Annotated in this window: 54 protein-coding genes, 1 pseudogene and 1 riboswitch (1 of these 56 running past the window's edge); of the genes and pseudogenes, 21 read left to right on the top strand and 34 right to left on the bottom strand. The window is 32.6% G+C overall.

The genetic code is table 11. From position 1 onward, the window contains the following. Both HMPREF2586_RS08365 and HMPREF2586_RS13050 read left to right on the top strand, forming a co-directional pair. Positions 1-779, top strand: the 3' portion of a protein-coding gene (locus tag HMPREF2586_RS08365; RefSeq protein WP_064209130.1) for an Nramp family divalent metal transporter. It extends 547 nt beyond the left edge of the window; the window shows 779 of its 1,326 coding nt (coding positions 548-1,326); its start codon lies off the left edge, out of view; its stop codon occupies positions 777-779. A 241-nt stretch (positions 780-1,020) separates the two neighbouring features. Continuing rightward, positions 1,021-2,564, top strand: a protein-coding gene (locus HMPREF2586_RS13050) for an IS3 family transposase (RefSeq protein ID WP_371090930.1) whose coding sequence is annotated in 2 segments (ribosomal slippage) — positions 1,021-1,695 and positions 1,698-2,564 — 1,542 coding nt in all. Because the reading frame shifts where the segments join, the coding sequence is not laid out codon by codon here. A 106-nt stretch (positions 2,565-2,670) separates the two neighbouring features. On the opposite strand, the gene auxB is transcribed toward HMPREF2586_RS13050, so the two are convergent. The 12 genes from auxB to HMPREF2586_RS08295 form a co-directional block, all read right to left on the bottom strand. Beyond that, the gene (gene auxB, locus HMPREF2586_RS08350) at positions 2,671-3,840 is read right to left on the bottom strand and encodes a lipoteichoic acid stability factor AuxB (protein WP_070658348.1); all 1,170 of its coding nucleotides are present in this window, start codon (positions 3,838-3,840) and stop codon (positions 2,671-2,673) included. Between the two features lie 74 nt (positions 3,841-3,914). Further along, positions 3,915-4,988 (bottom strand): ABC transporter substrate-binding protein, encoded by a 1,074-nt coding sequence (locus HMPREF2586_RS08345; RefSeq protein WP_064209099.1) that lies wholly within the window; start codon positions 4,986-4,988, stop codon positions 3,915-3,917. Further along, a complete protein-coding gene (locus HMPREF2586_RS08340; RefSeq protein ID WP_046207866.1) occupies positions 4,985-5,797 on the bottom strand; it encodes an ABC transporter permease in 813 nt (270 codons plus the stop codon). The genes HMPREF2586_RS08345 and HMPREF2586_RS08340 overlap by 4 nt, the downstream gene beginning before the upstream one ends. Positions 5,798-5,802: 5 nt before the next feature. Then, positions 5,803-6,606, bottom strand: a complete 804-nt coding sequence (locus HMPREF2586_RS08335; protein ID WP_070658346.1) for an ABC transporter permease — start codon at positions 6,604-6,606, stop codon at positions 5,803-5,805. Beyond that, a complete protein-coding gene (locus tag HMPREF2586_RS08330) occupies positions 6,599-7,693 on the bottom strand; it encodes an ABC transporter ATP-binding protein (protein WP_064209101.1) in 1,095 nt (364 codons plus the stop codon). Before HMPREF2586_RS08330 ends, HMPREF2586_RS08335 begins: the two co-directional genes overlap by 8 nt. 11 nt (positions 7,694-7,704) lie before the next feature. Next, positions 7,705-8,244, bottom strand: coding sequence for a helix-turn-helix domain-containing protein (locus HMPREF2586_RS08325; RefSeq protein ID WP_064209102.1), 540 nt, complete (start codon positions 8,242-8,244; stop codon positions 7,705-7,707). A 170-nt stretch (positions 8,245-8,414) separates the two neighbouring features. Next, positions 8,415-8,687, bottom strand: a complete 273-nt coding sequence (locus HMPREF2586_RS08320; RefSeq protein ID WP_070658344.1) for a UPF0223 family protein — start codon at positions 8,685-8,687, stop codon at positions 8,415-8,417. A 233-nt stretch (positions 8,688-8,920) separates the two neighbouring features. After that, complete coding sequence (gene lpdA, locus HMPREF2586_RS08315; RefSeq protein ID WP_046207871.1) at positions 8,921-10,327, bottom strand: dihydrolipoyl dehydrogenase; 1,407 nt, start codon at positions 10,325-10,327, stop codon at positions 8,921-8,923. 3 nt (positions 10,328-10,330) lie between these two features. Further along, entirely contained in the window at positions 10,331-11,629 is a 1,299-nt protein-coding gene (locus tag HMPREF2586_RS08310; protein WP_070658342.1) for a dihydrolipoamide acetyltransferase family protein, read from the bottom strand. A 145-nt stretch (positions 11,630-11,774) separates the two neighbouring features. After that, positions 11,775-12,752: an alpha-ketoacid dehydrogenase subunit beta gene (locus tag HMPREF2586_RS08305; RefSeq protein ID WP_046207873.1), complete on the bottom strand. Its 978-nt coding sequence runs from the start codon at positions 12,750-12,752 to the stop codon at positions 11,775-11,777. A 3-nt stretch (positions 12,753-12,755) separates the two neighbouring features. Further along, complete coding sequence (gene pdhA, locus HMPREF2586_RS08300) at positions 12,756-13,868, bottom strand: pyruvate dehydrogenase (acetyl-transferring) E1 component subunit alpha (RefSeq protein ID WP_046207874.1); 1,113 nt, start codon at positions 13,866-13,868, stop codon at positions 12,756-12,758. Between the two features lie 265 nt (positions 13,869-14,133). Beyond that, entirely contained in the window at positions 14,134-14,760 is a 627-nt protein-coding gene (locus tag HMPREF2586_RS08295; RefSeq protein WP_046207875.1) for a YkyA family protein, read from the bottom strand. A gap of 122 nt (positions 14,761-14,882) precedes the next feature. On the opposite strand from HMPREF2586_RS08295, the gene def reads away from it, so the two are divergent. After that, positions 14,883-15,434: a peptide deformylase gene (gene def, locus HMPREF2586_RS08290; RefSeq protein ID WP_046207876.1), complete on the top strand. Its 552-nt coding sequence runs from the start codon at positions 14,883-14,885 to the stop codon at positions 15,432-15,434. A 53-nt stretch (positions 15,435-15,487) separates the two neighbouring features. Here the strand turns inward: def and HMPREF2586_RS08285 are convergent, their stop codons facing one another. Further along, entirely contained in the window at positions 15,488-15,760 is a 273-nt protein-coding gene (locus HMPREF2586_RS08285; protein WP_064209104.1) for a hypothetical protein, read from the bottom strand. Positions 15,761-16,254: 494 nt separating this feature from the next. Here HMPREF2586_RS08285 and HMPREF2586_RS08280 point away from each other — a divergent pair, with 494 nt between their 5' ends. Continuing rightward, positions 16,255-16,470 carry a DNA-dependent RNA polymerase subunit epsilon gene (locus tag HMPREF2586_RS08280; RefSeq protein ID WP_046207878.1) on the top strand — a complete coding sequence of 72 codons (216 nt, stop codon included), beginning with the start codon at positions 16,255-16,257 and terminating at the stop codon, positions 16,468-16,470. Continuing rightward, a complete protein-coding gene (gene rnjA / locus HMPREF2586_RS08275) occupies positions 16,470-18,341 on the top strand; it encodes a ribonuclease J1 (RefSeq protein ID WP_064209105.1) in 1,872 nt (623 codons plus the stop codon). The genes HMPREF2586_RS08280 and rnjA overlap by 1 nt, the downstream gene beginning before the upstream one ends. A gap of 228 nt (positions 18,342-18,569) precedes the next feature. On the opposite strand, the gene HMPREF2586_RS08270 is transcribed toward rnjA, so the two are convergent. The 3 genes from HMPREF2586_RS08270 to HMPREF2586_RS08260 all read right to left on the bottom strand — a co-directional run bounded on the left by HMPREF2586_RS08270 (position 18,570) and on the right by HMPREF2586_RS08260 (position 21,687). After that, a complete protein-coding gene (locus HMPREF2586_RS08270; RefSeq protein WP_019467854.1) occupies positions 18,570-19,229 on the bottom strand; it encodes a potassium channel family protein in 660 nt (219 codons plus the stop codon). An 89-nt stretch (positions 19,230-19,318) separates the two neighbouring features. Continuing rightward, positions 19,319-20,335, bottom strand: coding sequence for a cytochrome d ubiquinol oxidase subunit II (locus HMPREF2586_RS08265; RefSeq protein ID WP_046207932.1), 1,017 nt, complete (start codon positions 20,333-20,335; stop codon positions 19,319-19,321). Beyond that, complete coding sequence (locus HMPREF2586_RS08260; RefSeq protein WP_064209106.1) at positions 20,335-21,687, bottom strand: cytochrome ubiquinol oxidase subunit I; 1,353 nt, start codon at positions 21,685-21,687, stop codon at positions 20,335-20,337. Before HMPREF2586_RS08260 ends, HMPREF2586_RS08265 begins: the two co-directional genes overlap by 1 nt. Positions 21,688-21,887: 200 nt before the next feature. On the opposite strand from HMPREF2586_RS08260, the gene HMPREF2586_RS08255 reads away from it, so the two are divergent. Further along, entirely contained in the window at positions 21,888-22,127 is a 240-nt protein-coding gene (locus tag HMPREF2586_RS08255) for a glutaredoxin family protein (RefSeq protein ID WP_046207881.1), read from the top strand. A gap of 226 nt (positions 22,128-22,353) precedes the next feature. On the opposite strand, the gene ptsP is transcribed toward HMPREF2586_RS08255, so the two are convergent. The 5 genes from ptsP to auxA all read right to left on the bottom strand — a co-directional run bounded on the left by ptsP (position 22,354) and on the right by auxA (position 27,785). Further along, positions 22,354-24,069 carry a phosphoenolpyruvate--protein phosphotransferase gene (gene ptsP, locus HMPREF2586_RS08250; RefSeq protein WP_070658340.1) on the bottom strand — a complete coding sequence of 572 codons (1,716 nt, stop codon included), beginning with the start codon at positions 24,067-24,069 and terminating at the stop codon, positions 22,354-22,356. A 1-nt stretch (position 24,070) separates the two neighbouring features. After that, positions 24,071-24,337 (bottom strand): phosphocarrier protein HPr, encoded by a 267-nt coding sequence (locus tag HMPREF2586_RS08245; protein ID WP_019467646.1) that lies wholly within the window; start codon positions 24,335-24,337, stop codon positions 24,071-24,073. 165 nt (positions 24,338-24,502) lie between these two features. Further along, positions 24,503-25,045, bottom strand: coding sequence for a DUF697 domain-containing protein (locus tag HMPREF2586_RS08240; protein ID WP_070658338.1), 543 nt, complete (start codon positions 25,043-25,045; stop codon positions 24,503-24,505). Positions 25,046-25,103: 58 nt separating this feature from the next. Further along, the gene (locus tag HMPREF2586_RS08235) at positions 25,104-26,273 is read right to left on the bottom strand and encodes a class I SAM-dependent rRNA methyltransferase (protein WP_064209109.1); all 1,170 of its coding nucleotides are present in this window, start codon (positions 26,271-26,273) and stop codon (positions 25,104-25,106) included. 210 nt (positions 26,274-26,483) lie between these two features. Continuing rightward, a complete protein-coding gene (gene auxA / locus HMPREF2586_RS08230; protein WP_064209110.1) occupies positions 26,484-27,785 on the bottom strand; it encodes a lipoteichoic acid stability factor AuxA in 1,302 nt (433 codons plus the stop codon). 237 nt (positions 27,786-28,022) lie between these two features. Here auxA and graF point away from each other — a divergent pair, with 237 nt between their 5' ends. From graF to HMPREF2586_RS08215, 4 genes are all read left to right on the top strand, one after another. Further along, a complete protein-coding gene (graF, locus tag HMPREF2586_RS12935) occupies positions 28,023-28,157 on the top strand; it encodes a glycopeptide resistance-associated protein GraF (protein ID WP_196296357.1) in 135 nt (44 codons plus the stop codon). Positions 28,158-28,726: 569 nt separating this feature from the next. Next, a riboswitch (TPP riboswitch) is annotated at positions 28,727-28,828 on the top strand. Between the two features lie 75 nt (positions 28,829-28,903). Then, positions 28,904-29,479, top strand: coding sequence for an ECF transporter S component (locus HMPREF2586_RS08225; protein ID WP_046207886.1), 576 nt, complete (start codon positions 28,904-28,906; stop codon positions 29,477-29,479). Positions 29,480-29,491: 12 nt separating this feature from the next. Beyond that, positions 29,492-30,913, top strand: a complete 1,422-nt coding sequence (locus HMPREF2586_RS08220) for an ABC transporter ATP-binding protein (RefSeq protein ID WP_070658336.1) — start codon at positions 29,492-29,494, stop codon at positions 30,911-30,913. Next, positions 30,906-31,712: an energy-coupling factor transporter transmembrane component T family protein gene (locus HMPREF2586_RS08215; protein WP_046207888.1), complete on the top strand. Its 807-nt coding sequence runs from the start codon at positions 30,906-30,908 to the stop codon at positions 31,710-31,712. Before HMPREF2586_RS08220 ends, HMPREF2586_RS08215 begins: the two co-directional genes overlap by 8 nt. Before the next feature lie 206 nt (positions 31,713-31,918). On the opposite strand, the gene purD is transcribed toward HMPREF2586_RS08215, so the two are convergent. The 11 genes from purD to purE are packed head-to-tail and all read right to left on the bottom strand — an operon-like array spanning position 31,919 to position 43,154. Then, positions 31,919-33,163: a phosphoribosylamine--glycine ligase gene (gene purD, locus HMPREF2586_RS08210; RefSeq protein WP_046207889.1), complete on the bottom strand. Its 1,245-nt coding sequence runs from the start codon at positions 33,161-33,163 to the stop codon at positions 31,919-31,921. Positions 33,164-33,185: 22 nt separating this feature from the next. Further along, the gene (purH, locus tag HMPREF2586_RS08205; protein ID WP_070658334.1) at positions 33,186-34,664 is read right to left on the bottom strand and encodes a bifunctional phosphoribosylaminoimidazolecarboxamide formyltransferase/IMP cyclohydrolase; all 1,479 of its coding nucleotides are present in this window, start codon (positions 34,662-34,664) and stop codon (positions 33,186-33,188) included. Positions 34,665-34,679: 15 nt separating this feature from the next. Then, complete coding sequence (gene purN / locus HMPREF2586_RS08200) at positions 34,680-35,246, bottom strand: phosphoribosylglycinamide formyltransferase (RefSeq protein ID WP_046207891.1); 567 nt, start codon at positions 35,244-35,246, stop codon at positions 34,680-34,682. 2 nt (positions 35,247-35,248) lie between these two features. Next, the gene (gene purM, locus HMPREF2586_RS08195) at positions 35,249-36,277 is read right to left on the bottom strand and encodes a phosphoribosylformylglycinamidine cyclo-ligase (RefSeq protein ID WP_070658332.1); all 1,029 of its coding nucleotides are present in this window, start codon (positions 36,275-36,277) and stop codon (positions 35,249-35,251) included. Next, positions 36,270-37,757, bottom strand: coding sequence for an amidophosphoribosyltransferase (gene purF, locus HMPREF2586_RS08190; protein WP_070038035.1), 1,488 nt, complete (start codon positions 37,755-37,757; stop codon positions 36,270-36,272). The genes purM and purF overlap by 8 nt, the downstream gene beginning before the upstream one ends. Beyond that, the gene (gene purL / locus HMPREF2586_RS08185; RefSeq protein WP_070812712.1) at positions 37,736-39,925 is read right to left on the bottom strand and encodes a phosphoribosylformylglycinamidine synthase subunit PurL; all 2,190 of its coding nucleotides are present in this window, start codon (positions 39,923-39,925) and stop codon (positions 37,736-37,738) included. The genes purF and purL overlap by 22 nt, the downstream gene beginning before the upstream one ends. Further along, positions 39,918-40,589, bottom strand: a complete 672-nt coding sequence (gene purQ / locus HMPREF2586_RS08180; protein ID WP_070658327.1) for a phosphoribosylformylglycinamidine synthase subunit PurQ — start codon at positions 40,587-40,589, stop codon at positions 39,918-39,920. The genes purL and purQ overlap by 8 nt, the downstream gene beginning before the upstream one ends. Next, entirely contained in the window at positions 40,589-40,849 is a 261-nt protein-coding gene (gene purS / locus HMPREF2586_RS08175; RefSeq protein ID WP_019468141.1) for a phosphoribosylformylglycinamidine synthase subunit PurS, read from the bottom strand. Before purS ends, purQ begins: the two co-directional genes overlap by 1 nt. A gap of 1 nt (position 40,850) precedes the next feature. After that, positions 40,851-41,552, bottom strand: coding sequence for a phosphoribosylaminoimidazolesuccinocarboxamide synthase (gene purC, locus HMPREF2586_RS08170; protein WP_070658325.1), 702 nt, complete (start codon positions 41,550-41,552; stop codon positions 40,851-40,853). After that, positions 41,552-42,685: a 5-(carboxyamino)imidazole ribonucleotide synthase gene (gene purK / locus HMPREF2586_RS08165; RefSeq protein WP_064209114.1), complete on the bottom strand. Its 1,134-nt coding sequence runs from the start codon at positions 42,683-42,685 to the stop codon at positions 41,552-41,554. Before purK ends, purC begins: the two co-directional genes overlap by 1 nt. After that, positions 42,672-43,154, bottom strand: a complete 483-nt coding sequence (gene purE, locus HMPREF2586_RS08160) for a 5-(carboxyamino)imidazole ribonucleotide mutase (RefSeq protein WP_064209115.1) — start codon at positions 43,152-43,154, stop codon at positions 42,672-42,674. The genes purK and purE overlap by 14 nt, the downstream gene beginning before the upstream one ends. 194 nt (positions 43,155-43,348) lie before the next feature. On the opposite strand from purE, the gene folD reads away from it, so the two are divergent. From folD to rihC, 7 genes are all read left to right on the top strand, one after another. Beyond that, the gene (folD, locus tag HMPREF2586_RS08155; RefSeq protein ID WP_046207899.1) at positions 43,349-44,206 is read left to right on the top strand and encodes a bifunctional methylenetetrahydrofolate dehydrogenase/methenyltetrahydrofolate cyclohydrolase FolD; all 858 of its coding nucleotides are present in this window, start codon (positions 43,349-43,351) and stop codon (positions 44,204-44,206) included. A gap of 596 nt (positions 44,207-44,802) precedes the next feature. Next, positions 44,803-45,120 carry an immunoglobulin-like domain-containing protein gene (locus tag HMPREF2586_RS08150; RefSeq protein ID WP_046207900.1) on the top strand — a complete coding sequence of 106 codons (318 nt, stop codon included), beginning with the start codon at positions 44,803-44,805 and terminating at the stop codon, positions 45,118-45,120. A gap of 263 nt (positions 45,121-45,383) precedes the next feature. Next, positions 45,384-46,505, top strand: a complete 1,122-nt coding sequence (qoxA, locus tag HMPREF2586_RS08145; protein WP_070658323.1) for a cytochrome aa3 quinol oxidase subunit II — start codon at positions 45,384-45,386, stop codon at positions 46,503-46,505. Then, a complete protein-coding gene (gene qoxB / locus HMPREF2586_RS08140) occupies positions 46,505-48,493 on the top strand; it encodes a cytochrome aa3 quinol oxidase subunit I (protein WP_046207902.1) in 1,989 nt (662 codons plus the stop codon). The genes qoxA and qoxB overlap by 1 nt, the downstream gene beginning before the upstream one ends. Continuing rightward, complete coding sequence (gene qoxC, locus HMPREF2586_RS08135; protein WP_046207903.1) at positions 48,483-49,088, top strand: cytochrome aa3 quinol oxidase subunit III; 606 nt, start codon at positions 48,483-48,485, stop codon at positions 49,086-49,088. Before qoxB ends, qoxC begins: the two co-directional genes overlap by 11 nt. Continuing rightward, on the top strand, positions 49,085-49,375 hold the full coding sequence (gene qoxD, locus HMPREF2586_RS08130; RefSeq protein ID WP_046207904.1) for a cytochrome aa3 quinol oxidase subunit IV: 291 nt from the start codon (positions 49,085-49,087) through the stop codon (positions 49,373-49,375). The genes qoxC and qoxD overlap by 4 nt, the downstream gene beginning before the upstream one ends. 158 nt (positions 49,376-49,533) lie before the next feature. Continuing rightward, positions 49,534-50,442: a ribonucleoside hydrolase RihC gene (gene rihC, locus HMPREF2586_RS08125; RefSeq protein WP_064209116.1), complete on the top strand. Its 909-nt coding sequence runs from the start codon at positions 49,534-49,536 to the stop codon at positions 50,440-50,442. 391 nt (positions 50,443-50,833) lie between these two features. On the opposite strand, the gene HMPREF2586_RS08120 is transcribed toward rihC, so the two are convergent. Both HMPREF2586_RS08120 and HMPREF2586_RS08115 read right to left on the bottom strand, forming a co-directional pair. After that, entirely contained in the window at positions 50,834-52,012 is a 1,179-nt protein-coding gene (locus HMPREF2586_RS08120) for a serine hydrolase domain-containing protein (protein WP_046207906.1), read from the bottom strand. Between the two features lie 18 nt (positions 52,013-52,030). Next, entirely contained in the window at positions 52,031-53,689 is a 1,659-nt protein-coding gene (locus HMPREF2586_RS08115) for a phospho-sugar mutase (protein WP_064209117.1), read from the bottom strand. Between the two features lie 456 nt (positions 53,690-54,145). On the opposite strand from HMPREF2586_RS08115, the gene HMPREF2586_RS08110 reads away from it, so the two are divergent. From HMPREF2586_RS08110 to HMPREF2586_RS08095, 4 genes and pseudogenes are all read left to right on the top strand, one after another. Next, complete coding sequence (locus tag HMPREF2586_RS08110) at positions 54,146-55,447, top strand: LCP family protein (protein ID WP_046207908.1); 1,302 nt, start codon at positions 54,146-54,148, stop codon at positions 55,445-55,447. A gap of 22 nt (positions 55,448-55,469) precedes the next feature. Further along, positions 55,470-55,940: a DUF2538 family protein gene (locus HMPREF2586_RS08105; protein ID WP_019468155.1), complete on the top strand. Its 471-nt coding sequence runs from the start codon at positions 55,470-55,472 to the stop codon at positions 55,938-55,940. 78 nt (positions 55,941-56,018) lie between these two features. Continuing rightward, positions 56,019-56,441 (top strand): GNAT family N-acetyltransferase, encoded by a 423-nt coding sequence (locus HMPREF2586_RS08100; protein ID WP_046207909.1) that lies wholly within the window; start codon positions 56,019-56,021, stop codon positions 56,439-56,441. Positions 56,442-56,677: 236 nt separating this feature from the next. Then, positions 56,678-57,671 (top strand): annotated as a pseudogene (locus HMPREF2586_RS08095) (autolysin); the annotation flags it as partial.

Below are 57,671 nucleotides of genomic sequence, written 5' to 3'. Positions count from 1 at the left end.
CACCACATGTCAATGAGGTTTTAAGTGGTTTTGTACCAAGCAAAGAAATTATAACGAATAATAGCGCGTTGTTTATTGCACTTGGGATTATTGGTGCTACAATTATGCCACACAACTTATACCTACACTCTTCTATTGTGCAGTCAAGAATGTATGATAGAAATAGTCTAAAATCAAAAGCACATGCAATCAAATATGCTACAATGGATTCTAATATTCAACTTTCGATTGCATTTATTATTAATTGCTTATTACTTGTTTTAGGTGCAGCCTTATTTTATGGTGTTAATACTGATCAATTAGGTGGTTTCTACGATCTATATCATGCTTTACAAAACCAGCCTATATTAGGAGCTTCTATGGGGGCAATTATGAGTACCTTATTTGCAATTGCTTTATTAGCATCAGGCCAAAATTCTACAATTACTGGTACGATGGCTGGACAAATTGTAATGGAAGGTTTTTTACACCTCAAAATTCCAAATTGGTTACGTAGACTTGTTACACGTCTCCTTGCAATTTTACCAATTATATTCTGTATCATTATTTTTAAAAGTGATGAAGCTAAAATTGAACAATTACTAGTATTTTCACAAGTATTTTTAAGTTTAGCTTTACCATTCTCATTAATACCTTTACAATTGGCGACAAACAATCGTTATTTAATGGGACAATTTAAAAACAGAACTTGGGTTAATACGATATCGTGGTTATTAATCATTATTTTAAGCTTATTAAATGTATATTTAATATTAGAAACATTTAAAGAACTTATGTAAACATATTACTTAAATATATACAGACTAATAAAACAGCAATTTCTTTATTGAAGTTGCTGTTTTGTTTATTTTTAAATCTAATACCTTTGTTTAATGACGATTTCTGTATGTTTTCATTATTATAGTGATTTTGTGAACGGTCAAAATTGTCAAATATTCATATAAAAAAAAGCAAATCCATTTTGATATGCTCCCTTCAAAGTAGACACTTAAAAATGTAAACTTTGAAGGGAGCTTTTTTATGACTCATAGAAAATTATCACCTGAAACTTATCAAAAAGCTTTCAGCTTATATGAAGAAGGATATAGTATGAAAAATGTAATTCAAAAATTAAATTTAAATTGTTCTCCTAGAACATTATTGATTAACTATTATAAATTTAAGAAGCATGGAATAAAGGTGCTTTTACCAATTCAGAGAAATAATACTTACTCAAATGAATTTAAGCTTAAAGTTGTGCACGAATATATAAATGATGGCCTATCTTTAACTGATTTAGTAGTTAAATATAATATCCCCACTACTTCAACTGTAAACAAATGGATTTCAAAGTATTTATCGGGTAAAATATTAAAAACATATTCTCCAAAACCCGAGGTGTATCAATTGAAATATAAATCATTAACATTTGAAGATCGTGTAGAAATCGTTGATTATTATATGAATCATGGCCAATCGTATAAGACAACAGCAAATCATTTTAACATCAATTATAGCCAAGTATATAACTGGGTGAAAAAGTACAACTTGCATGGGTATGATGGACTTAAAGATGGACGTGGAAAAGGGAAACCCCAGTCTGTATTAACACCTGAAGAGGCATTAAAAGCTGAAATTAAGATACTTAAAGAGAAAAATAAATTTCTTCAAATGGAAAATGACGTTTTAAAAAAGGAAGAAGAAATAGAAAGGAAGTTGATGAAACAGGCATCAGACAAAAAGCATCATACCAAACGGTAAAAGCATTTAAAAACCTTTATCCGATAGCTTGGTTATGTTCAGTATTAAAGATATCACGTTCAAGTTACTATAAATGGTTACATCGAAAACCATCAAATAAAGAAATTGAAAACCAAAAATTAATCAAAGATATCGTTGATATCTACAATAAATACAAAGGCATATATGGATATCGTCGTATATACATATATTTAAGACTTAAACTACATCAAAAAGTAAATCATAAACGTGTCTATAGATTGATGAATCAACTTAATCTAAAATCTACTATCCGCCCTAAAAGAAAACGATATATTAAAACAACACCTGAAATTACAGCACATAATATATTAAATAGAAAATTTGAAGAACAAATCCCAAATAAAAAATGGTTAACTGACGTTACAGAATTCAAACTCAGCAATGGTAAAAAACTTTACTTAAGTGCTATTTATGACTTAGGCAGCAAACAGATTATCAGTCATAAATTAAGTACCTCAAATAACAATAAATTTGTATTAGATACGCTCAAAAAAGCAGTCAAACTTGTGCCGAATACCGAAGGTATACTCTTGCATAGCGACAGAGGATATCAATATACAAGCAGATTATTTAAAGTTACGTTAGAGCAACTTGGTATAAAACAAAGTATGTCACGACCAGGATGTTGCATAGATAATGGACCTATGGAAGGAGTATGGGGAACTATTAAAAGTGAATTGTTTAGAGGAAGAAAAAAAGTGATTTTTAAAGACAAGTCTACAGCAATAAAAGCAATTAATTCATATATAGAATTTTTTAATCAAGAAAGAATAACATTAAAAATGGCTACCCTTATATCGTAAATATAAGGTAGCCATAAACATTTTGTTTTTTTCACTGTCTACTTGACAGGGTGCAGTTCATTTTGGATTTGCTCTTTTTTGTGCATAGCATAATAAAATACATGCTTTATTTTTCTTTATCTGTATCTGCTGCTTCGCTTTGCATATTCTTACTTGATTGGTTTTGTTCTTCATCACTCTCTGATGACTCTGCAGATTGACTTGTGATTTTCTTTCGTTCTTCAAAATTCATTCTTCGTTGATTAACTGCACTGGGTTGTTGCTTACGTCTTTCTTTTTCACGCTGTTTACGTGCTTTCTTTTCTTGCTTGATCCGAGCTTTTTCTTCTGCTTTTTCTTGTTTCAATCTGGCAGCTTCCTCAGCCTTTTCTTGCTTGATTCGCTGTTGTTCTTCATATGCTTCTTGTTGAAGTTGTTGTTCTTTTTCAAATGCTTCTTGTCTACGTCTAGCTTCTTCTTCAGAGGCTTGGCTATCAAAGTTTTGATCTGCTAGGTCATTTTGAAGATTTTCATCATTATCATTTGACTGCTGTTTTGATTTATAATTATATTTGGCTTGTCGAGATAGTACTTGAGGTTCTTCCTCTTTTGAATTGATATCCGAATTTACTTTATTAGCAACTTCGGAACTATACCCACCTCTTCTTAATTGTTGTTCTTGATTTGATGGTTGTTCTACGTCAGAAGTATCTTGTTGTGCTTTATATTGTGGGTTTGGTTCTGTTCTTGGTTCAGGGTTTGGTTCTACTTTTCTTTCTTGTCCATAGTCATTATAACCACCTTGATAACCACCAGAATAATATGCTGGTATCATTTCTACTTTATCTTTGCGTGCAAACATCATAATTGCCACTATTAAAAATAGAATCGGTATAATGAGTGGTACAAATAACAGAACTAAAGGTAAAGTTACGATTGTAGCTATTAAAAATAAAAAACCAGATAATATTCTAATATTCATTGATATTAAAGCTAAAAACGATATTAATAAACAAACAATAAAATATACGATAACTGCCCATATACCATTTTGTAACCAAATAACGAATTGAATCGTATTTAATCCATTATTCGCCAGTATTTGCTGAATAAAATCATTACCATTTAACGACGTTTCTAAATTTTGAATAGAACTTTCACTACTAAAAGAAACTAGTGCAATAAACATTGTGATGATTGTTAATAATAGTAAGAATATCCAGCTCAACCAACCCAATACCTTTTCTGCTAGTCGACTCACTGGACGCCTAACTTGAGTATATTGTTCTCCTGACATTTCTATACAACTCCTTATACTACTTATCAAACTATTATATCGAATAAACGATAAAATAACTACTATACTACGCTTTAATTTAACGACATTTTAAAATTTAAAAAGCGTTCATTATATTCACTTAATGTATCCTTACCTAAATCTTTATAGACTTCTAATCTTGCTTGTGTACGTTTTGAAGGATAAAATCGTTCATCGTCTTTGATATTTTTTGGTAATTGTGCTCTTGCAGTCTTATTAGGTGTTGCATAAGCTACCCATTCCGTATTTTGTTTACTATTCTGTGCATCTAACATAAAGTTGATAAACTTGTGTGCACCTGCTTTATTTTGAGCAGTCTTGGGAATAACCATGTTATCAAACCACAAGTTTGACCCTTCTTTAGGTACCACGTAATCAAAGTCGCTATTATTTTGCACAATTGGCGCTGCTATACCGCTCCACACAACCGCGATATTTGCTTCATGTTGTTCAAGCATCATAGTTATTTCATCACCAACGACACCTTTAATATTAGGACTTATTTGTTTCAAATCATGTTCAACTTCTGCTAAGTGTTGTGTTTTTTTATCATTTAAACTGTAGCCTAATTTGTTTAAACCTAAACCTATAACTTCTCTTGCACCATCCACTAATAAAATATCATTTTCATATTTTGGGTTATATAAACTTTCCCACGAATTAAAGTTATCTTTTGGATACACATTTTTATTATATAAAATACCAACTGTACCAAAAAAGTATGGTACTGAATAACGATTATCTCTATCAAATGACATGTTCATATAATCTTTATCTAAATTTTTTATATTTGGTATTTTCTCATGATTTAAAGGTAATAACAAACCTTCTTTTTTCATTTTTTCTATCGTATATTCACTTGGAAAAGCAACATCATAATTTGTTCCACCATTGCGTATTTTGGCTTCCATAGCCTCATTAGAATCAAACGTCTCGTACACAACTTCAATACCAGTTTCCTTTTGGAATTTTTTTACTAAACTTGGATCAATATATTCTCCCCAATTATACACATATATTTTTTCACCTGAAGCAGAGTGCTCTTTTTCAGTGAGTTTTTGACTTATCCATAGACATAGTAATCCAACAAAAATTGAGAGCAAGATTAATTGTAAAAATCGTTTCATTGTTGAGTCACCTGCTTCAATGCTTTATTTCGTTTGATAATTTTTTGTATCAAATAATATCCAAGAATACCTATGATTATTGTTATAAAAAGTATAGTCGATATCGCATTAATTTCCATACTTATACCTTTTCTAGCCATAGCATAAACTTCTACTGATAATACACTAAATCCGTTTCCCGTAACGAAAAAACTAACTGTAAAATCATCTAATGAATAAGTTAATGCCATAAAAAAACCGCCAAGAATTGCTGGGAATAAATGTGGTAACATCACTTTGTTTAACACTTGTAACTCAGTGGCACCTAAATCTCTAGCAGCATCTAACGTATGTGCATTCATTTCATATAATTTAGGCAACACAATTATCACTACAATTGGAATGCAAAATGCAATATGTGAAATGAGCACAGTGATAAAACCAAGACCTAACCCTGTAAAGTGACCAATTGCCGTAAACATAATCAAAAATGATGCACCAATAACAACATCGGAAGAAACCATTAGCACATTATTTAAAGTTAGTAATGAAATTTTTAATTTCTTATTCCTTAAATGATATAAAGCAATGGCTCCCATTGTTCCGACGACCGTTGCAATTGCAGCAGCTAATAATGCCACTGCAATCGTATTAAAAATAACCGATAACAATCTGTCATTGTTAAATAAAGATAGATAGTGCGCTAATGTAAAATGCTCAAAATGAATCATATTACCTGCTGAATTAAATGAATAAAACATTAAAAACAGTATAGGGATGTACAATACTGCAATTAATATACCGATATATAGTTTGCCATACCATTTCATATGATTCACCCTTTTCCATTTGTAGATTTATTATTTGTGATGATTAAGACAAATGCCATAAAGAGAATGAGAAATAATGCAATTGTAGAACCCATTCCATAATTTTGAATTACAAGAAATTGTTCCTCTATCGCCGTTCCAATATTAATCACTTTATTTCCAGCAATTAACCTTGTAATCATAAACAAAGAAAGTGCAGGAATAAATGTAACTTGCACTCCAGTTAATACACCTCGTTTAGTTAAAGGCATGATTACTTTTTTAAAAGTGGCTAAACGACTAGCACCTAAATCACTTGAAGCTTGTAATAAATTATTTGGTATGTCTTTCATATTATTAAAAATTGGTAAAATCATAAATGGAATATAAATATAACTTGCTACAATTATAAACGCTGGTCCTGTAAATAACAGTTCCGTTCTAGGTAAGTGTAAACTATATAATATTCGGTTGATAATACCATCATGACTGAACAACCCGATAAATGCATAGGTCTTTAGAAGTAAATTAATCCAAGTAGGTATAATTAATATCAATAACCATACATTCTGATGTTTTGATGTACGAATAAAATACGCCGCTGGATAACTAATAAGTAATGTAGTCAACGTAATAAGTACAGCGTACAATACAGAGTCCCATAACATCAAAAAATATTTGGTTGTCATCATTTGTTTATAATTTTCTAAACTAAAATCACCATGGATATCAATCATAGAAAAATAAATTAACAAAATAACTGGCACAACAATAAATAAAATCATCCACAAAATGTATGGTATAAATAAAAATCTATTTATTTTACGCATTATCATTTACCTCATAACTATTAATGCGTTTATCAAATTCTGCTTCAGTTTCACCCGGTACCATAATATGAATCGCTTCTGGTTCAAAATATAAACCTACTTTACTGCCTACTTCAGTTTTCTTTGTTGAATGCACCATCCACTCATAACCTTTTCTATCTACACAATTGATTTCGTAGTGCACACCTCTAAATAACATGGATTCAACAGTCACTTCAAATAACCCGTCCCCAGGAGATACTAATGCAATGTCTTCTGGTCTGATAACGACTTCAACTTGTTGTTGACTCGGAATTCCCATATCAACACACTTAAATGATTGATCGTAAATATTAACGACATAATCTTTGACCATCGTACCTTGCAAAATATTAGATTCCCCAATAAAATCAGCAACAAATCGATTTACTGGTTCATCATAAATATCAATCGGCGTACCAAATTGTTGTATTTTTCCATCTTTCATTACAAATATATAGTCACTTAGTGCCAATGCTTCTTCTTGATCATGTGTTACAAATATAAATGTAATGCCTAATCTAGATTGAATTTCTCTTAATTCATATTGCATTTCAGTTCTTAGTTTTAAATCTAGTGCTGATAATGATTCATCTAGAAGTAAAATCTCAGGTTCATTTACAATAGCACGCGCAATCGCAATTCTTTGCTTTTGTCCGCCACTCATGCCTTCTATCATTCTGTTTTCAAAGCCAGTTAATTTCACTAATTTTAAAGCTTCTTGTACCTTAGTTTTAATGACTTCCTTGTTTAATTTTTTTATTTTTAATCCAAATGCGATGTTATCAAATACAGTCAAATGCGGAAAGAGTGCATAATCTTGAAAAACTGTATTTACTTTTCTCTTATTAGCAGGAACTTGATTAATTGATTTTCCTTGATAAATGATTTGGCCATGATCAACTTGTTCAAAGCCTGCAATCAATTTGAGAATTGTAGTTTTGCCACAACCAGATGGACCTAATAGTGTATAAAAATGTCCAGATTCAATATTTAAATCTATGTTATCTAATATTTGAGTTCCATCGTAAGCTTTGCTTACCGATTCAAATGTCAATAAAGGGTTCATGTATTGTCCTCCTATAAATATGATGCTGTTGCAACAACCATCACTTTCACATCTTGTGACGTAAGGTTCTTTAACCTATGTATTTGGTTTGCTTTAAAATATAACGCGTCCCCTTCTTCAGCGTGATAATAGTCACTCCCTAATAAAAGCGAAACCTCACCTTGTAAACAATATATGAATGTGTCGGAATCTGAAGGATCAAAACTTTTATAAGATGCATTAGGTCTTAAAGTAAGTATTAAAGGTTCCATTTCGAAATTATTTGATTGTGTAATTGGCCAATTCAATAAATATCCTCTATCAGATTCATCATAGTGAATTTGCTCATTTTTCTTATATAACACCTTAGTATTCGCTGAATCATTAAAAAATTCACGAGGGGTCGTACCTAACACTTCTAAAATATTAAAAAAAGTTTCCATACTTGGTGAAGCGTGTTCACTTTCTATTTGCGAGACATATCCTTTAGATAAATCTGTACGTTCTGCTAACTCACTTTGAGTAAGTTGTTTAATATTTCTTAGATTTTTTAATTTTTTCCCTATCTTCATTTTGTCACCTTATTTTATAACTTCTACTTTTACACATTTAAAGCTTAATTGTTAATCACAACGTTAGCATGCTCTGCACAAAAAAACCATATTTTGTTTACTTTTATCAAACATTATGTTTAGTGCTTAATAAAAGTATCAAAATATGGCTAATATGACAATAGTTAAATTTATTCTGAGCTAAAATATTTTTGGTTAGAAGCATCTTTGACTGATTTTACAGCTTTGTAGCTATTATAGCCACTTTGCTTCTCAAATTCTTTAAATATTTGCTTTTCTTGAGCTTTACCTGGAACTATTTTTTTAAATTGACTGTAGCGTTCTAACAAAAGCTTGCCCTCAACTTTTGATTCGTAGTATTGCTCAATGGCATTAAAAAAAGTTACCACTTGCATCATTTCTTCATTTGTCCATTCAAGATCAATAGGATATGAATATTCCATATCATTACACTCCCTTTTGTTAACAAGTAGTTATCAAAATTTTAAAAAAGTAAAAAAAGAGCGGGACAGAAACCAATATATTAAATTGATTTCTTATTCCCGCCCTTTTTATTTGTTATATCCTTTAAATGTTTGAACATTGACTTGGAAGTGCGAGAACAGTGTTCCTGTTCATACTTCCTAATCACTTAAGTTAAAACGTCTAAAGCATAACAATTTGTGCTTATAAATTATTACATTGTATGAATTGGTAAACCTAAAGCTTTTTCAGCAGCTTCCATAGACATTTCACCTAAAGTTGGGTGAGCATGTACAGTTAATGCTAAATCTTCAGCATTCATACCAGATTCAATTGCTAAACCTAATTCAGAGATAATATCAGAAGCACCAGTACCAACTACTTGCGCACCAACAAGTGTATTATCTTCTTTAAGTGTTAACAATTTAACAAATCCAGTTGTGTCATCTAATGATAAGGCACGACCGTTAGCTGCATAAGGGAATTTAGAAGCTGTAACTTCTAATCCTTCTTCTTTTGCTTGGGCTTCAGTGTAACCTACTTGTGCTAATTCTGGTTCAGTGAAACATACAGCTGGCATACCAATGTAATCCACTTCTGATGCTTCTCCAGAAATAACCTCAGCAGCTACTTTCGCTTCATAGCTCGCTTTATGAGCTAATGGCAGCCCCGGAACGATATCACCAATTGCGAAAATGTTGTCGATAGAAGTACGGCTTTGTTTGTCTACTTCTAATAATCCACGATCTGCGAATTTAAGACCTAATTCTTCTAAGCCTAATTCATCAGTGTTTGGACGACGACCTACAGTAACTAATACATAATCAGCATCAATCGTTTGTTCTTCACCTTTAACTTCGTAAGTTACTTTAACACCGTTGTCTGTTTCTTCAGCAGATTTAGCCATTGCTTCAGTAACAATTTCAACGCCTTTTTCTTTCATACCTTTTTTAACAGGTTGTGTCATTTGTTTTTCGAAGCCACCTAAGATATCTTTAGCACCTTCTAAAATAGTAACTTCTGAACCAAAGTTAGCAAAAGCAGTACCTAGTTCTGAACCGATATAACCGCCACCAACTACTACTAATTTACCAGGAACTTCTTGTAAATTTAAAGCACCAGTTGAATCAATAACGCGATTGCCAAATTCGAAATTAGGAATTTCAATTGGTCTTGAACCAGTTGCAATAATTGCATGTTTAAAGTTATAAGTTTGAGCGCTCTTCTCATCCATAACACGTAAACTGTTGTTATCTACGAAATAAGCTTCACCTTTAACAATCTCTACTTTATTACCTTTTAATAATCCTTCAACGCCACCTGTTAATTTCTTAACGACTGACTGTTTGAATTCTTGAACTTTGTCAAATTTAAGTGAAACACTTTCAGCAATAACACCTAAATTTTCAGAGTTTTTAGTTTCATCATAACGGTGAGATGCGTGTAATAATGCTTTTGATGGAATACATCCAACGTTAAGACATACACCGCCTAATTCGCCTTTTTCAACGATTGTTACTTTTTGACCTAATTGTGCTGCACGAATTGCTGCAACATATCCTCCAGGTCCTGCTCCGATTACAATAGTATCTGTTTCAATTGGGAAATCTCCAACTACCATGTTTTACCCCTCCATTAATAATAATTCTGGATTATTTAATAAACGCTTGATATGGTTCATTGCATTTTGTCCAGTAGCACCATCGATTTGTCTATGGTCAAAGCTTAATGATAATGATAATACTGGCGCAGCTACAATTTCACCATCTTTAACGATAGGTTTTTGGGCAATACGACCAATACCTAAGATAGCTACTTCTGGATGATTTATCACTGGTGTAAACCATTGTCCACCTGCTGATCCAATATTACTAATAGTACAAGTAGCACCTTTCATTTCATCTGAAGTTAATTTACCATCGCGTGCTTTTACAGCTAATTCATTAATCTCATCTGAAATTTGGAACATAGATTTACGATCAGCATGTTTTACAACAGGGACTAATAAACCTCTGTCTGTATCTGCTGCGATACCAATATTCCAATAATGTTTGTGTACAATTTCGCCAGCTTCTTCATTAAATTCTGTGTTAAGCGCTGGATATTTTTTAAGCGCAGAAACGAGTGCTTTCACAACGTAAGGTAAGAATGTTAATTTAGTACCTTGCTCAGCTGCTACTTCTTTGAATTTTTTACGGTGATCCCATAATTCTTGAACATCGATTTCATCCATTAAAGTAACGTGAGGTGCAGTGTGTTTAGAATTCACCATTGCTTTTGCAATTGCTTTACGCATAGCAGGAATTTTTTCTGTTGTTTCTGGGAATTCTCCTTCACTAGAAACTGGCGCTGATTGTGCTGCGCTCGCAGAAGTTTCTTCTGAAGTTTCAGGTGCGCTCTCAGTTGAAGCTGCACTTGCATCTCCATTTAAGTATGCATCAATGTCTTCTTTCGTTGTACGTCCATTTTTACCTGAAGCTACAACGGCTTTAATGTTCACACCATTTTCACGTGCATATTTACGTACTGAAGGCATTGCTTTAACACGTTTGTTTTCATCTACATCTGCATCAGCTGATGATTGTGTCGTTGCTGCTTCAGAACTTTCTTCTTTAGCAGGTTCTGCTTCTGTTTCTTCTGCAGATTCACTGCTATCGCTACCTTTAAATTCCATATCTTCTGCATCAGGTGCGTCAATTTTAACAATTGTATCGCCGACAACAGCTACTGTACCCTCATCTACAAGTACTTCCTCTACTGTACCTGACACAGGTGATGGGATTTCTACTACAGATTTGTCATTCTGTACTTCAGCTAAAACATCATCTTCTTCGATATTATCTCCAGCTTTAACAAACCATTTTACAATTTCACCTTCGTGGATACCTTCACCAATATCGGGTAATTTAAATTCAAATGCCACGTTATTATCCTCCTAAAAATTCATATTTAGTCAAAAATTAGAAAATGAGAACGGAACTTATGATTCGCAATCTCATGCTGTTTTATTATTAATAATTGAAGCTGGGATAACATTTCAAAAGCTATCCCAAACTTATTAATATTTATTAAAATTCTAATGTTGCTTTTGCTTTTTCAATGATATCGTTTTTGTTTGGTAACCAAACATTTTCTGCTTGAGTAAACGGATAAACGGTATCAGCAGCAGCTACACGAGCAATTGGTGCTTCTAATGATAGGATTGCACGTTCAGCTAATTCAGAAGCAACTGTTGCTCCAACACCAGCTTGGCGTTGTGCTTCTTGAACTACAACTGCACGTCCAGTTTTTTCTACTGAAGCAACTAACGTTTCTAAGTCGATTGGTTGTACCGTACGTAAATCAATCACTTCCACTGAATGACCATCTTTTTCTAACTCTTCAGCAGCTTTTAATGATTCTTGTACCATGGCACCGTAAGCAATTAAAGTAATGTCATTACCTTCTTGTTTGACACTTGCTTTACCAATTTCAATTGTATACTCTTCTTCTGGAACTTCTTCACGGAAAGAACGATACAATTTCATGTGCTCTAAATATACAACTGGGTCATTACTTCTAATTGCAGAAATTAATAATCCTTTTGCGTCATAAGGGCTTGATGGAATAACTACATTCAATCCTGGTGATTGCGCTAAGATACCTTCTAAATTATCTGCGTGTAGTTCTGGAGTATGGACACCACCACCAAATGGAGCACGAATTGTTACTGGTGCTTGTTTTGAGTTACCAGAACGGAAACGTGTACGTGCAATTTGACCTGCAACAGAGTCAAATACTTCAAATACGAATCCTAAGAATTGGATTTCCATTACTGGACGGTAGCCTTGTGTAGTTAAACCTAAAGCTAAGCCACCAATTCCAGATTCAGCTAGAGGTGTATCAAATACACGGTCTTCACCGAATTCTTTTTGTAATCCTTCAGTTACACGGAATACACCACCGTTAACACCGACGTCTTCACCGAAAAGTAAGACATTTTCATCATTTTGTAATTCGGTTTTAAGCGCATTGTTAATCGCTTGAACCATTGTCATTTGTGCCATCGGTTACTTCGACTCCTTCTCTTTGTAGATTTCATATTGTTCTGCTAAATGTTGAGGCATTTCTTCATACATATTTTCCATTAAGTCTGTAACTGTTTGTTTTTCTGTATTATCCGCTTCTTTAATAGCAGTTTTAATTTCAGCTTTCGCACGATCGATTACTTCGTTTTCTTTCTCTTCAGTCCATAGACCTTTATTTTCTAGATGTTTTCTAAAACGAACTAACGGATCTTTTTTCTCCCATTCAGAATCTTCGTCTGAAGTTCTGTATTTCGTTGGATCGTCACCAGCCATTGTATGTGGACCATAACGATAAGTAATTGTTTCAATAAGTGTTGGACCCTCACCGTTCACAGCACGATCACGCGCTTCTTTAGTTGCTTGATATACTGCAAGTGCATCCATTCCATCTACTTGTATGCCAGGAATACCTACTGAAATCGCTTTTTGAGCTAATGTTTCAGCAGCTGTTTGTTTACTACGTGGCGTAGAAATCGCATAGTTATTATTTTGAATCACAAAAATTGCTGGCGCTTTGTAAGCTGAAGCGAAGTTAATACCTTCATAGAAATCACCTTGTGAAGAACCACCATCACCAGTATACGTGATTGCTACAGCTTGTTTCCCACGTTTTTTAAGTCCAAGTGCAACACCAGCAGTTTGTACATATTGTGCACCGATAATAATTTGTGGGCTTAGTGCATTAACACCCTCAGGCATTCTATTTCCTTTGAAGTGGCCTCTAGAGAATAAAAACGCTTCAGTTAATGGCAAACCTTGCCAAATTAATTGTGGTACGTCACGATAACCAGGAAGAATAAAGTCTTCTTGCTCTAATGCGTATTGTGAAGCTAATTGTGAAGCTTCTTGTCCAGCAGTAGGTGCATAGAATCCTAATCTCCCTTGTCTATTTAAAGAAATAGAACGTTGATCAAGAATACGTGTCCAAACCATTCTTTCCATTAATTCTACTAATTGCTCGTCTGATAAATCAGGTACTAGATCTTCATTAACGATATTACCGTCTTCATCCAAAATTTGGATCATTTCAAATTGAGATTCAGTATCTTTCAATACTTTCTCTGCATCGAATTGGGCTTTTAATTTCGGAGCCATTCAATTCACCATACCTTTCCCGTATAATAGAAATTCATTTTATCCTTTAACATTGTATCACAAAACTGTTTCACTGTTAAACAAATATGAAAAGTTCTGTAATACAGTAAATAGGTACAGTTTTAAAACTGTATCACTAATTTCAAACTTGCTGTACTATATTATTCTCAAGTTTCAAAGCGTCAATGTTCAAATGAATGTAAGCGCCCTCATTTATAATGCTATAGTTATTTACATTAAATTTCAAATTAATAGCATTTTCATGTTAATTTAAATTATCAACATCTTGTTTTTCTTTATTTACTTTTTCCATTGCGTCTTTGTATTTATTAAATGATTTGTCCATAGTTTTATATGATTTGGATACAGCTTCTGTTTTTTTATTCATTTCTTCTTGATTAGCTTGATCACGTGAGCCATATTCAAATAAATCTTTTTCTTTATTCATAATATTTTTATATGAATTTGCATAGTTATCATGTGCCTTATATTTATCTTTCAAAGCATCATTTAACTCTTTCACTTCTTTTTTCTTATCTTTGTCACTAATATTATCTAAATGTTTTTGAGCTTTTTTAAACGCTTCTTCTGAATTTTCTAAAGCATTTTCTTCTTTTTTAAATTCTTTTTTTCTTTTCTCAACATTATCTACAATTTTTTCAGAAGTTTGTTTTGCTTCTTGTTGGTCTTTACCATTGATTTTTTTCACAAGTTTTTGTTTTTCTTGCTCTAGTTCGTTAAGTTTTTTGCCTACTGAAGAAACAGGCTTTTCTTCATCAAATGCTTGTTGTATCTTTTCATTGTAATCTTTAATCTCACCTTTATCCGTTGTACATCCAGCTATAAGTACTGTGGAAGCTAGTATGGCACCAATACCATATTTAAATTTCATTTTGAAAAATCCTCCTTTTTCGTGTGCTATATTATATAATAAATTTTAATAAATCAAATGAATTACTGTATTTTATTTGGTAATCTTTGGTATATTTTATATTAAGGAAGGTGTATGAACAAATGTTAACAATGAAAGATATAATTCGAGATGGACATCCTACGCTACGCGAAAAAGCTAAAGATGTCGAGGTTCCATTATCAAATGAAGATAGAGAAACATTAAAAGCTATGAGAACATTTTTAATAAATAGTCAAGATGAAGAAACTGCTAATAAATATGGTCTTCGTTCTGGTGTCGGACTTGCAGCGCCACAGATTAATATTTCTAAAAAAATGATTGCGGTTTATTTACCGGATGATGGCGAAGGTAAAAGTTATGACTTGATGTTAGTGAATCCTAAAATTATGAGTCATAGCATTCAAGAAGCTTATCTACCTACTGGTGAAGGGTGCTTAAGCGTAGACGAAAATATACCAGGCCTAGTACACCGTAAATATAGAGTTACTGTTAAAGCAAAAGATATAGATGGTAACGATGTCAAATTACGTTTAAAGGGTTATCCAGCCGTTGTAGTTCAACATGAAATAGATCATATTAATGGCATCATGTTTTATGATCACATAGATTCAGAACATCCATTGCAACCTCATGAAGATGCAGTAGAAGTATAAAAAAAGAACTGTTAGTAAACGTGCCAATCGCGTACGCTTACTAACAGTTCTTTTTACATAAAGTCGTCTCTTCTTTCATGGTATATAATATTGAGCTCTTGTAACTCTTTTTTCAAAGCATTTAATTCTTGAATATCAATAAATACAGGGTCATGATTGTGTTTCACATAATTTTGATCTTCATTTACAGTGTCAATGATTTCATTATAATTGAAAAACATGATAACTTGTTCCGCACGTATTTCAAATGTAATATCTTGAAAGACCTTGTCAGTTCGTTGTTTCTCACTTTTAATATCTTCAACAATACGCTTCACTTTATCCATAGCAATCATCCTCATCTCGTCTTTATTACTTTCTACTATTACTTTCTATTTTAAATTATTAATTATTATATTTCCTTTTAATCATAATTAATTTTTATTATTGACTCAAGCTATATGATGATTCATTTAATATTTGAATATATGTAGCCTAAATTTACTTAGTTAAATACCTTTTATAAAGTGAATCACTTTTTTCTACATATTAAGCTTTAGCAGAAAATAAAACTGCTTTATTTATTCTACTACATCATGTAAAATGAGAAATAACTGAAAACATACGAATATGTTCTATTTGTATTTTTCTATACGAACGAATTTAAAATGACCCTAGAAACATACTGGGCAACTGCTCATATGTTCTCTTTATATAAAACGTAGTTTCAATTCACTTTTAGTGAAATTTATTTTATTTAAAATTGAGAAACTCACAAAATATTATACATTTCAGGGTTTATATAAATAATCTAACTAAAACTTAGGAGGAAATAGATATAATGGCAGTATTTAAAGTATTTTTTCAACATAACAAAGATGAAGTAGTCGTAAGAGAACACACACAAACAATTTATGTTGAAGCTCAATCAGAAGAACAAGTAAGAAGATATTTGAAAGACCGTAATTACAATATCGAGTTTATTACTAAACTTGAGGGCGCACATTTAGAATATGAAAAACAATCAGATCATTTTAATGTGGAGCAAGCTGAGTAATGAAACAAATTCATAAAAATGAAGTTGCGGTATATGCCCTTGGTGGCTTAGGTGAAATCGGAAAAAACACTTATGCCGTAGAATATCAGGATGAAATCGTAATTATAGATGCAGGTATCAAATTCCCTGATGATAATTTATTAGGAATTGATTACGTGATTCCTGACATTACTTATTTAGAACAGAATCAAGACAAAATAGTTGGTCTGTTCATAACACACGGCCACGAAGACCATATAGGTGGTGTGCCCTACCTATTAAAACAAATAAACGTGCCTATATATGGTGGACCATTAGCTTTAGGTTTAATCAGAAATAAATTAGAAGAACATCACTTGTTAAGAACAACAGAACTTGTTGAAATCGAAGAAAGTTCTGTTATTAAATCTAAACATTTCGAAGTTTCATTCTATTTAACAACACATAGTATCCCAGAATCATATGGTGTTATCGTTAATACACCAGAAGGCAATATTGTTCATACTGGTGATTTCAAATTTGACTTTACACCAGTTGGTGAACCAGCAAATATTGCGAAGATGGCAAAACTTGGAGAAGAAGGTGTCCTTTGTTTACTTTCAGACTCTACCAATTCATTAGTTCCTGACTTTACATTGAGTGAGCGTGAAGTTGGCCAAAATGTTGAAAAGATATTCCGTAATTGTAGCGGTAGAATCATCTTTGCTACTTTTGCATCTAATATCTATCGTGTTCAACAAGCTGTTGAAGCTGCAATTAAACACAATCGTAAAATTGTAACTTTTGGTCGCTCAATGGAAAACAATATTAAAATTGGTATGGAACTCGGTTATATTAAAGCACCACCTGAAACTTTTATAGAACCAAATAAAATTAATAGTGTGCCTAAACATGAATTACTAATTTTATGTACTGGGTCACAAGGTGAACCAATGGCGGCTCTATCAAGAATTGCTAATGGTACACACAAACAAATTAAAATTATTCCAGAAGACACTGTAGTATTTAGTTCTTCACCTATTCCAGGTAATACTAAAAGTATTAACCGCACTATAAATGCATTATACCGAGCAGGTGCTGAAGTCATACACAATAAGGTATCAAATATTCACACATCTGGTCACGGATCTAAAGGCGATCAACAATTAATGTTACGCTTGTTACGTCCAAAATTCTTCCTCCCAATTCATGGTGAATATCGCATGTTAAAAGCACATGGCCAATCAGGAATTGAATGTGGTGTGGAACCAGACAACGTGTTTATCTTTGACATCGGTGATGTTTTAGCTTTAACACATAATTCAGCTAGAAAAGCTGGAAGAATACCATCTGGCAATGTTTTAGTGGATGGTAGCGGTATTGGAGATATCGGAAACGTAGTTATCCGAGATAGAAAACTATTGTCAGAAGAAGGCCTAGTCATCGTCGTTGTTAGTATAGACTTTAAAACGAACAAATTACTATCTGGTCCTGACATCATTTCTCGTGGTTTTGTTTATATGCGTGAATCTGGTCAATTAATTTATGATGCCCAAAGAAAAATCAAAACAGATGTTATTTCTAAACTGAATCAAAATCCAGAAATACAATGGCATCAAATTAAATCATCAATCATTGAAACACTACAGCCGTATTTATTTGAAAAAACTGCACGTAAACCAATGATTTTACCAGTGATCATGAAGGTAAATGAAGATAATACATCTTCTCAAAATAAAAAAACACAAAATAAACCAAATCAGAAAAAAGACAATTCAAAAAAACACAATAGTAAATCTCAAAACAAAAATACAAAAGATACTAACAACAAAGATAATAAAAACATCGCTCAGAAAGCAAAACAAAAACAAAAAAATGATGGTAACCAAACGGACCAATCAACCAAATCATAATCAAACTCAATGCCTCATCCATTTGTAATGGATGAGGCATTTTTATATTAAACACTTGCTATTTTGACTGAGTACATTAATTAAAAGTTAAGTTTGAACCTTCGTATAACTTGTCTATTCACAAATATCAAAATCCCTTAAAGAATACACTTTACACAAAAAAGAAGAGTGTGGGACATCACTCACTGTTCTGTTCCACCTCTTCTACGTTAGTTCATATATTAATTTTTATCTTACTACCTTTTTTTCAAATCGGTTTAAGTCATTATCATGACCAATCATAATTAAAATATCCCCAATTTCAATATTTATGTTTGGGTCTGGAGATACGATAATGTCTCTACCTCTTTTAATGGCAATAATACTTATACCATATTGCGCTCTAATATCTAATTCTATAATGGTTTGTCCTGCCATTTTTTCACTAACTTTAATTTCTACTATTGAGTGTTCATCTGCTAGTTCTAAATAATCTAAAACACTAGCACTAGCTACATTATGTGCAATTCTCCTACCCATATCTCTTTCAGGATGAACAACGGTATCTGCACCAATTTTATTTAAAATTTTTGCATGATAATCATTTTGAGCTTTTGCCGTTACTTTCTTAACACCTAACTCTTTTAAAATTAAAGTCGTTAACGTACTCGATTGAATATTTTCACCAATTGCAACAATTACGTGATCAAAATTTCTAATGCCTAAACTTTTCATCACAGCTTCGTCAGTTGTGTCAGCAATTACCGCATGTGTGGCAATATCACTATATTCATTCACACGCGCTTCATCCATATCAATCGCCATAACATCCATATCTAAAGCATTTAATTCTCTAACAATACTACCGCCAAAACGACCTAAACCTATAACCACATATTCTTTATCCATATGCGTCCTCCAAAAATAAGATAATTGAAATATATCAAATATCCGTAGCTTAAACAATAAACATCGCTACTATATTTAAGTATATTCGCCTATTTTTTACCTTCAACATATTTTTTATCAAAAACAAATAATCTCAATAATAATATTAGCGATGGAATTAGTAAAAGTAAACCTAAAATAAATGCGATGATTAAAGCAATAGCCATCCCACTATTCACAACATGTTCATCTATACGAATATATGGATATAAAATGTATGGTAACTTACTTACACCATAACCGAAGAACGCAAAAGCCATTTGTAAAATAACTAAGACAAATGCAAAACCATGCCATTTTTTCATCAATGTGAGTAACATTGTACCAGCAAAACATAAAAAGCTGAGTGCAAACATCCACCAATAATCAAATACCGCTGTATAGAAATGCGTTTCATTTTGCAATCTTAACGATAAGAATACAAATAATGAAATAGCGATCATTGGTGGTCCCCAAAATAAGAACCAGTATCTTAATAAATCATAAGCTGGTTTATCATTCGCTTTAGAAGCATAATAAGTTAAAAATCCAGATGAAATATAAAGTACAGATATGATTGCAAGAAATACAACTGACCATGAATATGGACTTAACAATAATTCAAACCAATTTAAATCTAAATGGTTGCTTGAACCGGTAATATAACCACCCTCAGAAATCGTTAATGTAGTGGCTAATGCAGCTGGTATGAATAATCCTGCTAAACCATAAAGTGCAAGCCATGGTAGTTTTGTGTCTGGTCCATAGTTTTCAAAAGCATAAAAGCCACCTCTTATGGACAACAATATCAACGCAATTGATGCTGGTAAAAGCAACACTGTACCAAAATACATCGCGGAATCTGGGAAAAACCCAACCATTCCTACGAAGAAGAATACGAAGAAAACATTCGTTACTTCCCAAACCGGATTAAGGTAACGTGCAATCAAATGGTTTATTTTTTTATCTTGTTTTGTCAATTTAGCATGTAACGTAAAGAAACCAGCACCAAAATCAATTGATGCAACAATAATATAACAAAATAAGAATATCCATAGTACTGTGATACCTATATATGCGAATATCATCATGCATCACCTCTTTCCGATGAAGTTACTTCAAATTCTTTATATGCTGGTTTATTTTTAAACATCCTTATTAGTACATAAGAAGAAGTAACAATCAATATTAAATATAATATACCAAATAATATTGTTACGAACGTTAAACCACCTGCTTGAGTGGCAGCTTCAGCCACTTTTAGATAACCACGCACAATCCAAGGTTGACGACCTTGTTCCGTTAAGAACCAACCAAATTCTATTGCCAACATCGCTGCAGGTCCAGTTAATAAAGCGCCATATAGCATTGGTTTGGAATAAGTGAATTTCCGTAATTTTTTAAAGCATAATGTTAGTACAAAAGCAGCTGAAACAATTAAACAGAACACGCCCATCGACACCATTAAGTCGAAATAATAATGGACAATCATCGGTGGATGTAGTTCTTTTGGAAATTCATCCAAGCCTTTCACCTTAGTATTAACATTATTATCAGCCAAGAAGCTAAGTAGACTCGGAATTTTAATTGCACCAGTTACTTCTTGTGTTTCTTCATTTAAAGAACCAAAAAGCACTAAATCAGCATTGGATTCCGTATCAAAATGCCATTCATACGCAGCTAATTTTTCTGGTTGTTCTTGATGTAAAAATTTTGCAGATAAATCTCCTGCCAACATAGAACCTAACGTAAAGACAACGCCAAGTATCATTGTTAATTTTAAAGCTTTTTTATGATATTCTGCATCTTTTTTAAACTTATTTTTCACTAATTTGAATGCAGCAATGGCAGCTAGTACAAAAGCCATCGTCATAAAAGCAGTCGTTACAACGTGAAAAGATCTTATTAAAAATGAGTCGTTAAACATTGCTACCCAAGGTTCAACATTTATCATTTTACCATTTTTAATTTCAAAACCAGCCGGTGTATTCATAAATGAATTAACCGCTGTAATAAAGAAGGCAGAGAAAGAACCTCCAATAATCACTGGTATACTAATTAAAAAATGCGTCCATTTACCCTTAAATCTATCCCATGTATATAAGTATATACTTAAAAAAATCGCTTCAAAGAAAAATGCAAATGTTTCCATAAATAATGGTAATGCAATCACATGACCACCCATTTGCATAAATGTTGGCCATAGTAATGACAGTTGTAAACCTATAATCGTACCTGTTACAACCCCCACTGCCACAGTAATCGTATAACCTTTAGACCATCTTTTGGCTAACGTTATATAATGGGGATCATTCTTTTTAATCCCTAAAAACTCAGCAACTGCAAACATCAATGGTACACCTACACCTATTGTTGCAAATATGATATGCACTGCAAGTGTCATTGCAGTTAGAAAACGAGCTAATTCAACTGAATCCATAATATCACCTTTTTAATTTATTTGTGACAAAAATCACAACGTCCATTCATTATAAACCCAATGGCTATGTTTTAAAATTAGTTAAACTCAGAATTAAGTGACAAATTAATGACCAATTACATGTAATTTTATAGCTTGAATTATAATTAAAAGTCACTTACTATTAAAGAAAATGACTTTGTAGAAAGGATTGATGCTGAATGACTGATATCATCATTTACACACAAAATGATTGTCCTCCTTGCACCTTTATAAAAAACTATTTAACTGATAAAGGTTTTAAATATATAGAAAAAAACATTGCTAATCAGCAATATCGAAATGAAATGATTGATTATGATGCATTTGCAACACCCTTTATATTATTGAATGGTGAACCAATATACCAAGTTGATATGGATAAAATTAACCAAGTTTTAAATATTGAAACAACACATTAAATTTCACAACTCCATAAAATCATCTAAATCAACTAGGCTAATAAAGTAATTCATCGCTTTAGTTGTTTTAACTAACCATAACCTAATTTCAGCTATATTAAACAAAATGAGCAAGTAGATAGATGCTCCTTATCCACTGTTATATGTATATCTGCTTAGTATTAAAATAAATCGCAATATAACTAAAAAACTGGTAATCCATTATATAATGAATTACCAGCTTTTTTTATTTCGCATAATTACTTACTAAATCTTGTACTTCTTCAGAAGTAGCACAGTTAATCGCTTTTTGCGCTAACTCTTCCATCTCATTTTTACTTAATCCTTTAATTTGACGACGTGCTTTAAGAATTGATGTAGCACTCATAGAGAATTCATCTAATCCTAGGCCCAATAGTAATGGAATAGCAATTTCATCTCCGGCCATTTCTCCACACATTCCAGTCCATTTGCCTTCTTTATGAGAAGCATCAATCACTTGTTGCACTAAACGTAAAATTGCTGGATTGTATGGTTGATACAAGTAAGATACTCGCTCTGACATACGATCTGCGGCCATTGTATATTGAATTAAATCATTCGTTCCGATGCTGAAGAAATCTACTTCTTTAGCAAAAACATCTGCTAATGCTGCAGTTGAAGGAATTTCTACCATGATACCAACTTCTATATCATCAGATACTTCAATACCTTCATTTGTTAAATTTTCTTTTTCCTCTAATAACAATGCTTTCGCATCACGGAATTCTTTAATTGTCGCTACCATTGGGAACATAATATTTAATTTCCCATAAGCTGACGCACGTAATAAAGCACGCAATTGCGGTCTGAAAATGTCAGGTTGATCTAAACATAAACGAATCGCACGGTATCCTAAGAATGGATTCATTTCTTCTGGTAAATTTAAATATGGGAGTTCCTTATCTCCACCAATATCTAAAGTACGAACAACAACGCGTTTATCTTCCATTGTTTCAAGTACTTTTTTATAAGCTTCAAATTGTTCATCTTCAGTCGGCATTTCGTCTCTACCCATATATAAAAATTCAGTACGATATAATCCGACACCTTCAGCGCCATTTTCAATTACACCTTTCAAATCATTTGGTGTACCGATATTAGCAGCGAGTTCAGCATGAGCACCATCAACAGTTGTTGTTTCTTCATCGCGTAATTTTTGAAGTTCCTTTTTATCTTCAAAGAAACGTTCACGCTTGTTTTGATATGCAATGACTTCGTCTTCTGTAGGATCAATAATCACTTCGCCAGTTAAACCATCAACAATAATCATATCACCTTGTTTAACTTCTTGCGTGATTGATTTCGTTCCTACTACTGCAGCAATTTCAAGTGAGCGACTCATAATTGCTGAGTGAGAAGTTCTACCTCCAATATTTGTAACAAAGCCTTGTACAAATTCCTTGTTTAATTGAGCAGTATCAGAAGGTGTTAAATCATTACCTATAATAACAACGCTTTCATCAATCATACTAGGATTTGGTAATTCCACACCCAATATATGTGCTAAAACGCGTTTTGACACATCACGAATATCTGCAGCGCGCTCTTTCATGTATTCATTATCCATCGCTTCAAAAATAGTAATGAATTGTCCAGTTACATCAGAAAGCGCAGTTGGTGCGTTAACTTGTTCATTTTTTATTTTATCTTCAATCGGTTGAATTAACTCTGGATCATCTAAGACTAGTAAATGTGCATCAAAAATAGCGGCTTTATCAGCACCAAGATTTTTTTCAGCATTATTTCTAATTTTTGTTAATTCAACTTTAGATGTTTCAATAGCATTTTGAAACTTAGCAATTTCTGCGTCGACATCTCGAATCTTCTCACTATCGTATGAAAGATCAGGTTCAACTAATAAATATGCTTTAGCAATTGCTACACCATCTGAAGCAGCAATGCCATTAATATAATTAGACATATTATTTAGTTAATCCTTCTTTAGATAAGATATCAGTAATCGCTTCCATTGCATCTGTTTCATCGCTACCATCAGCATAGATTGTAATTTCAGCATCTTTACCTACACCTAAACTCATAACACCCATGATTGATTTCAAGTTAACTTTTTTACCGTTATATTCTAATTGAATATCTGAATCAAATTTTGATGCAGTTTGAACAAGCATTGTAGCTGGACGTGCATGAATACCTGTTTCGTCAATAATTACATATGATTTTTGTTCCATAATATGATGTCTCCTTCGTATAGTTAGAATCGTTAGTTTATTATAAAACCTAGCATAGTTTTATATAATAACATTACCAAATTATACATATAAATTCAATTCGTTGCACCCATGATATGACAATATTCAATGAATATTGTTACTTTTTATGAAAACGCTCCACCATTACATTAAAGATTTAACAACCTTTTCACATTTTTCAATATGATCCTCACCGATTTTTTTCATAAAGTAATAACTGATTGAAGCCGAAATAGCTTGCCCTACAAGTGGGAACCATTTTGTTTGTTTAGCAGCCATACGTTTTGCAACATCTCTAATAACGACTTTTAATATGGCATTAGATACTTTTCTACCTATAAATTGACTACCCTGTATTGCAGCAGCTGTAAAAATACGTTCTTTTACATCTTCTCTCATTGAATTTACTTGTTTGTGATCTAAACCATAGATTTTATTAACGTCTTCTATAATATCTCTCATTAGCTTGATATCGACACCAAAGTCAAGGCCTGGTATTGGTACAATACTAACACTTGAAGATAACATTGATTTTTTTCTCACTATAGCTTGAGCGCGTTGACGACGTTCATCTAATTCTATGTTAGTCGTTGGTATATCGCTTTTATTTTTTATATCTTCAATATTTAAAACTTTATTTCCGACTTTCTGTGTTACATTATTAGTTATTTTATTTTTAAAACTCATGATATTCACTCCTTGGTAAAATCTTGTACTGTAAAAATATTACCCTCTTTCACAGAAATTACTGTATATTTACAAAAATAGCCTTCAAATATTTTGATGGTTTATAGTGTGGATGTGTTTTAAAATCTTTTGGTAATCCCATTACCTCTGATAGTTCAAAATCAACTTCTGCATTATTCAATGTATCTTTAATCATTTTTTTAAATGCTTTTAATGAAAATGTACTATTATTCGTACACAATAATAAAGTTCCATTTGGCGAAAGTACTTCCAAAGCACCTAGTATTAATTTATCGTAATCTTTCAATACTGAAAATGTTTTTTTCTTATTTCTTGCAAAACTAGGTGGATCAATAACGATTGTGTCATAAAGTAAATCATGACGGCGCGCGTAATTAAAATAATCAAAGGTATCCATTACAAATATATATTGTGTCTTTGGATCAATTGCATTTAAGCCAAAATTTTCTTCTGTTAATGTGCGTGATCTGTTAGCTAAATCAACGCTAGTAGTGACTTTGGCCTTTTCTGCTGAGACAACTGAAAAAGCACCAGTATAACTAAACACATTTAACAAATACCTATCCTCAGCAAAATGATCTCTTAATTTCTTTCGTACTTCTTTTTGATCCAAGAAAATACCTGTCATAGGACCATCATTTAAATCCACATTATAAAATGTGAAATTTTCTTCGATTATAATAGGAAATTCTGGTGCTTCCCCATCAACAAACCCTCCAGCTATTTGGGCATCTTTAAATCTCATTTTTTCAAACACAGATTTGTATTCTAAGGTATTTTTTAATGCATTTAAAATTTGATAACGGTATTTATAAATACCTTTAGAATACCATTGTATTAAAAAGTGTCCGTTATAATTATCAATAGTTAGACCACCTACACCATCACCTTCACCATTAAATATTCTAAAAGCATTAGTACCTTCAATATTATAAAAATACGCTCTTTCTTGTATTGCGATTTCAAAAAGTCTCTCAAAAAATTGAGTATTAATCACTTCATTTTCATCATAGCTCAATACCCATCCAAGTCCTTTATGTTGCCTTCCGACGTACGCAGTTGCAATATAGGTTTGTTCATCATTTACTAACGAGAATAAATCGCCCTCTTTTAAATGATCATGCGCATACACGTCATCATCATCGATTAATGGGTATCCATTTAGATATTTCGTTTCTTTACCTTTATTTAATACGGCAGTTTTCATAATTATATGTCAGCCTTTCTTCTAATTTTATAATTTATGCTTTCTTATTCTATCATCTCAAGAAATATCGTAACATCATTTATCTATAATTGAATGATTTCTCAATTCAAACATTGTATTATTGTTTTTTATCTTTTGTGTTATTTCAATCATGAATCAAAAAGGACTGGCATTTAGCAATAGCCAGTCCTTTAAAAGTTTATTTACTTGTTAATCTTTTGAAGGTTCACGCAATTTAATAATAAATGATACAATTACTGCGATTAACATCACAAACAATATTGGCGTAATGAAAATTGACAATAGTAGGCCATGAACCATAATATTCATAAATTCTGTTAACAATTTGAAAAATAATATACTAACCATAAACAACTGCAGATAATAGAATTTATCTCTCAAGAAGTTCGTTAATGTCGTTAATATATAAGCAATAATAATCAGCATTAGTAATAATAAGGTAATCCATTCAATCACATATTGTGTTTGAGAAATTTCCCAATTACCTGAAACAAATAAAGCATTTCTATTATTAAATTCTATAATTGTAAAGAATAATAATACAACACCACAAAATATTTCTACATAAGCTGATTTAACCCATTTTGGAATTTTCATCCAATTTGGAATATCATCCTCTTGTATATCAATAATATTCTTCCATTTTTCGATAAATTTGTCTTTTTTATCTCTTAATTTTTGAATATCAACACTTCTACGTGTTTTCCGAGTAAACTCAGTTGTCTTATCTTGTAAACTTTTCAAATGCTCTTTCGTTTGGTTTGTAACTGTACCTTTGCTTGTTCTAGATAATTCAGGTTCTTCTTCACCTAATTCTTGTTTTGTTAAAGGAAGTGCCCTTCTTAAAAACAAGAAATTCCAAATTGACATTTGACCTAGTAACCACATTATTAAAAAGAATGTATTTACACTCAAAATATCAATAGGGATAATTTCGTCGCTATCTATTCTTCCATATAATACGATTTGCGTAATTAAATAACTTATCCCATAACTGAAAATAATTAATAAATAATGATATTTTCTGTGATCTGGATTTAGTTCATCTTTATATACAATATACCCAATATGAACTACAAATGGGATAATAAAAATGATAGCAAAGAAGCTATAAACTTGTGTCATTAAAATAAGTGTTATAATGAAGAACAGTATACCTATCACTAAGAAGAAGATTGAAACATCATAATCATATCTTGTTGTTCTTAATAGCGTGAATCCGAGTAAGATGACTGCAATACCAAATAAAATAATTAATACTGCACTTATAACAGGGAAATTCCCTATATAATTACTCATGACTCTTATGATTTCTGCAAAAAATGCATTTATAAAATCCCAAACATTATGAATATGTAATTCAATTTTACCTTTATCCTTTAAGTCATGGACCATAGATAAATTTATTAAAATGATGAGACCTGTGAAGAGCGAAACGATGCCTATTATATAACTATATAATATCTCAGCGTGTTTCTTTAAAAAAGACATACCATTCACCTCAAAGTTATTATATATTAACATTTAGTTCTTGTCTTTAATAAATCAATAAATAAGTCTATAGTATGATAGAAAATAGTTGTACAGTCAAGTTTCCACCAAACATAATCGATTAAACAAATATTTCAAATTTAACGTAATATACAGTTAGATCTTTGTGGTTTAGTTTCCAAATAAAGTGGTATATTGAAAACATAAGTCATTTGAATATTGAAGGAGTGTTTAACTATGAGTAAAGAAGAATTAAATAAAAAAGCAGCTGAAAAAGCAAAAGAAGCTGAAGATAAATTGAAAGATAAAAAAGAATCTGCTGAAGATAGTACTGAAGAAACGAAAAAAAATATTCAAGATACTTTAGATTAAACTAAATGTGCTTGATTTCTATATGAACATTACAATTTAAATTAAAAGAGAACAATAGCATTTAATTTTTGTTCATTCTATCAAGGTTAATATTAAAAAATCTGAAACATCAATCTCATAATTAGTCTAAAGGACTAAAACCACTTTTACATGGTTTTAGTCCTTTATTTAATATCATGTCATTTGATTTTCATACTTCTTACTCAAAATATGATTCGAGACTTTACTCTGACACACATATGAATAAATGGATGAAGCACACAACAACATCTTAACAATGATATATTTGGACAATAATTAAAAACACTTTCTTATAAATTACACTACATCATGTATTTATTGTGATATGTAACTGAACTTGACAATTCCCTTTTTCATTAAAAACGATGAATTAAACAAACTTTAATTAACAAAACCACACTGCCACATCACCCAATGCACTATACAAAAAGTCTTTATTTAACCTTACGTTATGTGTTGTGATTGAAGTCATAAATATCAAATTCAACGTTAATACACCTTGACATAACTAATTAAAAGTCATACATTATAGTTAAAATTAAATTTAATATTCGCACTAGGGGTGTTTAGTGACTGAGATGAGGTATACCCTCAAACCCTTTGAACCTGATCTAGATTAAACTAGCGTAGGAAAGTGTATCGTGATATGTTTTTTGGTATCCGTATGCCTATATTTAACGCGCAACTTCTAGATGGTTGTGCGTTTTTTTATTGGAGGAGAATTTATGTCAAAAGGTTTAAAACTATCAGAAATTTTAGTAACCGTACTTATAGCTGTTGTGTTTGCTATCGTCTATAATATTTGGACTTTAGTATATAAGGCAGTGCAAGTTTCTGGTCTTCATATTGAAGAACTAACATATGGCGCATGGTTTATGGCTGCAATTGTTGCATATTTGATTATACCAAAAGCTGGTATTGCGATTTTAGCTGAATTTGCTGCTGGTGCAGGTGAAACAATTGTCATGGGAAGATTTGATATTCCAACAATGGTCTATGCATTACTTCAAGGATTAGCATGTGAGATTATTTTCGCTATTTTCAGATATAAATCACGTTCGGCAATGGTAGCTATGTTAGCAGGATTTTTAGCATCTGTTGCGACACTTCCTCTTGATTTTGCTTATGGTTATTTAGGAGAAATTGCAGGATGGAACTTAACACTTTATATCGTATTTAGATTGATTAGCGGTATTGTTGTGGCTGGATTGTTGTCCTACTATATTGTGAAAATATTAGATCAAACTGGCGTAACCAAATTATTCAGACCTGCAACACAAAAAGATTATGACAATTTATAAGGAGCATAAAAGTTGATAGTCACTGAAAATCTACGTCTTAAATATCCAAATGGACAAAAGAAAATATTCGACAATTTATCACTTGAAATTAAAGATAAAGAGAAGGTGCTTATACTTGGTCCCTCTGGTTCAGGTAAAAGCACGTTATTGAATGTTTTAAGTGGTATCGTACCAAATCTCATTGATTTGCCAATGAAATACGATAAATTAGAGATTGATCAAGATTGTGGTGTTATTTTTCAAGAACCTGATAGCCAATTTTGTATGCCAAAGGTATATGAGGAACTCGCCTTTGTCCTTGAAAATTTACAAACGCCACGACATAAAATGGATGCATTGATTGAATCAGCACTCGAGTCTGTTGATTTAAACGTCAATAAAGACCAATATATCAATAATTTAAGTGGCGGTATGAAACAAAAATTAGCAATTGCAGAAACATTATTACAACAAGCTAATACTTTATTTCTAGATGAACCAACCGCGATGTTAGATGTAACATCAACAGAAGAATTATGGAATAAGATTAAAGCGTTATGGCAAGATCAAACTGTGATTATAGTTGAACATAAAGTAGAACATATATGGCAGCATATCGATCGTGTAATATTATTAAACTATGATGGTGTTATTATTGGTGATGCCTCACCAGCTGACATATTAAACAACTATGAACACCTTTTATCCGAATATGGCGTTTGGCATCCAAAAGCTTGGGATGAAGCACCTTTACCTATAGATTTACAGCAATCTAATATTCTATATGCCAATGAGCATCTATTTCTTTTTGAACAAGGCACTATAAAAAGAAGTAAAAAGACACTTATCGATATACCAAAACTTAATATCACTAGTGGCGAATGGATTACAATCACCGGTACAAATGGCTCAGGCAAGACTTCTTTATTAGAATCGATGATGCAACTTATTAAATATGAAGGCACAATGTCTTTTGATGGCAAAAAGCTTACTAAAATCAAAGAAGCTGCTAAAAATATGTATCTTGTATATCAAAATCCTGAAATTCAATTTATTGCGAATTCAGTTTACAAAGAAATTTTTATACAAAACAAAGCTAATTATCCTTCTATATCAGAAGCTGAAGAAAAAACAATTCAAATGCTTAAAATGTTAAATTTAGAAGATGTTCAATCACAACACCCTTATGAACTGTCAATCGGGCAGAAACGCAGACTGAGTGTAGCAATAGCTTTAAGCTCTACATCAGAATATATTTTATTAGATGAGCCAACATTCGGTTTAGATAGTCATAATACATTTAATTTAATTAAATTATTCCAACAACGCGTTAGAGATGGCCAAACAATTATTATGGTTACACATGATCCTGAAATTATCGCACGCTATCCAACACGTAAATTGTGTGTAAGTCAAAAACAAATTCTAGAGATAGCAGGTGAGCATCATGTTTGAAATGTGGAAAAAACACTACTCTTTCATGGATGATGTGAATATCATTACAAAGTTAGCATTAGCTGTTTTTTTGTTTTTCTTTGTTATATTTGTACATCAATTCGATTTTATGATTTATATTTGTCTATTGATGTTCCTGTTTTTATTAATGTTCAATGGTATAAAATTTAAAATAACATTTGCTTTTATTTTCTTTACTATAACTTTCAGCCTAATTTCAGCTTTATTCATGATTTTTTATGGTGAAGGCACTCATATATTGTTTAAATTAGGATTTATTCAAATTAGTACTGAAAGTTTAGTTAGAGGGCTGCATTTAGCGTTACGTACAACAACCGTTTCATTTTTCGGTATTTTAATTGCTTTCACTTCTGAAATTGTAATGGTCTTTTACAGCCTAATGCAACATTTAAAAGTTAAGCCTAAAGTTGCTTATGCTTTTATGGCTGCTATAAGAATGGTGCCATTAATGATTAGCACTTTAGTTCAACTTAGAAAGTCTTTAAAAATGAGATATCAAATTATCTCTCAACAAAATTATAATTTATTTAGTAGAATCAAACATCTTATGATTCCACTTTTAAGCCAAAACATTAGAAAAGCTCATCAACTTGCTGTTGCAATGGAGAAAAAAGGTTTTAAAGATGGTCCGCGCACCTACTATTATCATACACCTTTCTCGTATAAAGACTTTCTATTAATCATCGTTTTTATCATCATTTTGGTTGTTGCTTATTTCTTAGCACTTCACTTACCGATTACAGGTATAAACGATGTTCGTATAAAAAATATATATTAACGATTACCTTATTATATCCAAAATTCATTACTATCCAATTAAGAAAAGATAAGACAAAAACTAAACCACTTTGTCTTATCTTTTTATATGTCAATTTACATAGATTGATCTGTGAGCACATAGCTTTTAACGATATACAGTTTCAAAATTTAAAAAGTCGTAATTTCTATACACTTCTAAATAGAAATTACGACTTTTTTTAATATTTATAAATGTTTTATTGCTTTATTACTAATATCTTTTCGATAAAATAGTCCATCGCTTTGAATTTTTTCTGCAGCTTTATAGGCATTTGCTTTAGCACTAGTAATATCATGACCTTCTCCTAATGCTAAGATGACACGACCACCATTGGTGACAAATTTATCCTTATCTCTTTTCAAACCACTGACAAAATAATTACCATTTAAATCAAAACCTGAAACAGTCTTACCTTTTTCGTAATTTCCAGGGTACCCTTTAGAAGCAAGCATTACACCAACGACAGACGAATCTTTCCATTTAAATGCTATTTTCTTTTTAGCCTCTAAATCTAAGATATGTTGCATTAAATCACTTTCCAATCTCGTTAGTAATACTTGTGCTTCAGGGTCGCCAAATCTAGCATTAAATTCTATTACTTTCGGACCATCTGCTGTTAAAATCACACCAATATAAAGGACGCCAAAAAATTCATAACCTTCTTTATACATTGCTTGAGCTATAGGTTGTGCAATGATTTCATTCGTGAGGTTAAGTACTTCCTTATCTATATGAGGTACAGGACAATACGCCCCCATACCACCTGTGTTAGGCCCTTTATCGTCATCATATGCACGTTTATGATCTTGCGCAATACAATCAAATGGCACGGCATAATCACCATTTACAAATGTCATCAATGAGAATTCTTCACCTTCTAAAAATTGCTCAAAGACAACTGTACCAAGCTCTTGTGGATACAATGAATGAACCGCTGCTTCAGCTTCACCATAATTCTCAGCTATAATTACACCTTTACCAGCTGCCAAACCATCTTTCTTTAATACGATAGGATACTGGCATGTTTCAATATAATTTAGTGCATCAGATTTGTTTGATATTTCTTTATATTCTGCAGTAGGAATATGATATTTCTGCATTAACTGCTTTGCGAATAATTTTGATCCCTCAATCTGAGCCGCTGCTTGGTTTGGCCCAAACACTTTAATTTGTTTTGCGTTTAATTTATCTGCTAAACCTTCTGTAAGTGGTTGTTCAGGGCCAATAATCACCCACGAAATATCATGCTCAACAGCAAATTCAACAATCTGAGTGTGGTCCGTTTCCGCTATTTCACAATGTACATCTGCAATGTCTGACATTGCGTCATTCCCTGGAATTGCAAAAATTTCATTTACGAGTGAAGATTGTTTTAACTTGTGTGCTAAAATATGTTCTCTTCCGCCTGTGCCAATGACTAGTACTTTCATAAATAATTTTGCCTCCAATATTTTAATGTTTAAAGTGTCTAACGCCAGTCGTTACCATTGCAATGCCATATTTATTAGCCATATCTATTGAATCTTGATCTTTAATTGAACCCCCTGGTTGAATGATCGCTTTAATACCATGTTGAGCAGCTAGTTCTACCGTATCATCCATCGGGAAGAAACCATCTGATACCATTACGACATTATCATTAATTTCAATCGCACGTTCTATTGCAATTTGTGCTGATCCTACCCGATTCATTTGACCGGCACCAATACCGACTGTTTGTTTATCGTTACATAGGATAATCGCATTACTTTTAACAGAGGCAACCACTTTCCAACCAAGCAACATTGCATCCCATTGAGTTTCTGTAGGTGCATTTTCTGTAACGACTTTTAAATCATCACGTTTGATTAATACATTGTCTTTATCTTGTATTAAATATCCACCTGAAACAGATACTATTTCTTGCTCATTATTATCAATTGTCATATCAATTTCTAATAATCTAATATTTTTCTTTTTATTTAAAATCGCTAACGCTTCATCGGAAAATTTCGGTGCAATAATCACTTCCAAGAATATGCTGTGCAACGTTTCAGCCAAAGTAGCATCAACGGTTCTATTTAAAGCAACGATACCTCCAAAAATGGATTGGCTATCCGCTTCAAATGCACGCTGATAAGCTTCATAAATATTTGTTCCAATACCTACACCACAAGGATTCATATGTTTAACTGCAACTGCAGCAGGTGTTTCAAATTGCTTAACTAAAGATAACGCCGCATCTGCATCTTTAATGTTGTTATAACTCAATTGCTTACCATGCAACTGTTTCGCGCCACCTAACGTATGATTGGCATCAGATGTTCTTACAAATGATGCTTGTTGTTGTGGATTTTCACCATATCTTAAACTTTCTTTATTTTCTTTAAAGAAATCAACAATTGCATTATCATATTGATTCGTATGTTCAAATACTTTAATCATCAATGATTTTCTATAACATTCATCTAATTGATTTGATTTTAGTTTTTCAATCACTTCATTATAATCCGATGGATGAACAATAGTAGTAACGTGTTTAAAGTTTTTAGCTGCTGCACGTAACATAGTAGGCCCACCAATATCTATATTTTCAATCGCGTCATTTTCTGTAACATCTGGATTGGCAACAGTCTCCTTGAATGGATATAGATTTACAACAACCATGTCTATTAAATCAATTTGCTGTTCTTTTAATTGTTCTAAATGTTCTGGTTTATTACGATCAGCTAAAATACCACCATGAACGGCTGGATGTAATGTCTTGACTCTCCCATCCATAATTTCGTCAAAATGTGTAAGTTCTGATATAGATTTAACTGCAATATTTTCATCGACTAACGTTCGCATCGTACCACCAGTCGAATATAACTCATAACCTAACTGTTGGAGTGATTGTGCAAAAGGGACAATGCCTGTTTTATTAGATACGCTTAAAATTGCCTTTTTCATGTTTATTGGCACCTCTTATTGAATAATTTTTGAAATAACTTCTGGATACAATTCATGTTCAATTGCTTTTATTCTTTCTTCTAATTGTTCTTTCGTATCATCCGGTTTTATTTCACATGTACGTTGTTCAATAATTTCTCCTGTATCCATCCCACTATCTACAAAATGTACTGTTGTGCCTGTGATCTTGTCACCACTATTTAATGCTTGACCAATCGCGTCTTTACCACGATATTTCGGCAATAATGAAGGATGAATATTAATGATACGTTTTTGATAGGCATTTAATATATTTTCACCGATTAATTTCATATAACCAGCTAAAATAATCCATTCAACTTTTTCGGTTGTTAACCATTCAATGATTTTCCGCTCATAATCTGCTTTAGAATCAAAGTTTTTAAGCTCATTAATATGTACATCTAAATGATATTTTCTTGCTCGCTCAATACAATAAGCATTAACCTGATCCGTATATAAAGCAGTCACTTCAATGTTCGGCAAATGACCTGCTTCTATTTGTGACATGATACTTTCAAAGTTACTTCCTGACCCTGAAGCAAAGATAGCAATTTTTGTCACTTTCATACCCCCGTCAAATGAATTGGCGCTTCACTTTTAACAATTTCACCAATTCTATATGCATTTACTTGTGCTTGTTGTAACGTATTTAATACTTTAGCTTCATCATTAGTATCAACAACTAAGGTGAAACCGATCCCCATATTAAATACATTGTACATTTCTTTAGTCGAAATATTGCCTTGTTTTTGCAACCATTCAAATATCTTTGGTGTTGGAAATTGAGTTACATCAATTTTTGCACCTACACCCTCAGGCAATGCTCTTGGGATATTTTCAATAAATCCGCCACCAGTAATATGCGTCATCGCATGTATGTTTACGTGTTCTTTTACAGCTAATACAGGCTTGACATATAGTCGTGTTGGTTCTAAAAAGATATCTAAAAATGTGTGGTTTTGATCAAATTTGTCTTGTAGATTAATACCTGATTTTTTTATTAAATTACGTACCAAGCTGTAACCGTTAGAGTGTATACCACTTGATTCAAGACCTATTATTACATCACCTGGTTTCACGGCTGAACCGTCTATATACGCTTCTTTTTCAACAGCTCCTACAGCGAATCCTGCTAAATCATATTCACCTTCATGATACATTTCACCCATTTCAGCTGTTTCGCCACCAATCAGTGCTGTATTTGTAGCTTCACAACCGTCACTAACCCCTTTAACAATCTGTTCAATAACTTCTGGAACAACTTTATGTGTTGCAATATAATCTAAGAAATACAATGGTTCTGCACCAGTTGTTAAAATATCATTGACACACATCGCTACTGCATCAATACCTATCGTATCGTGTTTGTCATTATCAATCGCTAACTTTAATTTAGTACCAACACCATCTGTTCCAGATACGAGTAATGGTGCTTTCATATTTAACTGTGATAAATCGAATGTAGCACCAAAACTGCCTAATCCACCTAAGACTTCTTTACGCATTGTTCTTTGAACATGACTTGACATACGTTCAACCGCTTCATAACCTGCACTAATATCAACACCTGCTTGTTGGTATGCTTTAGACATTTAAATTACCCTCTCTATCAAAGTATTGTTTATGATTTGCTAAATATTCTTTTTGACGTTCGCTTAAATGTTCAAAATAATCTTGTTCATAATCATAAAGACCAGCAGGATAATCACCTGTAAAACTTTCTACACATAATCCTTTATAAGGAGCATCTACATCAAGACCAATTGAATCTATTAAACCAGCTACAGTTAGATAGGCCAGAGAATCTGAACCAATATGTTCACTGATTTCTGATGGTGATTTGCTCGCTGATATGAGTTCAGCAGTAGTTGAAACGTCTATACCATAAAAGCTTGGAAACATAAATTCAGGAGAAGCAATACGTACATGTACTTCATTAGCTCCAGCATCTTTTAGCATTTGTACTATACGCTTACTTGTCGTGCCTCTAACAATAGAATCATCCACTAAGACGATATTTTTGCCTTGTACGATATCCTTTACTGCCGATAATTTGACCCTTACACCTTGCTCTCTTAATTCTTGAGTTGGTTGAATAAATGTACGCGCTACATATTGATTTTTGACTAACCCCATCTCATATGGCAAACCACTTTGTTCAGCATAACCAGAGGCTGCTGAGAGTGAAGAATTAGGTACACCAATAACCATATCTGCATTTTCAACTGGACTTTCTAACGCTAATTGTTTACCAGATTGTTTACGAATCGCATGAACATTTTTTCCTGCAATAGTTGAATCTGGTCTAGCAAAATAAATATACTCCATAGCTGATATCGCCGTATTCGTATGTCTCGTATAAGACTCTACTCGAATACCTTCATCATTGATAACCACATATTCACCTGCATGGATATCTCTTACATACGTTGCACCTAAAACATCTATAGCACAAGTTTCACTTGCGATGATGTAAGCACCTGTTTTCATTTTTCCTACAACTAAAGGTCTGATTGCATTTGGATCAACAGCACCATATAATGCATCTTTTGTTAATAACGCAAATGTAAAACCACCTTTTATTTTTCGTAAACTTTCCTGTAACGCTGCTTCAAAGGTTGGCGCTTTACTTTTACGAATTAAATGCATGATTACTTCAGTATCTGAAGAAGAATGGAAAATAGAACCTTGATGCTCAAGAGATTTTCTTAAACTTTGTGCATTTATAAGGTTTCCGTTATGACAAACTGCGACACTCATATCATAAAAATGGTACAAAAATGGCTGAATATTCTCTATACCTTTATTCCCCGATGTCGCATATCGTACATGACCAATCGCATGTTGATAGGACTTAAATGATTCCAACTGTGTATCTGAAATGGCTTCAGTCAATAAGCCAAGCCCTCTTTCTCCAGTGAGTTTTTGTCCATCAGAACACACCATACCTGCGCCTTCTTGACCTCTATGTTGTAAACTATGTAAACCCATATACGTCAATTGTGCTGCTTCATGATGATTCCAAATACCAAAAACGCCACATTCTTCGTTTAATCCGTTGTAGTCATACATTTAGGAATTGCTCCTTCCCACTGTTCATTCAATTGTTTCACATCACGTGAAATTAACGTGTCCCCGTTAGAAACTACAAATTTTCCATCTTCTGTTAATGTACCAACTTTAATAGCATCTGCGATATCTAAAGGTTGGTCACCTTTTACTGCTACTACATAACGCCCTTGCGTTTCACTGAATAATTGCTCATTTTTTAGATTTAAAGTTACATTTAAGCCCATTTGATAATGTGCACTGATACGAGCAAAAGTCATTAACAGGCCACCTTTACCCACTGTTTGTACGTGGGATGCTATACCATTACGTATTGCCCTTTTAATCGACTCTCCTCTTTTGACTTCATTTGATAAATCAATGGTTTCAACTTCATGATTCACCTTACTGAAAAGTAATTTCTCAATTTGACTCCCACCAAAATCGCTAAATGTATCGCCTACAACATAAAGCGTATCACCCACTTTTGGCGTAAAATCATTGAAATAATCAATTTCTTCAATCAAACCAACCATACCTACGACTGGTGTTGGGAATATTGAAGTTTCTTTTGTTTCGTTATACAAGGATACATTGCCAGAAACGACTGGTGTCTTTAATATTTCACAGGCTTCAGCCATACCTTTAGTAGAATCTGCTAATTGTTGATAAATTTCTTTTTTCTCCGGTGATCCATAATTCAAACAATCGGTCATCGCTAAAGGTGTAGCACCTACAGAAATCAAATTACGGTATGCTTCTGCTACTACCATCTTTCCGCCTTCGTATGGATGATTAAAGACATATCGTGCTTCACCATCTATCGTAGAAGCAATTGCTTTATTTGATCCTTCAACACGAACAACTGATGATTGTAAGCCCGGTTTGACAATAGTATTCGCACCAACTTGTTGATCATACTGCTCGTATAAATAACGTTTTGAAGCAATCGTTGGATGAATGAGTAAACGATTAAATACATCTTCGACATCTATGTCACTGTATTCATTTTTAGGTTCATTATATTGAGGAGTTTCACCTTCAAGCACGTAAACAGGTGCTTCATCTGACAATGGCTGTACGGGTATATCAGCGAAAATTTCATCTTCATATGTAAGTACAAAACGATCTGTATCTGTAACTTCACCGATAACAGCACTATCTAATTCATGCTTATCAAATAAATTTAAGAATTTATCTTCAGATCCTTTTTCAACTACTAATAACATGCGTTCCTGAGTTTCAGAAAGCATCATTTCATAAGGTGAAATACCTTTTTCTCTTGTTGGAACTTTTTCTAATTGTAGATGTAAACCACTTCCACCTTTAGCAGCCATTTCAGAAGATGATGATGTTAATCCTGCTGCCCCCATATCTTGGATACCTACTAGCTCATCAAATGTTATTGCTTCTAAAGTTGCTTCCATTAATTTTTTTCCAACAAATGGGTCACCAATTTGTACTGAAGGTCTCTTACTTTCACTATCTTCACTTAGTTCTTCAGATGCAAAAGTAGCACCGTGAATGCCATCACGTCCTGTTTTTAATCCCACATATATAACTGAATTACCGGAGCCTTTAGCAGTACCTTTTTGAATTTTATCGTGATCAATGATACCTACGCACATTGCATTGACCAATGGATTGCCATCATATCTATCATCAAATTCTATCTCACCCGCAGTTGTTGGAATCCCAATACAATTGCCATAACCGCCAATACCGGCTACTACACCACGTAATAATCGACGATTTTGTTTTTCTGACAATTCACCAAAGCGTAAACTATTTAATAAATTTATTGGTCTAGCACCGATTGAAACAATATCTCTTATAATGCCTCCTACCCCAGTAGCAGCACCTTGATATGGTTCAACAGCAGAGGGATGATTATGTGATTCAACTTTAAATACTACTGCTTGGTTGTCACCAATATCTACGACGCCTGCACCTTCACCAGGCCCCATCAACACATGTGATCCTGACGTTGGAAACTGAGTTAAAAATGGCTTGGAATGTTTATAAGAACAATGTTCACTCCACATGACAGAGAAAATACCAGTTTCAGTAAAATTGGGCTCACGACCTAAAATTTCACATACTTTATCGTATTCTGACTCCGATAAACCCATATCTTTATATCGTTTTTCTAATTTGATTTCTTCCACACTTGGTTCGATAAACTTAGACATTTTGTTCCCTCCAACTATTAACCATTGCTTCAAATAACTTAACGCCACTATCAGAACCTAATAAAGATTCCATCGCACGTTCAGGGTGCGGCATCATTCCACAAACATTTCCGTTTTTATTTACAATACCTGCAATATCATTGTAAGAACCGTTGGGGTTATCCTTGTATTTTAAAATGATTTGATTGTTTTCTTCTAATCTGTCATACATTTCTGATGTACAATAGTAATGACCTTCCCCATGCGCTACAGGATATACTACATTTTCATTCTCTTCATATAAATTAGTGAAAGGTGTATGATTATTGACTACTTTTAGTAGTTCATTACGACTTACAAATAAATGTGAATCATTATGCAATAATGCACCTGGCAGCAAACCTATTTCTGTAAGAATTTGAAATCCGTTACAAACACCTAATACAGGTTTCCCTTCTTTAGCGAAACGTTTCACTTCTTCAGTGATAGGTGCAACACTTGCCATCGCACCTGAACGTAAATAGTCACCAAAAGAGAAACCACCAGGTATTAAAACACCGTCAAAACCTTCTAAAGATGTATTTCTATAGTCGACATATTCTGCTTCTACACCAGATTTCAATGCTGCATTATACATGTCCCTATCACAATTGGATCCTGGGAATTTTAGCACTGCAAATTTCATTATGCTTTCTCCCCTTCTTCCAATACTTTATAGCTATATTCTTCAATAACGGTGTTTGCAAAAAGTTTTTCGCTTAAAGTTGTAACGACATTGTGAACTGCAGCATCAGTAGCTTCATCAACTGTCATGTACAGTAATTTACCAACACGTATATCATTAACTTGTGTGTATCCTAAATCATGTACTGCGCGATTTAAAGCTTGTCCTTGTGTGTCTAATACTTGTGGCTGTAATGTGATATGCAATTCAATTGTTTTCATTTTATAGTTCCTCCAATTTATTAAGAAAAGTTTGATAAGTGTCTATGATTGAACCAGTATCTTCACGATAAACGTCTTTATCGAAATTTGTATCACTATATTTATCCCAAATGCGACATGTATCTGGTGAAATTTCATCTGCTAATAAAATTTGGCCATTCGTGCTACGTCCAAACTCTATTTTGAAATCTACGAGTCTTAGATCCATATCATCCATTAATTCAAGCAATACTGAATTAACTGTTATTGCTGCATCTTTTAATTTTTCAATTTCATCTTTACTAGCTATATTTAATAATTGTATGTGATCTTCTGTAATTAAAGGGTCATTTAAATCGTCGTTTTTATAAAAGAATTCAACTAATGGGCTTTCAAACTTATGACCTTTATCAAAGCCTAATCTCTTTGTTATAGAGCCTGCAGCAATATTTCTAACTACGACCTCTAATGGAATAATGTCTACAGATTTTACGAGTTGTTCAGTTTCTGATAGTTGTTCGATAAAGTGACTATTAATATCACGATCTTGAATAAGACTGAAAATTCTAGAAGTAATTTGATTATTTAAACGGCCTTTACCTTCTATAAAATCTTTTTTGGCACCATTACCAGCTGTGACTTCATCCTTATATTCAATTCGAAGTACATCTGATTGTGCCGTAGAAAAAATTCTTTTCGCTTTTCCTTCATATAACAAAGACATTAGCCATGTCTCCCTTCAAAATGATTTAGTAAAGTTTGTTCTGTTTGTTCTACATTGTTTGTAAGCATTGTAAGATGACCCATTTTACGGTCAGGTTTACGACTTGATTTTCCATAAATATGTACATGCCATTCAGGATGATCGCCGAATTTATGTTCTAACAGATCTAAATCTCTTCCTAATAAGTTCATCATTACACTAGGTTTTAATAATTCGATTTTTTCTGGTAAGTGTTGACCTGTCACTGCTAATATATGTGTATCAAACTGCGAATAATCACACGCTTCAATTGAATAATGTCCTGAATTATGAGGTCTAGGTGCAATTTCGTTCACAAACAATTGATTGTTTGAATCGATGAAAAACTCCACTGTAAACGTACCTACAAAGTGAATATGTTTGATGATCTTTTCAACTTCATTTCGTGCTAATTGTTCAATTTGTGAATCCACACGTGCAGGCACAACAGTCTTAAATAATATTTGGTTTTGATGTTCATTCTCTTGTAACGGGAAGTACGTAATTTGATTATTGTTACCAATCGTTACCGTTAAAGAAACTTCTTTTTGTAGATTTAAAAATTTTTCAGCGACACATTCTTGCTTTTCAATTAACGCTTTTGCATTGTCCAAATCTGTTTCATTTGTAATAAGTAATTGTCCTTTTCCGTCGTATCCACCAAATCTTGTTTTTATCATAAAAGGAAAACCAATTGTTTCTATAGCTTGAGATAACTCATCTGGGTCAGATAATTTTATAAATGGTGCTACTTGAGTTCCAGCACCTTGCAAGGTTTGCTTTTCAATCAATCTATCCTGTAACAGTTGTATAGCTTGATAACCTTGAGGAATATTATATTGAGAAACTAATGTTTGTAATTGATGCGCAGAAATATTCTCAAACTCATATGTGATAACGTCGGACAATTCACCTAGTTGAATAAGCGATTGTTCGTCATCATAGTTTGCTTTTATAAATTGATGCGCTACATATTGACATGGACAATTTTCATCAGGATCTAAAACGATAACTTTATAACCCATTTTCTGTGCAGATTGTGCCATCATTTTTCCTAATTGCCCGCCACCAATAATTCCAATCGTTGATCCAAATGTCAGTTTATTGAAGTTCATGTTGCATATCACTCACTTTCTCAACCAATAATTTTTCATAATTTTCCAAATTCTTTTGGATAACTTTATTACCAATGCTGAGCATTCTTGCAGCAAGTATTCCTGCATTTTTGGCTCCAGATTTGCCTATAGCTGTCGTTGCCACTGGAATACCACCCGGCATTTGGACAATAGATAGAAGAGAATCTAATCCTTTTAAACTTTTAGATTCTATTGGCACACCAATTACTGGTAATGTCGTCATTGAAGCAACCATACCTGGCAAGTGTGCTGCTCCACCAGCACCTGCAATAATGACATCATAGCCATTGTCTCTAGCTCCTTTTGCAAATTCATACATTAATTGAGGCGTACGATGTGCGGAAACAACTTTCTTTTCGTACGGTATATCTAGTTGTTCTAACATTTGACAACTTTCTTTCATAGTCTCCCAGTCGGAAGAACTACCCATTATGACTACCACTTTCAAAATGAACACCCTTTCAGAAATTTGAAATGTTACGTCTATTAGATGTATATTACAGATATAGCATAACAACTAAAAATCGCTTTTTCAATCAAAAATCGAACTTTAAAGCAAAAAAATCTTTAAATTTTCGTCTTTTGGTTGAAAAACATGATGTTAATTATGTTAAAGTTCATACATTGGAGGAGGATTTTTTCATGGTCGCAAAAATTTTAGACGGGAAACAAATCGCAAAGGATTATAGACAAGGTCTAAAAGATCAAGTCGAAGCTTTACAAACTAAGGGTTACACGCCAAAATTATCAGTAATATTAGTAGGTAATGACGGTGCTAGTAAAAGTTATGTGAATTCTAAAAAGAAAGCTGCAGAAAAAATAGGCATGATTTCTGAAATCGTACATTTAGATGAAAGTGCTAGTGAAGAAAAAGTATTAAGTGAACTTCAACGCTTAAATGAGGATGACAGTGTCAGTGGCATATTAGTTCAAGTGCCACTACCAGATCAAGTTAGCGAACAAAAAGTTCTAGAATCAATTAACCCCGCTAAAGATGTTGATGGATTCCATCCTGAAAATATAGGTAAATTATATATTGACCAACAAACTTTTGTACCTTGTACACCTCTTGGTATTATGGAATTGCTAAATCATGCTGACATTGATTTAGAAGGAAAAGATGCTGTTGTTATAGGTAGAAGTCATATTGTAGGTCAACCAGTATCAAAACTGTTATTACAAAAAAATGCATCAGTAACGATACTTCACTCAAGAACTAAAGACATGCACCAACATTTAAAAAACGCTGATATTATCGTTAGTGCTGTTGGACGTCCTGGACTTGTTACTAAAGAAGATGTTAAAGAAGGTGCAGTTGTAATTGATGTTGGTAATACACCAGATGAAAACGGAAAATTAAAAGGTGATATTGCCTATGATGAAGTTAAAGAAATTGCTGGTGCTATTACACCTGTACCTGGTGGCGTTGGCCCAATGACTATTACAATGGTATTAAACAATACACTTATGGCCGAAAAAATGCGTAGAGGTATTGAATAACAATCACACGCTTAATTTAAAAACATTTTAAATAACAGGCAAAACTGAGATTTCATATCTCAAACTAATGAATAAACGTCAATTTCTAGGTGATTACAATAGAAATTGACGTTTATTTTACTTTTATGAAATATAGGCCGTGTTGATCTACTATCTTCCTTATATAAAACTTCAAATCATTTTTTACAAAACGAACAAATTGCGTAAGTGAGAATTGTTTGTAAGCTGAAGTTCAGTTAAATATTTTATACTTTTCAATTCAAATCATATATGGCCAGATAAGCAGACAAAATCTTTTTTCGTAAAATCAGATTTCTTTCCCACGCTCATATTCATTTTTAAACCATCTCCTAAAACAGCTCTTATATTATTAAAACATCCATCAATAAGGTTTTATTCAAAAACACTCAATTTTCTTTAGTAGTTTTTACATTTTTCAAAAATTTATTACAGTTAACTGAATTTTTTCGAAAAATTATAACTTAATTTACACAATTACGTTATATTAAGACTATAGTACGATGTAATTTCTATCAAAATAAAATATAGTGTATTTAAGATAAAAAATAAATGACGCTCATACGGAGGTTTACGTTATGAATAAATTAATGCAGTCATTATCAGCACTCGGGGTATCTGCAACCCTTGTTTCACCTAATCTAAGTGCAGAAGCTACAGAAAATTCTATCCCCGAATTAAAAGGAACAAACGATGTTATCATCGATAAAGGAAATAACTATAATTTATTAAATGGCGTACGTGCCTATGATAAAGAAGATGGTGACTTAACGCACAAAATTTCAGTAGATGGAAATATTAACACTGAAAAAGAAGGCAAATATAAAATTGAATATACTGTAGAAGATTCAGAAGGTGCAACGAATAAATCAATAAGATATATTGAAGTAAAATAAATAGTATATCTATACATATGTCATAATGAAATTCACTCAAACAATTAATTTTGGTGTGAAATTATCCTATCGCCTAAAATATGACACTTTTCACAAAATGTACACATAATTTTAACAAATCTTTGAAAGCCCGTCAGACGTTGAGTTTGTTGGGTTTCTTTTAATTTTACAATAATTTTTTTTGCACAAACACTTGTAAATATTGCGTAATATCTTAAAATTGATGGTAAGCCCTACAATTGTAGTATTAGGAGGTCAAAAAAGTGTCAAAATTTAAGTCTTTGCTTCTACTCTTTGGCTCACTAATTATACTTAGTGGTTGTTCAAATGTAGAAGTTTTAAACCCAAAAGGGCCGGTAGCAAGTGACTCGAAGTTCTTGATTATTTATTCAATCATCTTCATGCTTGTTATTATTGCCGCCGTACTTATCATGTTTGCTCTGTTCCTATATAAATATAGATTACACAAAACAGACGAGTCTGGTAAGATGCACCACAATTCTTTAATTGAAACAATTTGGTTTATCATTCCGGTGATCATCGTTATCGCTTTAGCGATTCCTACAGTAAAATCACTTTATATGTATGAAGCTAAACCGGAAAAACAAGACGATCCACTTGTTGTCTATGCAACAAGCGCTGGTTATAAGTGGTTCTTCAGTTATCCTGAAGAAAAAATCGAAACTGTTAACCACTTAACAATACCTAAAGATCGCCCTGTTGTCTTCAAACTCCAATCAATGGATATGATGACAAGTTTCTGGATACCACAATTAGGTGGTCAAAAATACGCGATGACTGGTATGACAATGGATTGGACATTAACTGCTAGCGAAGAAGGTACGTTCCGAGGACGTAACTCAAACTTCAACGGTGAAGGATTCGCTCGCCAGACATTTGATGTTAATTCTGTTAGCCAAAGTAAATTCAAGGATTGGGTAAAAGATGCTCAAAGTCAAAAGGAATTAGATCAAGATACTTTTGATAAACAACTTTTACCAACTACTGAAAATAAAAACTTAACTTTCAGTGGTACGCACATGGCGTTTGTTGATCCAGCAGCTGATCCTGAGTATATTTTCCATGCTTATGATCGTTTCAATTACGTACAGAAAGATCCAAACTTCAATACACCTGAAGAAATTAAAAAAGATGTATTGGATAAACCGAATAAACCTGCACGTAAACCTCAAATCACAAACGCAAACTATGAACGTCATGGTATGAAAGCTATGATTCTAGGCAATAATGAACCATATGATAGTGAATTCAAAGATGAAGAATCACATAATATGGATGAAATGGAAAAAATCTCAGAAGGTGCTAAAGATGAAAAAGCATCTAAAGCTGAGAAAAAAGACCATGAACATGGAGGTGGACATTAATGAATTTCCCATGGGATCAATTACTCGTTCAAGGTAACTGGATGATTACAATGGCGCAAATTGGTGCACCGTTTGCTATCATCGCAGTAATCGCAGTAATTACTTACTTTAAATTGTGGAAATATCTATACAGAGAATGGTTCACGTCTATTGACCATAAAAAAATTGGTGCTATGTATTTAATCTGTGCTGTATTAATGTTCGTACGTGGTGGTATTGATGCCCTAATGATGCGTACACAATTAGCAATTCCAGATAATACATTCTTAGAAGGAAATCACTATAATGAAGTCTTTAGTACGCACGGCGTAATAATGATAATCTTTATGGCGATGCCTTTCATCTTTGGTTTATGGAATGTTATTGTACCTCTTCAAATTGGTGCAAGAGACGTTGCATTCCCTGTATTAAATAACGTAAGTTTCTGGTTATTCTTCTCTGGTATGTTGTTATTCAACCTATCATTTATAATCGGAGGCTCACCTGCAGCTGGTTGGACTAACTATGCACCACTCGCAGGAGAATTCAGTCCAGGACCTGGGGTTAACTACTACCTTATCGCAATACAGATTTCTGGTATAGGTACCCTAATGACTGGTATTAACTTCTTTGTAACAATACTTAGATGTAAAACACCTACGATGAAATTTATGGAAATGCCAATGTTCACGGTTACTACTTTCATTACAGCATTAATCGTTATTTTGGCTTTCCCAGTATTGACAGTTGCGCTAGCACTGTTTACAACAGATAGAATCTTCGATACTGCATTCTTTACAGTCGCAAATGGTGGTATGCCAATGCTATGGGCTAACTTCTTCTGGGTATGGGGGCACCCCGAAGTTTATATCGTTATCTTACCGGCATTCGGTATTTATTCAGAAATTATTCCAACATTTGCACGTAAACGTCTGTTTGGTCACCAAAGTATGGTGTGGGCAACAGCAGGTATCGCATTCCTTAGTTTCTTAGTTTGGGTTCACCATTTCTTCACTATGGGTAATGGTGCATTAATTAACTCATTCTTCTCAATCACAACTATGCTGATTGGTATACCAACAGGTGTTAAATTATTTAACTGGTTATTCACTTTATATCAAGGTAGAATTACATTTGAATCGCCTATGCTATTCGCATTAGCATTCATTCCTAACTTCTTACTTGGTGGTGTAACTGGTGTTATGCTTGCAATGGCAGCAGCCGACTATCAGTACCATAATACGTACTTCTTAGTTGCTCACTTCCACTACACATTAGTAGCTGGTGTTGTATTTGCTTGTTTAGGTGCACTCATTTTCTGGTGGCCTAAGATGACTGGATTTAAGTTAAACGAGACATTAAACAAATGGAGTTTCTGGTTATTCATGATTGGATTTAACGTTTGTTTCTTACCTCAATTCATCCTTGGATTAGATGGTATGCCACGTCGTTTATACACTTATATGCCAGAAGATGGATGGTGGTTGCTAAACGCAATTTCTACTGTCGGTGCATTAATGATGGCACTAGGCTTTATGTTCTTAGTTGCTAGTATCGTATATAGTTTCTTCAAAGCACCACGTGAAGCTACTGGTGACAACTGGGATGGCTTAGGACGTACATTAGAGTGGTCAACTGCTTCAGCAATGCCACCTAAATACAACTTTGCTATTACACCAGATTGGAATGACTACGATACATTTGTAAATATGAAAGAACACGGTAGACACTACTTAGATAATCACAATTATTCTGATATCCATATGCCAAATAATACGCCAGTTGGTTTCTGGATGGGAATTTTCTTCACAATCGGTGGATTCTTCCTTGTCTTTGAAACTATACTTCCAGCCGTTATTTGCTTAATAGGTATCTTTGGTACTATGATTTACCGCAGTTTCCAAGTAGACCACGGTTATCATATTCCAGCTTCTGAAGTAGCAGAAACCGAAAAACGTTTACGTGAAGCACGTATTAAAGAAAGGGAGGCTGTAAGTCATGAGTCATGATGCAAACACTATTGATCAACGTTCGCATGAAGGTAATTTAAATAGACTTGGCTTTTGGGTATTCCTTACAGCGGAAGTCTCATTATTCGGTACGCTATTCGCAACCCTATTAACGCTTCAACACGGTGGCGATTATGGCGGTAAAATGACAACTGAAATGTTCGAATTACCCCTAATTTTAATAATGACATTTGCGTTATTAATTAGTTCTTACACTTGTGGTATTTCTATTTACTATATGAGACAAGAAAAAGCAAAATTAATGACAATATGGATGATTATCACTTTACTATTCGGAGTAGTGTTCGTAGGCTTTGAAATTTATGAGTTTGCTCACTATGTCTCAGAAGGTGTTAACTTAACTATTGGTTCTTACTGGTCTAGTTTCTTTATTCTTTTAGGAACACATGGTGCCCACGTATCTCTAGGGATTGTTTGGATTACATGTCTATTAATTCAAGTTGCAATGCGTGGATTAAATAAAGATAATGCTCCTAAATTATTTATAGTAAGTTTATATTGGCACTTCTTAGATGTTGTTTGGATCTTCATCTTCACTGCCGTATATATGATAGGGATGGTGTTTAGCGGATGAATACAATTGTAAAACACACAGTAGGTTTTATTGGCTCAATCGTTTTGACTATTTTAGCAGTATTCGTAACCCTATACACATCAATGGCACTAAATGCTAAGATTACAATCATCTTTGGCTTTGCCTTTATCCAAGCTGCAGTACAATTATTAATGTTCATGCACTTAACTGAAGGTAAAGATGGAAATGTACAAGGGTTTAAAGTTATATTTGCGGTTATCATTACTCTAATTACAGTTATTGGTACGTATTGGGTAATGCAAGGTGGACACTCAAGCCACTTATAATCCCAAAAAGACTTCTCGAAAGAGAAGTCTTTTTTTTATTCCCGTATCCATGTCCCCTATACCTTTCATTAAATAATTTACTTTGTAACATTTCTTTCTCCAAAAGATGTAGAATATAACTGATAATGCTATTTTTGTAACAGGAGGATTAGATAATTATGAAACAACCAATTATTATTGATACAGACCCAGGTATTGATGATGCAGCAGCGATTAGCTTTGCTTTAAACCATCCAGAATTTGATTTGAAAATGATTTCTACAGTCAATGGTAATGTTGGAATCGAAAAAACAACTGCTAATGCATTAAAAATCAAACGTTTCTTTAATAGCGATGTACCTGTACATAGAGGTGCTTCACAACCACTTTTATCAGCTATTGTAGATGCAAGTGAAGTACATGGTGAATCGGGAATGGAAGGATATACTTTCCCAGAAATCAATGAAAGTGATCTCGATTCTACTCATGCTGTTGAGGCCATGCGAGATGTTTTACTCAAAAGCGAAACGCCTATCACGCTTATTCCTATTGGCCCATTAACGAATATTGCATTATTATTAATGACTTATCCTGAAGTGAAAGCATACATTAAAGAAATTGTATTAATGGGTGGCTCAGCATCTCGAGGTAATGTAACACCATTAGCTGAATTTAACATTTATTGTGATCCTGAAGCTGCTCAAATCGTATTTAATTCTGGCCTACCTATAACAATGATAGGATTAGATGTTGCTAGAAGTTCTAGTTTGACACATGAAACAATTAATGAACTAAAATCAATCAACGAGACTGGTAAGATGTTGCATCAGTTATTCAAACATTATAGAGGAGACGATTTTGAAAAAGGTATTAATGTATATGATGCTTATACATTGCTTTATCTACTGCATCCAGAACACTTTGTTGTACGAGAAGCTGATGTTCAAATTGAAACAGATGGCAAATTAACCAAGGGTGCTTCAGTAGTTGACTTCAAATCTCAATTTCCTAATACAACCGTAGTAATGTCAGTACAAGCAAATATCTTTAAGCAGATGTTTATCGATGCTTTAAAGTATTGTAAGTAAAATTTTAATACACAAATCGCTTGACTCATCTTTTATTATTTACAATTTTTGATCATATGTATGAACTCAGATTCGTAATTAATCATATCTACGACAATCCAGTCTGCATCTTACAAAACAAAAAAGTATTTATTTTGCAGAAAAACTAACACACCTTTTCTAAGGAAATCCATGGACAAACTAATTTAGCGAGATATATCATGCATGTATTTATCTCTAATTAACATTACCGTATAAAAAGCATGCATTTTACGAAACATGAACTATAATTTGTCCTCAAAACATAAACAACTTATTATAAAAGAAAAACCGTCAATTTCTATCGTGGTTTGATAGAAATTGACGGTTATGTTTTAATCAGTGATATTAACACACCTATCACTATTCCCTTTCAATACAACTGTTTTACTCTATTATAATGACCATCTTGATGTAATAACTTAAAGTAAATATGTTTCATTTTATATTCATTATTCATTTTGCCGTTGTCATAATTCGTTGCTAGTACAATAACATAATTATCATTAAAATATACTGTGAATATATTGCCGAAAAAAATGCCATTAATTCTATTTTTATCAGCAAAAGAATAAAAGCCGTATCGGTATGGTCTAGGATATTGTGTAGTCAAACTTTCATGAATAAAAGGCATGGTCGTTGTTTCGTCAAAAATTCTATTGTCTTGTAAATTTAATACCACTTTCCCCATATCATAAGGAGACATGTAAAGGTTACCTGCCCCATCATATTGATTTAATATATTAGGTTTTTGACGAATACGTCTTCCAGTTAATTTATCATTTTTATAACCAACAGCCATATATTTTTGAAAATTTAAATTACTATAACGTGCCGTATATTCTAAATTATATGGTTTCACTAATCTTTCATTTAAATTCTGCATATAAGACTTATGTGTCACCGTCTCTATTACTTTCGATAATATTAAATAATTAGCATCGTTATATTGATATTTATTATATTCTAAAGGGTTGATACCTCTCTGTTGTATTGCATGTGTTGCATCATTTAAATCTTTAAATTTTGGATTAGCTTTATATTTATATAACCCACTTTGATGTAACATTAGTTGCTTAATCGAAAGTGGATAAATTGAATCAAACCATTCTAAATAATGCTTTACTGGCGTCATCATATGAATCTCGTCTTCAATTTCTAATTGTTTTAACATGATACCTGTCAAAAATTTTTGTGCTGAGCCAATTAAAAACATCGTATTAGCATTATTTTCTTCACTCTTTTCAAAATCTTGATAACCATAGCCTTTATTCAATTTAAGTTTACCTTTTTCAAAAAGCGCAATGGTACCATTAAAATGAGTTTGTTCCAAATATTCATCTATTTTATTAATTTGTGGATGTTTGTGATCAACGACTGTTTTTAACTTTTTTTGTTTCTTAGATGATTGTTTTTCATTTTCCTTGGTTGAAATCTTTGAAGGACTAATATAATCTTTCATTTGTTTATAGTGTCTATAACCAGTAAAACTTAAAACCAAAAATATGAAAATGATTAAAACAATGATTATTTTATATTTGTTGACTTTCATGTTGTTGCCTCTTTGTTGTTATTTTATATGATTGATATATTCCTCTTTAAATTGATTTGTTAAAGCATCAATATCTTCTATATTTAATGAGAAATACAACTTGATTTTAGGTTCAGTACCAGAAGGTCTCAATGCAATGAAACCTTCATCAAAAATAAAGCGAATTAAATTGGTTTCAGGTAATGATAATGCCTCAGTACTACCCTCTCTTAAATTTTTAATGGTACCTAATTGGTAATCCTCAACTTGTGCTACTTCAAGACCACAAATCGTTGAAACATCTTTATTTCTAAATTGATCCATTATTTTAGTGATTTTTTCAATGCCTTCTGCGCCTTCAAATGTCGGTGATAGAGTTTTATCTTTATATGCACCGATATGCGCATAAATATCTTCTATTGTATCTTTAAATGTCATTCCGTTATTCGCTAATAAATTTTTATATTTGATTAATAAAGGAACCATTTGTATTGCATCTTTGTCTCTTGAAAATGGCTTTGCTAAATAGCCATGGCTTTCTTCAAAAGCAATTAGTAATTGCTTATCTTGATGAGCACTTTCTGTTTCCAATAAATTTGAAATGTATTTAAATCCTGTTAATACATTATTCACTTCTACATCTAATGCTAAGGCTAATCTTTCCGCAAGTTCACTTGTGACTATAGATTTAATCATGTATAGTTGCTTACCTTCTTCTACTAAATCTTGGAATCTTAATTTAGTAAGCAAAATACCAATTTCATTTCCATTAAAATATCTGTACGTTTGGTCATTATAACGTTCAATTATACCCAATCTATCAGCATCAGGATCAGTCGCTATAATTAATTGTGCATCTGTATCGTTTGCGAGCTTAATACCGCGTTCAAAAACAGCCTCATCTTCAGGATTAGCTATCGCTACAGTTGGAAAATTACCATCTGGGGTTGACTGTTCTTTTTCAATAACAAAGTTATCATAGTTTAATTCTGATAATATATCAGAAGCCAAAGGTAAACTCGTACCATGTAAACTCGTAAGTACGACTTTAGCTTGTTTCTCAGGAATATCCCCTACTAAATCTTTCACTTCATTTTTATAAGCTTCAGTGACTTCATTTGACATATATGTGATTTTATTATCTTCGAGTAATAAATTAAAATCATCTCTATCAATCTGTAGTGGATGCTCAATAGCGTTAATATATTGACTTAAATGTTCTGATTCATTGGGTAATAATTGTCCACCGTTTTGATCGTATATTTTAATCCCATTATAGTTTTTGGGATTATGACTAGCAGTAATCATCACACCTGCACTTGTTTTTAAATATCTCACCGCAAATGATAATTCAGGTGTGGATTTGTAATTTTCTGATAAAATCGTAGTAATATTATTTTGAGCTAAAACAGACGCCATTTCTTCTGAAAATGCTTTCGATAACAATCTTGTGTCAAAATGGATTACGATGGATGGATTATCAAATTTTGCTTTCAAATATTGCGATAAACCCAATGCAACTTTGCGGACTGTAAATGCATTCAATCGACCCGGTCCTAAACCGAAAGTACTACGTATTCCAGCAGTGCCAAATGTTAGGTTTCCGCTAAACCCTTCTTCTATTTCTTTTTCTGTTTGTGCTTCATAAAATTTTTTTACTAAACTTTCATCTAATTTATCCAACCATTCTGATTTCATGGTTATATCCTCCTTGAAACTTCAATATATTAACAATTTATTCATACGGTATTATCTTTGATTTAATTTAATAAATACCAAAAATCGCTATGACTTTAAAATCTCTGCTTAAAAACTTGCTTAAGTAAAAATATTAATATTATCAATCATTGATAACATTTAACATATGCTAATTATATCGTAAGTTTATAAATAAATCATTTTAGCCATGTCGTTTTTCTTAATAATTATTTCTTTTATTTTCATTAAGAATATTTTAATGGTCAACTGTACGCCAATTTATAATTCAAACTTTAGTAGGATAAATTCTTAGTTGATATTTTTTAATGTTAGTTATAAAATTATAAGTTATAGTACAAATTTCTCTTTACAATAATTTAATGAAATAATCAAAAACTTAACATTAGATCAATATTGTAATATATACAAAATCACATACGATGGGGAGCTTCATACATGAATAAATTTTTAAAATATCTTTTAATATTTCTATCTTTAATTCTTGTAGTTGTTCCAGTTATATTTGCCGTTTTATTACTTAAATCGTCACAAGGTGCATTTGAGCATTCATTGAATACGAGCGATACTTCTAGAGAATCAAGTATTCGTGAATCTAAAGTAAACCCGTCTAAAGATCCAATCTCTATTTTATTTTTAGGTATCGATGATAATAGTGGTCGTGAAAAGAATGGGCAAAGTGCTGAACAATCAAGAACTGATGCAATGATATTATCTACTTTTAACGCAGATAAAGAACAAATTCGAATGTTAAGTATCCCACGCGATACAATCAGTTACATTCCAGAAGTCGGCTATTATGATAAAATTACACACGCACATGCATACAACGGCCCTACAGCTTCTATGGATTCAGTAGAAGCTACATTAAATGTGCCCGTTGATTATTATGTAAGAATTAACATGGAAGCATTCGTGGATGCCGTTGATGAACTCGGTGGCATTGAATACGATGTTCCATATAATATTTCTGAACCAAATACAAACGATACAGGAAAAATAAAAGTGAAAAAAGGTCACCAAAAACTAAATGGAGATGAAGCTTTAGCAGTCGCTAGAACACGTCATCAAGATTCAGATTTAAAACGTGGCCAAAGACAGATGGATTTAATTAAAAAGCTATTTATTAAAGCTCAAAAAGCAGATTCATTCAGTAAATTAGATGATGTAATTGAAATAGTAGGTAAAAACGCGAAGCATAATTTAAGTTACAAAGAAGTAAAAGCACTAGCTACATCTTACTTAAAAGATGATGTTAAAATTAAAAGTAAACAGCTAGAAGGTCAAGATGATTATTTAAATGGTGTTTATTACTATAATCCTAATATTAAAAATATACAAGATACTGCAAATCTTTTGCGCAGCGATTTAAATTTACCTAAAATTAAAGATACAGACGATTTCTTAAATAAACGTGTCATCGACTTTTATGGTACACTCGTACCACAAACAGAAATTGATAGTAGTTTATTACGTAAAAATCAAAAAGATAGCTCTGAGGAAGATGAAGACGATTCAAATTCACAATCGGAACAAAATAATTCAAATTCACAAGATCCAAATTCTACAAATGAAAATCAACAAAATAATATGAATCAAACAGATAATAACCAAACGACAGAGCAACCGAACGATTCAAATCAACAATCTGATTACAACCAACAAATAGATCCTAACCAACAGCAGCAGGATCCAAATCAACAACAAAACACACAAGAATTACAAACAAATCTATATTAAGCTGTAGAGAGGAGATCGCGACATGTCACGAAAAACATATGAAAAATTAGCGAATATAAACGGTATGTTTAACGTTTTAGAACAACAATTAATCCATAGTAAGGATATGGCACTTTTTAGAAATGAATTTTTCTATGTTAATCACGCACATCGTGAAAACTATGAAGCTTTACGAATCTACTACAAGGATAGTGAAACCAACCCTGTTGTAGACGGTGCATGTTATATCGTAGCACTACCCGAAATTTTTGATAAAGTTGATGTTTTTGAATCAGAACTACCTTTTTCTTGGGTTTATGACCAAAATGGTATAACGGAAACAATGAAAGAACTTAGTGTACCACTACAATATTTAATTGCAGCAGCCCTTGAAGTAACAGACGTCAATTTATTTAGGCCGTCAGGTTTTACTATGGGGATGAACAATTGGAATATTGCACAAATGAGAATTTTTTGGCAATATACTGCATTAGTACGTCAAGAAGCTCAATAATACATTAAATAACTACCCTATTACATTATAAATGTGATAGGGTAGTTTTATTATATTCAAAAGAAATGAGGTTTTATCATGTTCGAAGTGGTTACTACATCTAAAATGTTGGATGATGCATACGAAATTAGAAAAGCAGTTTTTGTTCATGAACAAGGAGTCCCGCTTGAAAATGAAATAGATCAATTTGAATCTACCGCTACTCATGTCATAGGTTATGATGAACTACACTCCCCTTTTGCAACTGGAAGGTTTAGACCCTATCAAAATGGAGCAAAAATTGAGCGCGTAGCAATTTTACCAACACATAGAAAATCAGGTCATGGCAAAGCTTTAATGCTTTTTATTGAAACAGTAGCAAAAGAACAAGGGTATAATATGTTAACGCTTAATGCCCAATGCCATGCACAACGCTTTTATGAATCTTTAGGTTATAAAGCTTCAGGTGATATTTTCTTAGAAGAAAATATTGAACATATTTTAATGAATAAAACAATTTGAACTAAATAATTTAATAAAGTTGCAGTTAATGTACATCTTTATTATGTAATATTCCAAAGAGTGTAATATTTTAATATATTTAAAATTAGGCGTATTTCCGCCTTTTCTTAAATTATTTCTACTTTTTTAGTGTCTTAATAAGATTAATTTTATATTACAAATCTATGAAATCAATTCAATTAAACTATCTTCGTATTATAATGGTATTAAATATTAATAATAAAAGGGGCAGTTAAATGACTAATAAAAAGTTGAATTATAAGGTACCTTCAATAGTTGCATTGACGTTAGCTGGTACAGCTTTGACAACCCATTATGCACATGCAGCTGATAATACACAAAATCAGAAATCAAATAAAAATGTGTTGAATGATGAAAATACCTTAAAGCAAAGCGAAGAAATAAAATCTGAAGTTAGTAATCCAACGACAAATATTTCAGGGACACAAACATACAATGATCCAAGTCAAGTGCAAGAACTCAAGTCAGATGAACCTGAAAATTATGATGCACAATTAGACGAACTAAACAAAGACACATCAAGTCAAAATACATATTCTACACAAAATCAAGAAAATCAAAATAATTCTGACAGCAATAAAAATACAGATGCCCAAGCAGTAAATAATGATGTTTCTATAAGTACTGATGTGAAAACCGACAGCACTAACGTAGCAGATCAGAATGATGATAACGCTAATGTTGCTCAAGATGATAATGCTTCTGATGTTGCTGACTCTGAGGTCGCTTCTGATGAATCAACTTCTGATTCTACAAACGATAATAGTACTACTTCCAACACTAATGAAAGTAAAGACGACAACACTAACGTAGCAGATCAGAATGATGATAAAACTACTGTTGCTCAAGATGATAATGCTTCTGATGTTGCTGACTCTGAGGTCGCTTCTGATGAATCAACTTCTGATTCTGCAAACGATAATAGTACGGCTTCCAACACTAATGAAAGTAAAGACGACAGTACTAACGTAGCAGATCATAATGATGATAACGCTAATGTCGCTCAAAATGATAATGCTTCTGATGTTGCTGACTCTGAGATCGCTTCTGATGAATCAATTTCTGATTCTGCAAACGATAATAGTACTACTTCCAACACTAATGAAAGTAAAGACGACAGCACTAACATAGCAGATCATAATGATGATAAAACTACTGTTGCTCAAGATGATGATGCTTCTGATGAATCAACTTCTGATTCTGCAAACG

Source organism: Staphylococcus sp. HMSC034G07, assembly GCF_001835975.1.
Taxonomy (GTDB): domain Bacteria; phylum Bacillota; class Bacilli; order Staphylococcales; family Staphylococcaceae; genus Staphylococcus; species Staphylococcus ureilyticus.
This window is presented reverse-complemented; position numbering and strand designations above follow the sequence as displayed.

What these genes read in the sequence shown, in the direction of transcription:
- auxB (WP_070658348.1), bottom strand. Translation starts at nt 3,840, where the DNA reads ATGTCAGGAGAACAATATACTCAAGTTAGGCGTCCAGTGAGTCGACTA.
- HMPREF2586_RS08345 (WP_064209099.1), bottom strand. Translation starts at nt 4,988, where the DNA reads ATGAAACGATTTTTACAATTAATCTTGCTCTCAATTTTTGTTGGATTA.
- HMPREF2586_RS08340 (WP_046207866.1), bottom strand. Translation starts at nt 5,797, where the DNA reads ATGAAATGGTATGGCAAACTATATATCGGTATATTAATTGCAGTATTG.
- HMPREF2586_RS08335 (WP_070658346.1), bottom strand. Translation starts at nt 6,606, where the DNA reads ATGCGTAAAATAAATAGATTTTTATTTATACCATACATTTTGTGGATG.
- HMPREF2586_RS08330 (WP_064209101.1), bottom strand. Translation starts at nt 7,693, where the DNA reads ATGAACCCTTTATTGACATTTGAATCGGTAAGCAAAGCTTACGATGGA.
- HMPREF2586_RS08325 (WP_064209102.1), bottom strand. Translation starts at nt 8,244, where the DNA reads ATGAAGATAGGGAAAAAATTAAAAAATCTAAGAAATATTAAACAACTT.
- HMPREF2586_RS08320 (WP_070658344.1), bottom strand. Translation starts at nt 8,687, where the DNA reads ATGGAATATTCATATCCTATTGATCTTGAATGGACAAATGAAGAAATG.
- lpdA (WP_046207871.1), bottom strand. Translation starts at nt 10,327, where the DNA reads ATGGTAGTTGGAGATTTCCCAATTGAAACAGATACTATTGTAATCGGA.
- HMPREF2586_RS08305 (WP_046207873.1), bottom strand. Translation starts at nt 12,752, where the DNA reads ATGGCACAAATGACAATGGTTCAAGCGATTAACAATGCGCTTAAAACC.
- pdhA (WP_046207874.1), bottom strand. Translation starts at nt 13,868, where the DNA reads ATGGCTCCGAAATTAAAAGCCCAATTCGATGCAGAGAAAGTATTGAAA.
- HMPREF2586_RS08295 (WP_046207875.1), bottom strand. Translation starts at nt 14,760, where the DNA reads ATGAAATTTAAATATGGTATTGGTGCCATACTAGCTTCCACAGTACTT.
- def (WP_046207876.1), top strand. Translation starts at nt 14,883, where the DNA reads ATGTTAACAATGAAAGATATAATTCGAGATGGACATCCTACGCTACGC.
- HMPREF2586_RS08285 (WP_064209104.1), bottom strand. Translation starts at nt 15,760, where the DNA reads ATGGATAAAGTGAAGCGTATTGTTGAAGATATTAAAAGTGAGAAACAA.
- HMPREF2586_RS08280 (WP_046207878.1), top strand. Translation starts at nt 16,255, where the DNA reads ATGGCAGTATTTAAAGTATTTTTTCAACATAACAAAGATGAAGTAGTC.
- rnjA (WP_064209105.1), top strand. Translation starts at nt 16,470, where the DNA reads ATGAAACAAATTCATAAAAATGAAGTTGCGGTATATGCCCTTGGTGGC.
- HMPREF2586_RS08270 (WP_019467854.1), bottom strand. Translation starts at nt 19,229, where the DNA reads ATGGATAAAGAATATGTGGTTATAGGTTTAGGTCGTTTTGGCGGTAGT.
- HMPREF2586_RS08265 (WP_046207932.1), bottom strand. Translation starts at nt 20,335, where the DNA reads ATGATATTCGCATATATAGGTATCACAGTACTATGGATATTCTTATTT.
- HMPREF2586_RS08260 (WP_064209106.1), bottom strand. Translation starts at nt 21,687, where the DNA reads ATGGATTCAGTTGAATTAGCTCGTTTTCTAACTGCAATGACACTTGCA.
- HMPREF2586_RS08255 (WP_046207881.1), top strand. Translation starts at nt 21,888, where the DNA reads ATGACTGATATCATCATTTACACACAAAATGATTGTCCTCCTTGCACC.
- ptsP (WP_070658340.1), bottom strand. Translation starts at nt 24,069, where the DNA reads ATGTCTAATTATATTAATGGCATTGCTGCTTCAGATGGTGTAGCAATT.
- HMPREF2586_RS08245 (WP_019467646.1), bottom strand. Translation starts at nt 24,337, where the DNA reads ATGGAACAAAAATCATATGTAATTATTGACGAAACAGGTATTCATGCA.
- HMPREF2586_RS08240 (WP_070658338.1), bottom strand. Translation starts at nt 25,045, where the DNA reads ATGAGTTTTAAAAATAAAATAACTAATAATGTAACACAGAAAGTCGGA.
- HMPREF2586_RS08235 (WP_064209109.1), bottom strand. Translation starts at nt 26,273, where the DNA reads ATGAAAACTGCCGTATTAAATAAAGGTAAAGAAACGAAATATCTAAAT.
- auxA (WP_064209110.1), bottom strand. Translation starts at nt 27,785, where the DNA reads ATGTCTTTTTTAAAGAAACACGCTGAGATATTATATAGTTATATAATA.
- graF (WP_196296357.1), top strand. Translation starts at nt 28,023, where the DNA reads ATGAGTAAAGAAGAATTAAATAAAAAAGCAGCTGAAAAAGCAAAAGAA.
- HMPREF2586_RS08225 (WP_046207886.1), top strand. Translation starts at nt 28,904, where the DNA reads ATGTCAAAAGGTTTAAAACTATCAGAAATTTTAGTAACCGTACTTATA.
- HMPREF2586_RS08215 (WP_046207888.1), top strand. Translation starts at nt 30,906, where the DNA reads ATGTTTGAAATGTGGAAAAAACACTACTCTTTCATGGATGATGTGAAT.
- purD (WP_046207889.1), bottom strand. Translation starts at nt 33,163, where the DNA reads ATGAAAGTACTAGTCATTGGCACAGGCGGAAGAGAACATATTTTAGCA.
- purH (WP_070658334.1), bottom strand. Translation starts at nt 34,664, where the DNA reads ATGAAAAAGGCAATTTTAAGCGTATCTAATAAAACAGGCATTGTCCCT.
- purM (WP_070658332.1), bottom strand. Translation starts at nt 36,277, where the DNA reads ATGTCTAAAGCATACCAACAAGCAGGTGTTGATATTAGTGCAGGTTAT.
- purF (WP_070038035.1), bottom strand. Translation starts at nt 37,757, where the DNA reads ATGTATGACTACAACGGATTAAACGAAGAATGTGGCGTTTTTGGTATT.
- purL (WP_070812712.1), bottom strand. Translation starts at nt 39,925, where the DNA reads ATGTCTAAGTTTATCGAACCAAGTGTGGAAGAAATCAAATTAGAAAAA.
- purQ (WP_070658327.1), bottom strand. Translation starts at nt 40,589, where the DNA reads ATGAAATTTGCAGTGCTAAAATTCCCAGGATCCAATTGTGATAGGGAC.
- purS (WP_019468141.1), bottom strand. Translation starts at nt 40,849, where the DNA reads ATGAAAACAATTGAATTGCATATCACATTACAGCCACAAGTATTAGAC.
- purC (WP_070658325.1), bottom strand. Translation starts at nt 41,552, where the DNA reads ATGTCTTTGTTATATGAAGGAAAAGCGAAAAGAATTTTTTCTACGGCA.
- purK (WP_064209114.1), bottom strand. Translation starts at nt 42,685, where the DNA reads ATGAACTTCAATAAACTGACATTTGGATCAACGATTGGAATTATTGGT.
- folD (WP_046207899.1), top strand. Translation starts at nt 43,349, where the DNA reads ATGGTCGCAAAAATTTTAGACGGGAAACAAATCGCAAAGGATTATAGA.
- HMPREF2586_RS08150 (WP_046207900.1), top strand. Translation starts at nt 44,803, where the DNA reads ATGAATAAATTAATGCAGTCATTATCAGCACTCGGGGTATCTGCAACC.
- qoxB (WP_046207902.1), top strand. Translation starts at nt 46,505, where the DNA reads ATGAATTTCCCATGGGATCAATTACTCGTTCAAGGTAACTGGATGATT.
- qoxC (WP_046207903.1), top strand. Translation starts at nt 48,483, where the DNA reads ATGAGTCATGATGCAAACACTATTGATCAACGTTCGCATGAAGGTAAT.
- qoxD (WP_046207904.1), top strand. Translation starts at nt 49,085, where the DNA reads ATGAATACAATTGTAAAACACACAGTAGGTTTTATTGGCTCAATCGTT.
- rihC (WP_064209116.1), top strand. Translation starts at nt 49,534, where the DNA reads ATGAAACAACCAATTATTATTGATACAGACCCAGGTATTGATGATGCA.
- HMPREF2586_RS08120 (WP_046207906.1), bottom strand. Translation starts at nt 52,012, where the DNA reads ATGAAAGTCAACAAATATAAAATAATCATTGTTTTAATCATTTTCATA.
- HMPREF2586_RS08115 (WP_064209117.1), bottom strand. Translation starts at nt 53,689, where the DNA reads ATGAAATCAGAATGGTTGGATAAATTAGATGAAAGTTTAGTAAAAAAA.
- HMPREF2586_RS08110 (WP_046207908.1), top strand. Translation starts at nt 54,146, where the DNA reads ATGAATAAATTTTTAAAATATCTTTTAATATTTCTATCTTTAATTCTT.
- HMPREF2586_RS08105 (WP_019468155.1), top strand. Translation starts at nt 55,470, where the DNA reads ATGTCACGAAAAACATATGAAAAATTAGCGAATATAAACGGTATGTTT.
- HMPREF2586_RS08100 (WP_046207909.1), top strand. Translation starts at nt 56,019, where the DNA reads ATGTTCGAAGTGGTTACTACATCTAAAATGTTGGATGATGCATACGAA.